The organism is Paracraurococcus lichenis (genome assembly GCF_030657435.1).
In the GTDB taxonomy this organism is placed as follows: domain Bacteria; phylum Pseudomonadota; class Alphaproteobacteria; order Acetobacterales; family Acetobacteraceae; genus Paracraurococcus; species Paracraurococcus lichenis.
Genome location: NZ_JAUTWS010000003.1, coordinates 166,239 through 222,486 on the forward strand (window position 1 = coordinate 166,239; position 56,248 = coordinate 222,486).

General features: G+C 72.2%; 51 protein-coding genes (2 of these 51 only partly in view). 35 read left to right on the plus strand and 16 right to left on the minus strand.

Annotated features, from left to right (window positions below; translation table 11 throughout):
* The 6 genes from atpA to Q7A36_RS04395 all read left to right on the plus strand — a co-directional run.
* Positions 1 to 1,242, plus strand: partial view of a F0F1 ATP synthase subunit alpha gene (gene atpA / locus Q7A36_RS04370; RefSeq protein WP_305102439.1) — the 3' portion only. Its footprint begins 294 nt before the window's first position; 1,242 of the gene's 1,536 nt are visible here — the last part of the coding sequence; its start codon lies beyond the left edge, outside the window; it ends in the stop codon at positions 1,240 to 1,242.
* 23 nt (positions 1,243 to 1,265) lie between these two features.
* Positions 1,266 to 2,150 (plus strand): F0F1 ATP synthase subunit gamma, encoded by an 885-nt coding sequence (locus Q7A36_RS04375; protein WP_305102440.1) that lies wholly within the window; start codon positions 1,266 to 1,268, stop codon positions 2,148 to 2,150.
* A 72-nt stretch (positions 2,151 to 2,222) separates the two neighbouring features.
* A complete protein-coding gene (gene atpD / locus Q7A36_RS04380; RefSeq protein WP_305102441.1) occupies positions 2,223 to 3,650 on the plus strand; it encodes a F0F1 ATP synthase subunit beta in 1,428 nt (475 codons plus the stop codon).
* A 46-nt stretch (positions 3,651 to 3,696) separates the two neighbouring features.
* The gene (gene atpC, locus Q7A36_RS04385; RefSeq protein WP_305102442.1) at positions 3,697 to 4,110 is read left to right on the plus strand and encodes an ATP synthase F1 subunit epsilon; all 414 of its coding nucleotides are present in this window, start codon (positions 3,697 to 3,699) and stop codon (positions 4,108 to 4,110) included.
* 253 nt (positions 4,111 to 4,363) lie between these two features.
* A complete protein-coding gene (locus Q7A36_RS04390) occupies positions 4,364 to 5,218 on the plus strand; it encodes a ferritin-like domain-containing protein (RefSeq protein WP_305102443.1) in 855 nt (284 codons plus the stop codon).
* Positions 5,219 to 5,220: 2 nt separating this feature from the next.
* Positions 5,221 to 6,336, plus strand: coding sequence for an endo-1,4-beta-xylanase (locus Q7A36_RS04395; protein WP_305102444.1), 1,116 nt, complete (start codon positions 5,221 to 5,223; stop codon positions 6,334 to 6,336).
* A gap of 32 nt (positions 6,337 to 6,368) precedes the next feature.
* Here the strand turns inward: Q7A36_RS04395 and Q7A36_RS04400 are convergent, their stop codons facing one another.
* Positions 6,369 to 7,796, minus strand: a complete 1,428-nt coding sequence (locus Q7A36_RS04400; RefSeq protein WP_305102445.1) for an MDR family MFS transporter — start codon at positions 7,794 to 7,796, stop codon at positions 6,369 to 6,371.
* 119 nt (positions 7,797 to 7,915) lie between these two features.
* Positions 7,916 to 8,995 (minus strand): TRAP transporter substrate-binding protein, encoded by a 1,080-nt coding sequence (locus Q7A36_RS04405; RefSeq protein WP_305102446.1) that lies wholly within the window; start codon positions 8,993 to 8,995, stop codon positions 7,916 to 7,918.
* A gap of 220 nt (positions 8,996 to 9,215) precedes the next feature.
* On the opposite strand from Q7A36_RS04405, the gene Q7A36_RS04410 reads away from it, so the two are divergent.
* The 12 genes from Q7A36_RS04410 to Q7A36_RS04465 all read left to right on the plus strand — a co-directional run bounded on the left by Q7A36_RS04410 (position 9,216) and on the right by Q7A36_RS04465 (position 26,182).
* On the plus strand, positions 9,216 to 10,061 hold the full coding sequence (locus Q7A36_RS04410) for an NAD-dependent epimerase/dehydratase family protein (RefSeq protein ID WP_305102447.1): 846 nt from the start codon (positions 9,216 to 9,218) through the stop codon (positions 10,059 to 10,061).
* Between the two features lie 8 nt (positions 10,062 to 10,069).
* Positions 10,070 to 10,939: an aldose epimerase family protein gene (locus tag Q7A36_RS04415; protein ID WP_305102448.1), complete on the plus strand. Its 870-nt coding sequence runs from the start codon at positions 10,070 to 10,072 to the stop codon at positions 10,937 to 10,939.
* Between the two features lie 180 nt (positions 10,940 to 11,119).
* Positions 11,120 to 13,048, plus strand: coding sequence for a DUF3140 domain-containing protein (locus Q7A36_RS04420; protein ID WP_305102449.1), 1,929 nt, complete (start codon positions 11,120 to 11,122; stop codon positions 13,046 to 13,048).
* Positions 13,049 to 13,159: 111 nt separating this feature from the next.
* Positions 13,160 to 14,308 carry an FAD-dependent oxidoreductase gene (locus tag Q7A36_RS04425; protein ID WP_305102450.1) on the plus strand — a complete coding sequence of 383 codons (1,149 nt, stop codon included), beginning with the start codon at positions 13,160 to 13,162 and terminating at the stop codon, positions 14,306 to 14,308.
* 82 nt (positions 14,309 to 14,390) lie between these two features.
* Positions 14,391 to 16,040 (plus strand): acyl-CoA dehydrogenase family protein, encoded by a 1,650-nt coding sequence (locus Q7A36_RS04430; RefSeq protein WP_305102451.1) that lies wholly within the window; start codon positions 14,391 to 14,393, stop codon positions 16,038 to 16,040.
* Between the two features lie 350 nt (positions 16,041 to 16,390).
* A complete protein-coding gene (locus Q7A36_RS04435; RefSeq protein WP_305102452.1) occupies positions 16,391 to 17,983 on the plus strand; it encodes a phytoene desaturase family protein in 1,593 nt (530 codons plus the stop codon).
* A 23-nt stretch (positions 17,984 to 18,006) separates the two neighbouring features.
* Entirely contained in the window at positions 18,007 to 19,608 is a 1,602-nt protein-coding gene (locus Q7A36_RS04440; protein ID WP_305102453.1) for a phytoene desaturase family protein, read from the plus strand.
* A 4-nt stretch (positions 19,609 to 19,612) separates the two neighbouring features.
* Positions 19,613 to 20,422, plus strand: a complete 810-nt coding sequence (locus tag Q7A36_RS04445) for a lysophospholipid acyltransferase family protein (protein WP_305102454.1) — start codon at positions 19,613 to 19,615, stop codon at positions 20,420 to 20,422.
* Positions 20,423 to 20,483: 61 nt separating this feature from the next.
* Positions 20,484 to 21,578 carry a glycosyltransferase gene (locus tag Q7A36_RS04450; protein ID WP_305102455.1) on the plus strand — a complete coding sequence of 365 codons (1,095 nt, stop codon included), beginning with the start codon at positions 20,484 to 20,486 and terminating at the stop codon, positions 21,576 to 21,578.
* Positions 21,575 to 23,248, plus strand: coding sequence for a squalene/phytoene synthase family protein (locus Q7A36_RS04455; protein ID WP_305102456.1), 1,674 nt, complete (start codon positions 21,575 to 21,577; stop codon positions 23,246 to 23,248). Before Q7A36_RS04450 ends, Q7A36_RS04455 begins: the two co-directional genes overlap by 4 nt.
* Positions 23,249 to 23,408: 160 nt before the next feature.
* Entirely contained in the window at positions 23,409 to 24,623 is a 1,215-nt protein-coding gene (locus Q7A36_RS04460; RefSeq protein WP_305102457.1) for a hydroxysqualene dehydroxylase, read from the plus strand.
* A gap of 185 nt (positions 24,624 to 24,808) precedes the next feature.
* Positions 24,809 to 26,182: an aldehyde dehydrogenase family protein gene (locus Q7A36_RS04465; RefSeq protein ID WP_305102458.1), complete on the plus strand. Its 1,374-nt coding sequence runs from the start codon at positions 24,809 to 24,811 to the stop codon at positions 26,180 to 26,182.
* Between the two features lie 70 nt (positions 26,183 to 26,252).
* Here the strand turns inward: Q7A36_RS04465 and Q7A36_RS04470 are convergent, their stop codons facing one another.
* Positions 26,253 to 26,498: a DUF1272 domain-containing protein gene (locus Q7A36_RS04470; RefSeq protein ID WP_305102459.1), complete on the minus strand. Its 246-nt coding sequence runs from the start codon at positions 26,496 to 26,498 to the stop codon at positions 26,253 to 26,255.
* A gap of 95 nt (positions 26,499 to 26,593) precedes the next feature.
* On the opposite strand from Q7A36_RS04470, the gene Q7A36_RS04475 reads away from it, so the two are divergent.
* Positions 26,594 to 26,800, plus strand: a complete 207-nt coding sequence (locus tag Q7A36_RS04475; RefSeq protein ID WP_305102460.1) for a hypothetical protein — start codon at positions 26,594 to 26,596, stop codon at positions 26,798 to 26,800.
* Between the two features lie 57 nt (positions 26,801 to 26,857).
* Here Q7A36_RS04475 and Q7A36_RS04480 read toward each other — a convergent pair whose 3' ends face one another.
* From Q7A36_RS04480 to Q7A36_RS04495, 4 genes are read right to left on the minus strand one after another with little or no spacing between them, the layout of a single operon-like run.
* Complete coding sequence (locus tag Q7A36_RS04480; protein ID WP_305102461.1) at positions 26,858 to 27,835, minus strand: 2-dehydropantoate 2-reductase; 978 nt, start codon at positions 27,833 to 27,835, stop codon at positions 26,858 to 26,860.
* 27 nt (positions 27,836 to 27,862) lie between these two features.
* Entirely contained in the window at positions 27,863 to 28,267 is a 405-nt protein-coding gene (locus Q7A36_RS04485; protein ID WP_305102462.1) for a HEPN domain-containing protein, read from the minus strand.
* Positions 28,264 to 28,581: a nucleotidyltransferase family protein gene (locus Q7A36_RS04490; protein ID WP_305102463.1), complete on the minus strand. Its 318-nt coding sequence runs from the start codon at positions 28,579 to 28,581 to the stop codon at positions 28,264 to 28,266. Before Q7A36_RS04490 ends, Q7A36_RS04485 begins: the two co-directional genes overlap by 4 nt.
* Positions 28,582 to 28,608: 27 nt before the next feature.
* Complete coding sequence (locus tag Q7A36_RS04495) at positions 28,609 to 28,830, minus strand: biotin/lipoyl-binding carrier protein (RefSeq protein ID WP_305102464.1); 222 nt, start codon at positions 28,828 to 28,830, stop codon at positions 28,609 to 28,611.
* Between the two features lie 124 nt (positions 28,831 to 28,954).
* On the opposite strand from Q7A36_RS04495, the gene Q7A36_RS04500 reads away from it, so the two are divergent.
* Positions 28,955 to 29,752 carry an HpcH/HpaI aldolase family protein gene (locus tag Q7A36_RS04500; protein WP_305102465.1) on the plus strand — a complete coding sequence of 266 codons (798 nt, stop codon included), beginning with the start codon at positions 28,955 to 28,957 and terminating at the stop codon, positions 29,750 to 29,752.
* A gap of 55 nt (positions 29,753 to 29,807) precedes the next feature.
* Here Q7A36_RS04500 and Q7A36_RS04505 read toward each other — a convergent pair whose 3' ends face one another.
* Both Q7A36_RS04505 and Q7A36_RS04510 read right to left on the minus strand, forming a co-directional pair.
* Entirely contained in the window at positions 29,808 to 30,932 is a 1,125-nt protein-coding gene (locus tag Q7A36_RS04505) for an SH3 domain-containing protein (protein ID WP_305102466.1), read from the minus strand.
* Between the two features lie 342 nt (positions 30,933 to 31,274).
* Positions 31,275 to 32,036 carry a class I SAM-dependent methyltransferase gene (locus Q7A36_RS04510; protein ID WP_305102467.1) on the minus strand — a complete coding sequence of 254 codons (762 nt, stop codon included), beginning with the start codon at positions 32,034 to 32,036 and terminating at the stop codon, positions 31,275 to 31,277.
* A 38-nt stretch (positions 32,037 to 32,074) separates the two neighbouring features.
* Between Q7A36_RS04510 and mutM the strand changes: the two genes are divergently transcribed.
* The 8 genes from mutM to Q7A36_RS04550 all read left to right on the plus strand — a co-directional run bounded on the left by mutM (position 32,075) and on the right by Q7A36_RS04550 (position 42,602).
* Positions 32,075 to 32,920, plus strand: coding sequence for a bifunctional DNA-formamidopyrimidine glycosylase/DNA-(apurinic or apyrimidinic site) lyase (gene mutM / locus Q7A36_RS04515; RefSeq protein WP_305102468.1), 846 nt, complete (start codon positions 32,075 to 32,077; stop codon positions 32,918 to 32,920).
* A 30-nt stretch (positions 32,921 to 32,950) separates the two neighbouring features.
* Positions 32,951 to 33,730, plus strand: a complete 780-nt coding sequence (locus Q7A36_RS04520) for an enoyl-CoA hydratase (protein WP_305102469.1) — start codon at positions 32,951 to 32,953, stop codon at positions 33,728 to 33,730.
* Positions 33,731 to 33,846: 116 nt separating this feature from the next.
* Positions 33,847 to 34,125, plus strand: coding sequence for a 30S ribosomal protein S20 (gene rpsT, locus Q7A36_RS04525; RefSeq protein WP_305102470.1), 279 nt, complete (start codon positions 33,847 to 33,849; stop codon positions 34,123 to 34,125).
* Between the two features lie 366 nt (positions 34,126 to 34,491).
* A complete protein-coding gene (dnaA, locus tag Q7A36_RS04530) occupies positions 34,492 to 35,886 on the plus strand; it encodes a chromosomal replication initiator protein DnaA (protein ID WP_305102576.1) in 1,395 nt (464 codons plus the stop codon).
* A gap of 250 nt (positions 35,887 to 36,136) precedes the next feature.
* Positions 36,137 to 37,264: a DNA polymerase III subunit beta gene (gene dnaN / locus Q7A36_RS04535; RefSeq protein WP_305102471.1), complete on the plus strand. Its 1,128-nt coding sequence runs from the start codon at positions 36,137 to 36,139 to the stop codon at positions 37,262 to 37,264.
* Positions 37,265 to 37,377: 113 nt separating this feature from the next.
* Positions 37,378 to 38,550 (plus strand): M24 family metallopeptidase, encoded by a 1,173-nt coding sequence (locus Q7A36_RS04540; RefSeq protein ID WP_305102472.1) that lies wholly within the window; start codon positions 37,378 to 37,380, stop codon positions 38,548 to 38,550.
* 97 nt (positions 38,551 to 38,647) lie between these two features.
* Entirely contained in the window at positions 38,648 to 40,279 is a 1,632-nt protein-coding gene (locus Q7A36_RS04545) for an inorganic phosphate transporter (RefSeq protein WP_305102473.1), read from the plus strand.
* 52 nt (positions 40,280 to 40,331) lie between these two features.
* Entirely contained in the window at positions 40,332 to 42,602 is a 2,271-nt protein-coding gene (locus Q7A36_RS04550) for a molybdopterin guanine dinucleotide-containing S/N-oxide reductase (RefSeq protein WP_305102474.1), read from the plus strand.
* Positions 42,603 to 42,605: 3 nt separating this feature from the next.
* On the opposite strand, the gene Q7A36_RS04555 is transcribed toward Q7A36_RS04550, so the two are convergent.
* The 4 genes from Q7A36_RS04555 to Q7A36_RS04570 form a co-directional block, all read right to left on the minus strand.
* Positions 42,606 to 43,481 (minus strand): polysaccharide deacetylase family protein, encoded by an 876-nt coding sequence (locus Q7A36_RS04555; protein ID WP_305102475.1) that lies wholly within the window; start codon positions 43,479 to 43,481, stop codon positions 42,606 to 42,608.
* 158 nt (positions 43,482 to 43,639) lie between these two features.
* Positions 43,640 to 43,903: a DUF2171 domain-containing protein gene (locus Q7A36_RS04560; RefSeq protein WP_305102476.1), complete on the minus strand. Its 264-nt coding sequence runs from the start codon at positions 43,901 to 43,903 to the stop codon at positions 43,640 to 43,642.
* 66 nt (positions 43,904 to 43,969) lie between these two features.
* On the minus strand, positions 43,970 to 45,217 hold the full coding sequence (locus Q7A36_RS04565; protein ID WP_305102477.1) for an Hsp70 family protein: 1,248 nt from the start codon (positions 45,215 to 45,217) through the stop codon (positions 43,970 to 43,972).
* Positions 45,218 to 45,413: 196 nt separating this feature from the next.
* Positions 45,414 to 46,385, minus strand: coding sequence for a Bug family tripartite tricarboxylate transporter substrate binding protein (locus Q7A36_RS04570; protein WP_305102478.1), 972 nt, complete (start codon positions 46,383 to 46,385; stop codon positions 45,414 to 45,416).
* 406 nt (positions 46,386 to 46,791) lie between these two features.
* Here Q7A36_RS04570 and Q7A36_RS04575 point away from each other — a divergent pair, with 406 nt between their 5' ends.
* A complete protein-coding gene (locus tag Q7A36_RS04575) occupies positions 46,792 to 47,835 on the plus strand; it encodes a TAXI family TRAP transporter solute-binding subunit (protein WP_305102479.1) in 1,044 nt (347 codons plus the stop codon).
* A gap of 532 nt (positions 47,836 to 48,367) precedes the next feature.
* On the opposite strand, the gene Q7A36_RS04580 is transcribed toward Q7A36_RS04575, so the two are convergent.
* On the minus strand, positions 48,368 to 48,922 hold the full coding sequence (locus tag Q7A36_RS04580; protein WP_305102480.1) for a nucleoside 2-deoxyribosyltransferase: 555 nt from the start codon (positions 48,920 to 48,922) through the stop codon (positions 48,368 to 48,370).
* A gap of 242 nt (positions 48,923 to 49,164) precedes the next feature.
* Between Q7A36_RS04580 and Q7A36_RS04585 the strand changes: the two genes are divergently transcribed.
* Positions 49,165 to 49,650, plus strand: coding sequence for a flavodoxin family protein (locus tag Q7A36_RS04585; RefSeq protein ID WP_305102481.1), 486 nt, complete (start codon positions 49,165 to 49,167; stop codon positions 49,648 to 49,650).
* Between the two features lie 255 nt (positions 49,651 to 49,905).
* Here the strand turns inward: Q7A36_RS04585 and Q7A36_RS04590 are convergent, their stop codons facing one another.
* Positions 49,906 to 50,307 (minus strand): cupin domain-containing protein, encoded by a 402-nt coding sequence (locus Q7A36_RS04590; RefSeq protein WP_305102482.1) that lies wholly within the window; start codon positions 50,305 to 50,307, stop codon positions 49,906 to 49,908.
* Between the two features lie 93 nt (positions 50,308 to 50,400).
* Between Q7A36_RS04590 and Q7A36_RS04595 the strand changes: the two genes are divergently transcribed.
* From Q7A36_RS04595 to fghA, 3 genes are all read left to right on the plus strand, one after another.
* Positions 50,401 to 51,174, plus strand: coding sequence for an SDR family oxidoreductase (locus tag Q7A36_RS04595; protein ID WP_305102483.1), 774 nt, complete (start codon positions 50,401 to 50,403; stop codon positions 51,172 to 51,174).
* A 138-nt stretch (positions 51,175 to 51,312) separates the two neighbouring features.
* Complete coding sequence (locus Q7A36_RS04600; RefSeq protein WP_305102484.1) at positions 51,313 to 52,440, plus strand: S-(hydroxymethyl)glutathione dehydrogenase/class III alcohol dehydrogenase; 1,128 nt, start codon at positions 51,313 to 51,315, stop codon at positions 52,438 to 52,440.
* A 1-nt stretch (position 52,441) separates the two neighbouring features.
* The gene (gene fghA, locus Q7A36_RS04605) at positions 52,442 to 53,293 is read left to right on the plus strand and encodes an S-formylglutathione hydrolase (RefSeq protein WP_305102485.1); all 852 of its coding nucleotides are present in this window, start codon (positions 52,442 to 52,444) and stop codon (positions 53,291 to 53,293) included.
* A gap of 135 nt (positions 53,294 to 53,428) precedes the next feature.
* Here the strand turns inward: fghA and Q7A36_RS04610 are convergent, their stop codons facing one another.
* A complete protein-coding gene (locus Q7A36_RS04610) occupies positions 53,429 to 53,797 on the minus strand; it encodes a hypothetical protein (RefSeq protein ID WP_305102486.1) in 369 nt (122 codons plus the stop codon).
* 60 nt (positions 53,798 to 53,857) lie between these two features.
* Here Q7A36_RS04610 and Q7A36_RS04615 point away from each other — a divergent pair, with 60 nt between their 5' ends.
* On the plus strand, positions 53,858 to 54,814 hold the full coding sequence (locus tag Q7A36_RS04615; protein ID WP_305102487.1) for an ArsR/SmtB family transcription factor: 957 nt from the start codon (positions 53,858 to 53,860) through the stop codon (positions 54,812 to 54,814).
* A 19-nt stretch (positions 54,815 to 54,833) separates the two neighbouring features.
* On the plus strand, positions 54,834 to 56,248 hold the start of the coding sequence (gene metH, locus Q7A36_RS04620; RefSeq protein ID WP_305102488.1) for a methionine synthase. It continues 2,092 nt past the right edge of the window; 1,415 of the gene's 3,507 nt are visible here — the first part of the coding sequence; it begins with the start codon at positions 54,834 to 54,836; its stop codon lies off the right edge, out of view.

Here is a 56,248-nt window from a genome sequence, read left to right on the forward strand (position 1 = left end):
CCGGTCGGCAAGGGCCTGCTCGGCCGCGTCGTGGACGGCCTCGGCAACCCGATCGACGGCAAGGGCCCGCTGCAGAACGTCGAGCGCCGCCGCGTCGAGGTGAAGGCGCCGGGCATCATCCCGCGCAAGTCGGTGCACGAGCCGATGCAGACCGGCATCAAGGCGATCGACGCCCTGATCCCGATCGGCCGCGGCCAGCGCGAGCTGATCATCGGCGACCGGCAGACCGGCAAGACCGCGGTGATCGTGGACACGATCATCAACCAGAAGCCGATCAACGCCACCGGCGACGAGAGCAAGAAGCTCTACACCATCTATGTCGCGATCGGGCAGAAGCGCTCCACGGTGGCCCAGCTCGTCCGCACGCTGGAGGAGAACGGCGCGCTCGAGTACTCGATCATCGTCGCCGCCACCGCCTCCGACCCGGCGCCGATGCAGTTCCTGGCGCCGTACACCGGCTGCACCATGGGCGAGTTCTTCCGCGACAACGGCATGCACGCGGTCATCTTCTACGATGACCTCTCGAAGCAGGCCGTCGCCTATCGCCAGATGTCGCTGCTGCTGCGCCGCCCGCCGGGCCGCGAGGCCTATCCGGGCGACGTCTTCTACCTGCACTCGCGCCTGCTCGAGCGCGCGGCGAAGATGAACGACGACTTCGGCGCGGGCTCGCTGACCGCTCTGCCGGTCATCGAGACGCAGGCGGGCGACGTCTCGGCCTATATCCCGACCAATGTCATCTCGATCACCGACGGCCAGATCTTCCTGGAGACGGAGCTCTTCTTCAAGGGCATCCGCCCCGCGGTGAACGTCGGCCTCTCGGTCTCGCGCGTCGGTTCCGCCGCGCAGATCAAGGCGATGAAGCAGGTCGCCGGCCGCATCAAGCTCGAGCTCGCGCAGTACCGCGAGATGGCCGCCTTCGCGCAGTTCTCCTCCGACCTCGATGCCTCGACGCAGGCGCTGCTCGCCCGCGGCGCGCGGCTGACGGAGCTGCTGAAGCAGCCGCAGTTCAGGCCGGTGCCGGTCGAGGAGCAGGTGGTGGCGATCTTCGCCGGCACCCGCGGCTATCTCGACCGCATTCCGGTGAACGCCGTCGGCAACTTCGAGCGGCAGCTCCTCTCCGAGCTGAAGGCCTCGCAGCCCGCGATCATCGAGGCGATCCGCGCGGACCGCGAGATCAAGAAGCCGACCGAAGAGAAGCTGGTCGCCTTCCTCGACGGCTTCGCCAAGTCCTTCGCGGCCTGAGCCGCGCATAGGGGGCCGAGGCCATGGCGAGCCTGAAGGACCTTCGCGGGCGGATCAACAGCGTGAAGAACACGCGCAAGATCACGCAGGCGATGAAGATGGTGGCGGCGGCGAAGCTCCGCCGCGCGCAGGCGCAGGCCGAGGCCGCACGCCCCTATGCCGAGCGGATGGAGGCGATCCTCGCCTCCCTCGGCGCGGCGGTGGCCGGCAGCCCCGGCGCGCCGCGCATGCTGATCGGCACCGGCGGCGACCGGGTGCACCTGCTGGTGGTGGTCACCGCCGATCGCGGCCTGGCCGGCGCCTTCAACACCCAGGTCGGCCGGCTCGCCCGCGCCCGCATCCGGGCGCTGGAGGGCGAGGGCAAGGTGGTCAAGATCCTGACCGTTGGGCGGAAGGGTGCGGCCTATCTGAAGCGCGAGTTCGCCAGCCGCATCGTCGGCGAGATCACCTTCATGGGCAAGAAGCGCGTCGAGTTCTCCGACGCCGAGACCGTCGCGGTCCGGGTGACCGAGATGCTCGAGGCCGGCGAGTTCGACGTCTGCAGCCTGCTCTACAACCGGTTCCGCAACGTCATCACCCAGATCCCGACCGAGCAGCGCCTGATCCCGGCGCCGCTGCCGGAAGGCGGCGCCCCGGCTTCGGCCGGCCCGCAGGCGATGTACGAGTACGAACCGGCGGAGGAGGCGATCCTCGCCACCCTGCTGCCGCGCAACCTCGCCATCCAGATCTATCGCGCCGTGCTCGAGAGCACCGCGGGCTTCTATGGCAGCCAGATGACCGCCATGGACAATGCCACGCGCAATGCCGGCGACATGATCAACAAGCTGACGCTGAACTACAACCGCACGCGCCAGGCCAACATCACCAAGGAGCTGATCGAGATCATCTCCGGGGCCGAGGCTGTGTGATGCGGTCGCGGAGCGCGCCTGCCGCGCGGAGCGTGAATCGCATCACCCGAACCGATTGAGGAGCTCTGAGCCATGAAGAACAATGTCGGGCAGATCGCCCAGGTTCTCGGCGCCGTCGTGGACGTGCAGTTCCCGGGCGAGCTGCCGAACATGCTGAACGCGCTCACCACCAAGAACGGCGACAACACGCTGGTCCTCGAGGTGGCGCAGCACCTCGGCGAGCGCACCGTGCGCTGCATCGCCATGGACACGACCGACGGCCTGATCCGCGGCCAGGAGGTGGTGGACACCGGCAGCGGCATCTCCGTCCCCGTCGGCAATGCCACCCTCGGCCGCATCCTCAACGTCATCGGCCAGCCGATCGACGAGCGCGGGCCGGTCGAGGCCGAGAAGAGCTACACCATCCACCGCGAGGCCCCGGCCTTCGACGAGCAGGCGACGGCGGCCGAGATCCTCGTCACCGGCATCAAGGTCATCGACCTGCTCGCCCCCTACCTGAAGGGCGGCAAGATCGGCCTCTTCGGCGGCGCCGGCGTCGGCAAGACCGTCACCATCCAGGAGCTGATCAACAACGTCGCCAAGGCGCATGGCGGCGTGTCGGTCTTCGCCGGCGTCGGCGAGCGGACGCGCGAGGGCAACGACCTCTACCACGAGATGGTCGATGCCGGCGTCATCAGGCTCGGCGAGGGCACGACCGAAGGCTCCAAGGTGGCGCTGGTCTATGGCCAGATGAACGAGCCGCCGGGCGCCCGCGCCCGCGTCGCCCTCTCGGGCCTCTCGATCGCCGAGTATTTCCGCGACGAGCAGGGCCAGGACGTGCTTTTCTTCATCGACAACATCTTCCGCTTCACGCAAGCAGGTGCGGAAGTGTCGGCGCTGCTCGGCCGCATCCCCTCGGCGGTGGGCTATCAGCCGACGCTCGCCACCGACATGGGCGCGCTGCAGGAGCGAATCACCAGCACGAAGAAGGGCTCGATCACCTCGGTGCAGGCCATCTACGTGCCGGCCGACGACCTGACCGACCCGGCGCCCGCCACCTCCTTCGCCCACCTCGACGCGACGACGGTGCTCAACCGCTCCATCGCCGAGCTCGGCATCTTCCCGGCGGTGGACCCGCTCGACTCGACCTCGCGCGCGCTCGACCCGCGGATCGTCGGCGACGAGCACTACCGCGTCGCGCGCGAGGTGCAGCGCATCCTGCAGACCTACAAGTCGCTGCAGGACATCATCGCCATCCTTGGCATGGACGAGCTCTCGGAGGAGGACAAGCTGGTCGTGGCGCGCGCGCGCAAGATCCAGCGCTTCCTCAGCCAGCCCTTCCACGTCGCCGAGGTCTTCACCGGCACCCCGGGCGTCTTCGTCAAGCTCGAGGACACGGTCCGGTCCTTCGCCGCGATCTGCTCGGGCGAATACGACCACCTGCCGGAGGCTGCCTTCTACATGGTCGGCACCATCGAAGAGGCGGTGAAGAAGGGCGAGTCGCTGAAGGCGGCGGCCTGAGCGGAGGCCGGGCGGTCCTTCGGGATCGCCCACCGAGGAGCACATCATGGCTACCTTCCTGCTCGAACTCGTCTCGCCGGAGCGCCTCCTGCTCTCCCGGCAGGTCGAGATGGCGACCATCCCCGCCGCCGAAGGCGAGATGGGCGTGCTGCCCGGCCATTCCCCGATGATCGTCTCGCTTCGCGGCGGCGTCATCCGCGTCAGGGAGAACGGCGCGGAGACCGAGAGGCTCTTCGTCGGCGGCGGCTTCGCCGAGGTCTCGCCGGAACGCGTGACGGTGCTGGCCGACGAGGCGACGCCGCTCGCCAACCTCTCGCGCTCGGCGGCCGAGCAACGCCTGGCCGAGGCCGAGGCGGCGCTGCGCGAGATCACGGCCGAGGATACCGAATCCCGGCGCGACGCGGCGCTGGAGCGGGTGCTCTCGGCCCGCGCCATGCTGGACCTGGCGCAGGCGGCCTGACGCGGCCGGACAGCGAGGCCGGCAGGCCGGGGGTGGCGACGCCTCCGGCCTTTTGCATGCCCGCATCGGGCCTATTTGCGCCCGCGACACAGTGGTGCTTTTTCGCTCGCAACGCTGTGTCTGGGCGGCCACATGCCTTGAAACGGCGCCGGCCCTGGAGAACATGCCCGGGGCGGCGACCTTGCCGCGGAGCGTGGGGCGGCCGCGCGGGGCCGGGGGTAGGCTGGCCCGGTCAGAGGGCCGCGGGGACACGATGAAGCACTGGCGCGTCGAGCAGGTGAATTGGGACCGCTTCGATCCGTCGAAAGTGGACCCGGAGATCGTGCCGCTGGTGAAGGCGGCGGCCATGGTGGAGCGCAACGGCGACGACTACGCGCTCTACCTGAAGGGCGTCTTCCATGACGACCCGGATTTTCGGACCGCCGCCGCGAACTGGGCGGTGGAGGAGATCCAGCATGGCGATGCGCTCGGCCGCTGGGGCGAGCTGGCGGATCCGGGCTGGGACTACCAGACCTGCTTCGCCCGCTATCGCACCGGGTTCCGGATCGACACGGCCGCCGCCAGCTCCATCCGCGGCTCCCGCACCGGGGAGCTGATCGCCCGCTGCATGGTGGAGACCGGGACCAGCAGCTATTACACGGCGCTGGGCGAGGCGACGGAGGAGCCGGTGCTGAAGGAGATCTGCCGCCTCATCGCGGCCGACGAGTACCGGCACTTCAAGCTCTTCTACGACCACATGAAGCGCTACCTGGCGCGCGAGGACCTGTCCTTCCTGCAGCGGCTGAAGGTCGCGGCCGGCCGGATCGGCGAGTCGGAGGATGACGAACTGGCCTTCGCCTTCCACTGCTCGAACGAGGATCCCGCGCTCGCCTATGACCATGGGCGCTGCATCGCGGGCTATATGGGCCGGGCCATGGCCTTCTACCGCTACCGGCACATCGAGCGCGGCATGGGCATGGTCTTCAAGGCCGTGGGGCTCGAGCCGCGCGGGCGGATGTCGGACCTCGCGGCGCGCGGCGCCTGGCGGCTGCTTTGCTGGCGGCGCGACCGGTTCCGGGAGGCGCTGCGGCGCGAGGCGGCGCAGCCCGTCTACGCGCAGGCGGCCTGAGCTTGCGTCTCCCGCCGCGCCGCGCGGTGCTCGCTGCCGGCGGGGCGGCGCTGCTGCCCGCCGCGGGCCTGGCCCAGCCGGGCGAGGGGCTCGGCGCCCGCGCCGCGGCGCAGGGCTTCGTCTTCGGCACCGCGGTGGACAGCAACCGCCTCGCCGACCCGGCCTATGCCGCGCAGGTGGCAGCGGAAGCGCGGCTGCTGGTCCCGGAATGGGAGGGCAAGTGGGCCGCCCTGCAGCCAGCGGAAGGCCGGTTCGACTTCGGCCCGCTGCAGGCGATCGCCGCTGCCGCCGCCCGCAACGGGCAGCAATTGCGCGGCCATGCGCTGATCTGGCACCGCGCCCTGCCGGACTGGCTCTCGGCGCGGCTGGCGGAGGGGCCGGACAGGGCGCGCGCCGCCATGGCCGCGCATTTCGACGCCGTGCTGCCGGCCACCGCCGGCGTGATCCGCGACTGGGACGTGGTGAACGAGGCCGTCGGCAATACCGGCGGCCCCTTCACCGAGAATACGCCGGTCGTCGGCGACCTGCGCGACACGCCCTGGCTGCGCGCCCTCGGCCCCGGCTACATCGAGCTGGCCTTCCGCCTGGCGCGGGAGCGCGACGGCACCCTGCGGCTGACCTACAACGACTATGGGATCGAGGGCGACACCCCCTTCGCCGAGGAGAAGCGCCAGCGCGTGCTGCGGCTGTTGCGCGGCCTGGTGGATGCGAAAGCGCCGGTGGATGCGCTCGGCATCCAGGCGCATCTGATGCTGGACGAGCCCTTCCGGCCGGAGCCCTTCGCCGCCTTCCTGCGGCAGGTGCGCGACCTCGGCCTCTCCATCCTCGTCACCGAACTCGACGTGCGGGAGGCGGCTGTCGTGCCGCCCGACCTCGTGGCGCGCGATGCGCTGGTCGCGGCGCGGGTGCGCGACGTCGTCGGCACCGCGCTCGAGTGTGGCTGCCGGACGGTGCTGACCTGGGGCCTGTCGGACAAGGACAGTTGGCTGGTGCAGGAACCGGCGGTGGCGCGGAAGGACGGCAGGACCCATCGCGGCCTGCCGCTGGATGCGGAGGGGCGGCGCAAGCCGATGTGGCAGGCACTCGACCGCGCCTTCGCCGCGCGCGGGCGGGGATAGCGCCCGCCTGTCCGCCGCCGCGGGGACTGCCCTCAGCTCCTGCCGCGCAGCGGGATCTCTTGCAGCCGCAGCGCCGCGATGAGGCAGAGCGCCGCAATCCCGCCGGCCGCGAGGAAGACCACCGAGAAGGCCGCCGCCGCCTGCTCGGGCGACGCCGTGCCGCCCGGGCCCAGCCGCCCGAGCAGCAGCGCCGAGAGCAGCGCCACGCCGAAGGCCCCGCCCATCAGCCGGAAGAACATCATGCAGGCCACCGCGACGCCGCCGTCGCGGGGATCGACCGCATTCTGGATGGTGACGGTGATGGGCGAGAACTGGCAGCCGAAGCCAAGGCCGAGCGCCAGCGTCACCGCCGTGTCCAGCAGCAGCGAGTGGCCGAGGCCGACCAAGGCGACCACCAGGCACATGGCCAGCGCGGTCGAGGTGCCGAGGATCGGCAGCGCCCGGTAGCGCCCGGTCCTCGTCACCGCGAGGCCCGCCAGGAAGCTGCCGCTGACGCTGCCGAGCGTCATGGCGATCATGCGCAGCCCCGCCTGCTTGGCCGAGAGACCGGCGACCATCTGGTAGGCGAGCGGCACCAGCACCGTCAGCGCCATCATCACCATGGACGCCAAGCCGGTGATGACGATGGCCGTCGTGAAGATGCCGTTGCGGAAGAGGTGCAGCGGCAGCATCGGCTGCGGCGCCGCCCGCTCCTGCAGGATCAGCGCGGCGGTGCCGGCGATGCCGAGCGCGAAGCAGCCCCAGGCGGCGGGGGAGAGCCAGTCGCCGCTGCGCTGGATCAGCGTGATGCCGATCAGCACCGGCGTGCAGGCCAGCACGATCAGCGCCGCGCCCGGCCAGTCGATCCTCGGCCGCTTGCCCGGCAGCGGCAGCCGCCGAAGCTGGAAATACGTCGCGGCGAAGGCGGCGGCGCCGAGCGGCAGGTTGATCCAGAAGATCCAGTGCCAGGACAGGTACTCGACGAAGAGGCCGCCCAGCACCGGCCCGCAGATATTGGCGGTCGCGAAGGTGCCGGAGAGGTAGCCCTGCACCTTGCCGCGTTCCCGCGGCGGCAGGATGTCGCCGACCACCGCCAGCGAGATGGCGCGCAGCCCGCCGCCGCCGAGGCCCTGCACCACCCGCATCAGGATCAGCATCGGCATGGACTGCGCCAGCGCCGAGAGCATGGCGCCGAGCACGAAGAGCGAGATCGAGACCAGCAGCACCGGCCGCCGGCCATAGAGGTCCGACAGCCGCCCATAGATCGGCGTGGTGACCGTGGAGGCGATGAGATAGGCGCTGACCACCCAGGGCAGCAGCGCCCAGCCGCCGAGATCGCCCGCGATGGTCGAGAGCGCCGTCGCGACGATGGTCTGGTCGAGGCTCGAGAGGAAGAGGGCGAGCGTCAGCCCGAGCACGATCAGCCGGACCTCGCCGGGGCTGAACAGGGACGAAGAGGAGGGATCCGGAGTGTCGCGCACGATGCGCACAGGCTAGAGTAGATGGCCGCGGCGCGGAAACCGGGTCTCCTGCGGGCCTCCTTGCGCTGCGCGGCCAGGGCGAAGGCGCCCCGGGCGGACCCGCCCGGGGCGGGGCCGGCTCAGCTCCGCGCCGCCTCGGCGAAGGCGAAGGTCTCGTAGGCGTTCTCCGCCACGCGGAACCACTGGTACTGCTCGTTCCGGAAGGCCCGGTAGTTCTCGTAGACCTTCTTGAAGTTCGGGTTCTTCGCAGACAGGTCGTCGTAGAGGCCATGCGCCTCGCGCCAGGCGGCCTGCAGCACCTCCCGCGGCCAGGCGCGGAGCTGCGCGCCGCCGGCGATCACCCGCCGCAGGGCCGGCGGGTTGAGCGCATCGAATCTGGCGTTCTGGTCGGTGTCGATCTCGCCCAGCGCCACCTCGACCGCCGTGCGGTAATGCGGCGGCAGCGCGTTCCAGGCCTGCCGGTTGGCGATGAAGCCACCCATGGAGCAGGGCTCCCAGAAGCCGGGCGCGTAGTAGAAGCGGGCGATGCGGTTCAGCCCCAGCTTCTCATCGTCATAGGGGCCGATGAACTCGGCGGCGTCGATCACGCCGCGCTCCAGCGAGGGATAGATGTCGCCCGGCGCGATCTGCGTCGGCACCGCGCCCAGCCGCTCGAACACCAGGCCGCCGAGGCCGGCGATGCGGAACTTCAGGCCGCGGACGTCGTCGAGGCTGCGGATCTCCTTGCGGAACCAGCCGCCCATCTGGACGCCGGTATCGCCGAAATTCATGAAGACGCAGTTGAAGGCGGAGAACATCTCATCCGCCAGCTTCATGCCGTCGCCATAGCGCATCCAGGCGGCCATCTGCCGGCGGTTCATGCCGAAGGGCACGCAGGTGAAGAAGGCGAGCGCCGGCTCCTTGCCGAAATAGAACAGCGCCGGGCTATGGCCGCATTCGACCGAGCCCTGCTGCACGGAATCCAGCACCTGCAGCGCCGGCACGATCTCCCCGGCGGGGGAGGGGGTGATGCGGAACTTGCCGTCCGTCAGCTCGGCGACGCGCCGGCCCAGCCGCTCGCAACTGCCATAGAGGATGTCGAGGTTGCGCGGGAAGCTGCTCGGCATGCGCCAGCGCACCTCCGGGTTGCCCTGCGCGACGGCCGGCGCGGCAAGTGCCACGGCGCCCCCGGCGGCGCCGAGGAAAATTCTGCGATCCAAGATGAAGCCTCCCTGTCGCCGTCGTTGCGGCATACGCTTCATTGTCGAAATTGCCGGGATGAAGCAATAAAAATCTCGCTCAGGCCGTGCTGGGGGACGCTTTCGGTCGTCGGCGCGGTCGCGGCTTGCGGCGCGGCATGGCGCCGGCGCTGCTCACCCGACCCCTTCACCCTGCCTGGGCCGCGGTGCAGTCTGCCCGGCCCTTCGAGGAGCCGATTCCATGTTCGCAGCCCCCGCCAAGCCCGTCCTCCTCACCGGCGCCTCCGGCAATCTCGGCCGCGTCCTCGCGCGCGAGCTGGCGGCGCGCGGCTGGACACTGCGGCTGACCGACCTCGCCCCCTTCCCGGACCCGCTGCCCGAGCGCGCGGTCTTCGAGCGCATGGACCTCGCCGATGGCATCGGCCTGTTGCGCCAGGCCGAGGGCTGCGGCGCCATCCTGCATTTCGGCGGTGTCAGCGTGGAGCAGCCCTTCGGCACGGTGCTCGGGCCGAACATCCAGGGGCTCTATCATGTCTACGAAGCCGCCCGGCGGGAGAAGGCGCGCGTGCTCTTCGCCAGTTCCAACCACAGCATCGGCTTCCACGAACGCCCGGGCCAGGCCAACGAACGCATCGACGTGGACTGCGCCTTCCGCCCGGATGGCTACTATGGCCTGTCCAAGGCCTATGGCGAGCTGATGGGCCGGCTCTACTGGGACAAGCACGGCGTCGAGAACGTCAATATCCGCATCGGCTCCTGCTTCCCGGAGCCGACCGAGGCGCGGATGCTCTCCACCTGGCTGTCCTATGCCGACCTGGTGCGGCTGGTGGACTGCGCCGTCACCGCGCCGCGCAGCGGCCATTGCGTGATCTGGGCCTGCTCGGACAACCCCGCGAGCTTCTGGGGCCGGGACCACCGCGACCGCATCGGCTGGCAGCCGCAGGACAGCGCCGAGGCCTGGCGCGCCAAGGTCGGCCACATCACCTCCGGCAATCCGGTGATCGAGCGCTACCAGGGCGGCGGCTACACCGCGATCGGCTATTCGCGGCAGACGCCCTCCGCCCGCGACGCCTTCGACCTCGACTGATGGAGAGCATGGCGGCGGCCGGCGGCCTGGTCCTCGCCGGCGGCGGTTGGGAGGCGGCGCTGCTGCCGGGGCAGGGGGCGGCGATGGCGCGGCTGGCTTGGCGCGGGCGCGACATCCTCGTGCCCCTGCCGCACGGCGCCGACCCGAATGGCAGCTTCGCCGGCGCCTTCCTCATGGCGCCCTGGACCAACCGGCTGGACGCGGGGCGCCTGCCGGTCGCCGGCACCACCTACCACCTGCCGGTCAACCGCATCGTCGACGACACCGCCATCCACGGCCTGGTGCGCGATGCCGCCTGGACCGTGGAGGCGCAGTCGGGCAGCCACGCGGTGCTGGCGCAAACGGGCGATGCCGAGGCCGCCGGCATTCCCTGGCACTGGCAGGCGCGGCTGGAGGTATCGCTGGATGCCGCCGGCGCCGCGGTCGCGCTGACGCTCGGCAATGCCGGCGCGCTGCCCTTTCCCTTCGGCTGCGGCTGGCATCCCTTCTTCCTCCGGCCCGCCGGCACGCGGCTGCGCTTCGCCGCCGGCACGCTCTTCGCCCGCGACGCCCGCTGCCTGCCCATCGCGGCGCAGCCCAGCACCGGCGTGGACGGCGACGAAGCAGCCTATGAGGGGCTGGACACGCATTTCGCCGGCTGGGACGGGGTGGCGGAGATCCGCCGCCCCGACCTGGCGCTGCGCATCGCGGCGGCGGGCGCCTGGGCCGGCAACCTGCAGGTCTTCGCGCCGGCGGGCAGCGGCATCCTCTGCGTCGAGCCGGTCAGCCACGTGCCGGATGCGCCGAACCGCCCCGATTTCGCGCGTTTCGGCCCGCTCGGCATGCTCGCGCCGGGCGAGTCGCTGCAGGCACGGGTGCTGCTCTCCGCCACGGATTGATGCGCGCGGCCGTCGACGGCGACTCGTCGGCGGTCGCGCGCCCATCGCAGCCGCCGCGCGACGCGCCGACCGCTGCGCCGCTGCCGCAGTGATGAACCGACGCGCGCCGTATGGCGGCGCGCGGGAACGCTTGCCGTGTCGTGACGTTGCCAGACGCAACCGCCACAGACGGGCAACAGCATGGCCGGCGTCGCACGCAAATCCGATCCCGCACTTTGGGAGCAGGTGAAGGCCGAGATCACCGCGGGCGACAAGGGCGGCAAGCCCGGTCAGTGGTCGGCGCGCAAGGCGCAGATGGCCAGCCACGAATACCAGGCGCGCGGCGGCGGCTATATCGGCCGGCAATCGCCCGACAACCATCTTCGGGAATGGACCGAGGAGGAATGGGGCACGCGCTCCGGCGGAAAGTCGCTGGAAACGGGCGAGCGCTACCTGCCCAGGGCGGCGCGCGAAGGGCTGAGCCGGGACGAGTACGACCGCAGCACCGCAGCCAAGCGGCAGGACCTCGCGCATGGCCGGCAGTTCTCGGCGCAGCCGCGCGACGTCGCCGCCAAGGCCGGCAAGGCACGGCGCGACTCGCACCGCCGGGACCACAACGGGAGAGGCAATGGCATGGCAGAGACGGAGGACGATGCGGCGCGGAACTTCCGCGATCTGGTGAACATGAGCGCGGCGCAGATGCGCCGCTGGCTGGAGACCGAGGACAGCCAGGGCGTCGGCTGGGTGCATGAGGGCGAGGAGGAAGCGGTCGGCCACCAGTCCGGCCGGCAGATCCTGGAGATCCTCGAGCGCGGCAACCTGGCCGAGGCGGACGCGGCCTTCCTGCACAAGGTGGTCGGCTACATCCGCCGCCACCTGGCGCAGCGGCCGGAGGGCGACATCGAGCATACGCGCTGGCGCTACTCGCTGATGAACTGGGGACACGACCCGATGCAGGACAGCGACACGAGGCAGGACGAGGCGGAGGAACACGCCATGCAGGACGAGAGCGGCGAGACGGAGCGCACCGAGGCGCAGCCGGAGGAAGGCGAGCCGCAACCGCGCCGGCGCCGGGCGACCGGCACGCGCCGCCCGCGCGCCGCCGCCGCCGAGGGCGAGGGCGAGGCGGCACCGAAGCCGCGGCGCACCCGCCGCACCGCGGCATCCGGCGCAGAGGGCGAGGACGCACCGAAGCCGCGCCGCGGCCGCCGTGCCGCCGCATCCGCCGGGGAGGGCGAGGAGAAGCCGCGCCGCGGCCGCCGCGCCGCCGCATCCGCCGGGGAGGGCGAGGAGAAGCCGCGTCGCGGCCGCCGCAGCGCCGCGTCCGGCGGCGACGGCGAGGCGGCGCCGAAGCAGCGCCGCACCCGCCGCACCGCCGCGGCGAGCGATGAAGGCGAAGCCGCGCCGGCGCGCCGCACCCGCCGTACCGGCACCGCCACCCGCGGTGCCGCCGGCCGCACTGCGGCCGCGGCCAAGGGCGGCCGCGCCAGCGCCGGCACGGCGAAGCGCTCGGCCAGCGGCACGGGGCGCGGCCGCGCCGCGGCGAAGCCCGCCGCCAAGCGGGCGACCGGCACGCGCGGCAAGGCGACGGCCTCCACCCGCGGCACCGGCACGGCGCGCAAGACGACGCGCACCACCGCCGCGGCCAAGGGCGGCGCCGCGCGCGGCGCCCGCAAGGCCACGACGGCGCGCGGCGCCGCCAGGACCGGCACCACCCGCGGCACCGCGGCGAAGCGCGGGACGGGCGCTACCCGCGGCACGGCGGCCAAGCGCGCGACCGGCACCCGCGGCACGGGCACTGCCGCCAAGCGCGGCACCGGCACGGCGGCGAAGCGCGGTACCGGGACCGCAGCGAAGCGCGGCGCGGCGGCCAAGCGTGGCACCGGCACCGCCGCCAAGCGCTCGACCGGCACCGCGGCGAAGCGCACGACGGGCGGCACTGCCAAGCGCGCGACGGCCGGCACCGCGAAGCGCGGCACCGCCGGCAAGGGCGCGGCCACGGCAAAGCGCGGCACCGGCGCCAAGCGCGGCACCGGCGCGGCCGGGCGCACCGCCGCGGCGGCCAAGGGCGGGCGGGCCAGCGGCGGGGCGCGGCGCGGCAGCACGACGCGCGGCCGCAGCCGCGACTGAGTTCCGACTGCGCGTCTTGCCGGGGCGCTGCCCCGGACCCCGCGAAGGGGGCGAAGTCCCCCTTCGAGACCCCCCTTTTCATGAAAGACACCGGGCCGCAGGTTGGGGCGCATGAGCGCATCTCCTGGCACCACCCTGGTCCTCGGCGGCGGCATCATGGGCCTCTCCGCCGCCTGGGCGCTCGCCCGCGCCGGCACCGCCGTCCGCCTCGTCGAGCAGGACGGCATCCCCAACCCGCGCGGCGCCTCCTGCGACCACCACCGGCTGATCCGCCACACCTATGGCGCCGCTGTCGGCACCATGCGCATGGTGGAGGCCGCCTTCGCCGCCTGGGACCTGCTCTGGTCAGACTGCGGGGAACGGCTGGTGGTGGACGCCGGCGTGCTGGCGGTGGCCGAGGCGCCCGGCGGCTGGCTCGCCGAGAGCCGCGCCGCGCTGCGCGCCGACGGGCATGCCGCCGAGGACCTCTCCGCCGCCGAGGTGGCGCGGCGCTTCCCCATGCTCTCGCCCGAGGGCATCGCCGATGCCCTGCTGCTGCCGCACGGCGGCGTGCTGCTCGCCGACCGCATCCTGGCGGCGCTGCACCGGCGCTGCCTGGCGCTCGGCGTCACCTTCGAGACGGCGCGCGCCGTCGCGGTGGATCCCGCCCGTGCCAGGCTGCGCCTCGCCGATGGCGCGGAGCGCGGCGCCGACCTGCTGCTGGTCGCGGCCGGCCCCTGGGCGCCGCGCCTGCTGCCCGGCCTCGCCGGCCGCGTCACCGCCTCCCGCCAGACCGTGGTGCTGCTGGAGCCGCCGCCCGGCCGGCGTGAGGCCTGGGCCGCCATGCCCATGCTGCTCGACCTCGCCGCGGAGGGCGGCTTCTACCTGGTGCCGCCGGTTGCCGGCACGCCCGCCAAGATCGGCGACCACCGCTTCACCCTGCGGGGCGACCCGGAGGACGACCGCGCCGCGACGCCCGCCGAGGCGGAGGCGATCCTGGCCCTGGCCCGCCACCGCCTGCGCGACCTGCCGCAATGCCGGGTGCTCGCGGCGCGCGCCTGCTATTACGAGGTCGAGCCGCGCGAGCGCATCCTGCTCGAGCCGCTCGGCCCCCGCGCCTGGGTGCTGACCGGCACCTCCGGCCACGGCTTCAAATTCGGCCCGGTGCTCGGCCTCGGCTTCGCCCGGGCCATGGCGGCGCCGGCGCTGCAGGCGGCGCTGCCGGCCTGGGCGGCGGGGGAGGCGCCGCCGCCGCCCGGGCTGCTGCCCGCCCCCGGCTGACACCGGCTTGGCTTGCCGCCCGGCGCACCCCATGGTGAATGCGCCGCGCCAGGGATGCAGACAGGGGGCACAGGAAGACGCCATGACCGCCACGACCGCCGCCGAGGACCTGGTCTTCGGCCTGACCCGCGTGATCGACCTGCCCGGGCTGACCGCCGCCGGCGGCGCGCCGCTCGGCGCGGAGGACATCGCGGCCATCATCGGCGAGGCCGACAAATTCGCCCGCGAGATCCTCTGGCCCAATGCCCAGGCCGCGGACCGGGCGGGCGCGCATCTCGAGAACGGCGTGGTCCGCACGCCCGAGAGCTACAAGCCGGCCTACCGCGCCTGGATCGAGGGCGGCTGGCAGGGCCTGGCGGCACCCGCCGAGGTGAACGGCGTCGAGACCGGCGGGCAGGACCTGCCGCAGGCGCTCTGGATGGCGGTCTCCGAGCTCATGACTACCGGCGACATGGCCTTCAGCCTCTGCCCGCTGCTGACCATCGGCGCCATCGAGGCGATCTCCCGCTTTGCCACCAAGCCGCAGCAGGAGGCCTGGCTGCCGAAGCTGACCACCGGCGAGTGGACCGGCAGCATGTGCCTGACCGAGCCGCAGGCGGGCAGCGACCTCTCCCAGGTCCGCACCAAGGCGGAGCCGGACGGAACCGGCGGCTACCGGATCACCGGCCAGAAGATCTACATCACCTATGGCGACCACGACCTGACGGAGAACACCCTCCACCTGATCCTGGCGCGCCTGCCGGATGCCCCGCCCGGCACCCGGGGGATCAGCCTCTTCGCCGCGCCCAAGCTCCTGCCGGACGGACGGCGCAACGCGCTGCGCTGCGGCGGGCTCGAGAAGAAGATGGGCATCCACGCCTCGCCCACCTGCGTCATGCTCTTCGAGGGCGCCGAGGCCGAGCTGGTCGGCGAGGCGAATCGTGGCCTCAACGCCATGTTCGCCATGATGAACTCGGCGCGCCTCGGCGTCGGGGTGCAGGGCGTGGCGCAGGGCGCCCGCGCCCAGGCCCTCGCGGAGGCCTATGCCGGGCAGCGCATCCAGGGCGGCCAGCCGATCAGCCGGCATGCCGATGTCGCCCGCATGCTGGCCGAGATCCGCGCCATCACCCTCGCCGGCCGGCTGCTGGCGCTGGAGGCGGGCGCCGCGCTCGACCGCCACCGCCTGCTCGGCGATGCCGGGGCCGAGGCGCGCGTCGCGCTGCTGACGCCGATCGTAAAGGCCTGGTGCACCGACCGCGGCGTCGATTCCGCCTCCCTCGGCATCCAGGTGCATGGCGGCATGGGCTTCGTCGAGGATACCGGCGCGGCGCAGGTGCTGCGCGATGCCCGCATTGCCCCGATCTACGAGGGCACCAACGGCATCCAGGCGCTCGACCTGGTCGGCCGCAAGCTGTTCCGCGATGGCGGCGCGCATATGCGCGGCCTGCTGGCGGAGGTCGCGGCCACCGACCCGCGCCTCGGCGAGGCGGTGGCGGCCATGACCCGCGCGACCGACTGGATGCTCGACCGCGGCCTCAGGGATGCCGATGCCGCCCAGGCCTCGGCGGCGGCCTATCTGGATGCCGCGGGCTGGACGCTCGGCGGCTGGATGCTGGCCCGGGCGGCGAAGGCCGATGGTCGCTACGCCCCGCTCGCCACCTTCTACCTGGCGCGGCTGCTGCCCCGCGCCGCCGCCCGCATCGCCGAGATCGAGGCGGCGGACAGCCTGCTGGCCCTGCTGCCCGCGGCCTGACGCGGGGATGGCGCGGCATCCCCGCGCCCCGCGCATGCGGCGTGCCCTGTAAGTCTCGCCTGACACTTCAGTGTCAGGCGGATTGCACGTGACGTCTGGTCAACCCCGCGAAGCTCCGGTTTATTGCGTCCGGGAATGCTTGCGGACGCGGCCCGGCGGGCCGGTCCGGGAGGGGGAGCCAGAATGGCCGCGCGGGACCGGAGCGCGCCGGGGATGTCCAGGGCCGGGCCGGCGCGAGGCCGGAGGCCAGGAAAAAAACCCGTGCCCGCGCGCCCTGCGCCCCTTCCCGAACCCGCCCTCGGCCGCATCTGCGACAGACCCGTCAGCCCGTCCAGGACCCGCCGCCGCGCATGAACGCCCCGCTTGCCGCCCCCAGCCTGAAGCATCCCCGCGCGCGCGTGGCCATCATCGGCGCCGGGCCGGGGGGGCTGGCTGCCGCCATCCTGCTCGCCGCCCGCGGCGTGCAGGTGACGATCCATGAGAAGGACAGCGTCGTCGGCGGCCGCACCCGCACCCTGGCGACGGAGCAGGGCTACCGCTTCGACCTCGGCCCCACCTTCTTCCTCTATCCCCGGGTGATCGCGGAGATCTTCGAGAGCGTCGGCACGCGGCTCGAGGACGAGGTGAAGCTGGTCCGCGTCGATCCCCTCTACCGCCTCGCCTTCGAGGGCGCGGCAAGCATCGACGCCACCGCCGACCCGGTGCGGATGGAGGCCGAGATCGCCCGGCTCTGCCCGGAGGACGCCAAGGGCTTCCGGCCCTTCATCGCCGAGAATCGCGCCAAGCTCGACGTCTTCCGCCCGGTGCTGGAGAAGCCCTTCGAGACGATCTTCCGCTTCCTCCACCCCGAGGTGCTGCGCAGCCTGCCGCTGCTGCGCCCGCACAGCACGGTGGACCGCGACCTCGGCCGGCATTTCAGCCACCCGCTGGTGCGGCTCGCCTTCTCCTTCCAGACGAAATACCTGGGGATGAGCCCCTTCCGCTGCCCCAGCCTCTTCACCATCCTCAGCTTCCTCGAATACGAGCACGGGATCTGGCACATCGAGGGCGGCGTCGGCACGATCTCGGACGCCATGGCGCGGGTCGCCGAGCAGCTCGGCGCCGAGATCCGGCTGGGCAGCCCGGTGGAGCGCATCGCCTTCGAGGGCACCAAGGTGACCGGCCTGCAGGTCGGCGGCCGGCACGTCCCGGCCGATGCGGTCATCATGAATGCCGATTTCGCGCATGCCATGCCGAAGCTGGTGCCGGAGGCGCTGCGGCCGCGCTGGAACGACCGGAAGATCGAGACCGCGCGCTACTCCTGCTCGACCTTTATGATGTATCTCGGCATCGAGGGGGCCTACCCGGAGCTCGCGCACCACACGGTCATGCTCTCCCGCGGCTACGAGCGGAACATCCGCCAGCTCGAGGCGGGGGTGATCCCGGACGAGCCGAGCTTCTACCTGCACAACCCGAGCCTGATCGACCCGAGCATGGCCCCGCCGGGCCATTCCGCGCTCTACCTGCTGGTGCCGGTGCCGAACATGCGCGACGCCGCGGCCCAGGGCGTGGACTGGGAGGCGGAGACGCCGCGCTTCCGCCGCCTCGTCCTGCAGCGCCTGGCGAAGCTCGGCCTCGGAGACCTCGAGGGGCGCATCCGCTACGAGCGGATCGTCACGCCCAATGACTGGCGCGACAACCTGGCCGTCGGGCATGGCGCGACCTTCAACCTCCGCCACGACCTCAGGCAGATGCTCTGCTACCGGCCGCAGAACCGATTCGCGGGGGTGCAGGGCCTCTACCTCGTCGGCGGCGGCACCCATCCCGGCAGCGGCCTGCCGGTGATCTACGAGGGCGCGCGGATCACCACCGCCTTGCTGGCGCAGGATCTCGGGCTGCAGCGGCCCGGCGCCGAGGCGACCGCGATCGGCGGCATGGCGCCGGCGCTGCAGCCGGCGCGTTGAGACGGGTGACAGGAGAGACGGCCATGGCCTCGCATATCGTGGTGGTGGGGTCCGGCCTCGGCGGGCTGGCGGCGGCGGCGACGGCGGCGGCGCGGGGGCATCGCGTGACGGTGCTGGACAAGAACCCCTGGCTGGGCGGCAAGGCCGCCGTGCTGAACCTGCCCGACCCGGAGCGTCCCGGCAGCAACCAGGGCTTCCGCTTCGACATGGGGCCGACCATCCTGACGGTCCCCCGCGTGCTGCGGCGGATCTATGCCGAGGCGGGCAAGGACCAGCAGGCGGAACTGCCGCTCATCCGCCTCGACCCGCAATGGCGCTGCTTCTTCGACGACAATACCCGCATCGACCTGCTGGAGAATGTCGAGGCCATGGCGCGCGCCATGGACAGCTTCGCCCCCGGCCAGGGCCAGGGCGCGGGCTACCGCCGCTTCCAGGTCGAGGCGGAGAAGCTGCACGAGATCTCGGAGAAATTCTTCTTCTGGAAGTCGGTGGAGGGGATCACCGACACCATAGACATGCGGGCCAACTTCAACCCCGACACCATGCGCGACGTCATGGCGCTGCGCATGGGCAGGACGGTGGCGAAGGTGATCCGCGGCCATGTGCCGGATGCCCGCCTGGCGCAGATGCTGGACCATTTCTGCCAGTATGTCGGCTCCAGCCCCTACAAGGCGCCGGCGGTGCTGTGCTCGATCGGCGACATGCAGGCGAGCGAGGGGGTGTGGTACCCGGTCGGCGGCACCCGCGCGGTCGCCGAGGGACTGGCGAAGCTGACCGCCGAGTTCGGCGGCGACCTCCGCCCGAACACCGAGGTGACCGGCTTCGAGATCGAGAAGGGCGCGGTGAAGGCGGTGCGGACCGCGGCGGGCGAGCGGATCGCCTGCGATGCCGTCATCTCCAACATGGACGCCATCCGCACCTACAAGGAACTGGTGGGCGGCGAGCCCGGCCGGAAATACGCCAGCAAGGGCTACGAGCCGGCCTGCTCCGGCGTCGTGCTCTACCTGGGGCTGCGTAAGCGCTACGAGCACCTGGCGCATCACTGCTTCGTCTTCTCCCGCGACGCGGAGGAGGAGTTCGACAGCATCTACCGCCGCGGCGAGCCGGCGCCCGACCCGACGGCCTATCTCGCCGCGCCCTCCTGCTCGGACGAGACCGTCGCGCCCGAGGGGGGCGAGGCGCTCTACGTGCTGGTCCATACCCCCTGGCTCCGGCCGCACCACGACTGGTCGAGGATGCTGCCGCAGTACCGGCAGGTGATCCTCGACAAGCTCAAGCGTACCGCCGGGATGGAGGACATCGAGGAGCGGATCGTGGTCGAGCAGGCCCTGACGCCGGTCGACATCCATGAGCGCTACAAGGTGCTGAACGGCGCGATCTACGGCCTCGCCTCGCACGGCGCCTTCACCGGGGCCTTCAAGCCGGGCAACCGCTCGAAGGCGGTGAAGGGGCTCTATCTCTGCGGCGGCGCCGCGCATCCGGGGCCGGGCATGCCGATGGTGATGATGTCCGGCTGGATCGCCGCCGATGCGATGGACCAGGACCTCGGCGGGCGCGGGATGAGCCGGGAGGCCGACTGGGCCGGCCAGCGCGATGCCGTCCGCGCCCGGGTCGCGGCCGAGTAGCGCCATGGCGTCGGAGGGGGCATCGCCGGTCGCGCTCTTCTCGCCGGCGCGCTTCGCCTTCTACCGCTTCATGTTCGCCGGCTTCGCGCGCCGGCACCTGCGGGCAGTGCGGGTGGCGGCCTGGGGCCTGCCGCCGGCGGACGACCCGACGCGGCCGCTGGTGGTCTATGCCAACCACCCCTCCTGGTGGGACGGCGTCGCCTTCATGCTCTATTCGACGGAGCTGTTTCCCGGGCGGCGCATGTTCATCCCGATGGAGGCCGCGGCGCTGTCGCGCTACCGCTTCATGCTGCGCCTCGGCGTCTTCGGGGTGGAGCAGCAATCGGCGCGTGGCGCGGTCGCCTTCCTCCGCACGGCGAAGGAGGTGCTGGCCGCCCCCTCGCACATGCTCTGGATGAATGCGCCGGGCCGCTTCATGGATGTGCGGGAACGCCCGGTGCCGATGGCGCCGGGGCTGGTGCGGCTGGCGGAATACGCGCCCACCGCCCGCTTCCTGCCCATGGCGATCGAATACCCCTTCTGGGCGGAGCGGGCGCCCGAGATGCTGGCCGGGTTCGGCCCGCCGCTCGATGGCGCGGAATTGGCTGCGCTGGACCGCGAGGCGCGCGCCGAGGCGCTGTCCCGCGCGTTGGAGGCGGCCATGGACCGGCTGGCGGCGGATGCGATGGCGCGCGACCCGGCGCGCTTCCGCGACCTGCTGCGGGGCCGCGAGGGCATGGGCGGGATCTACGATCGCTGGCGGCAGGCGCAGGCGGTGCTGCGCGGCCGCCCCTTCGACCCGCGCCATGACCCCTCGGTTGGAGGAAACGCGTGAAAACTCGCAGAAATAGATGGGGGGCTCGGGGGGAATACCTTCCCCCCGTTCTTGTTCACTGATGGATTGGACCTGGCTGTGCCTGGGCCTTGCGGCACTGCCCGCCGCGCTCGGCGTCCACAACCTCTGGCGGTTGCCTTCGCTGCAGGGTGAGACGGCGGATGGCCTCGTCTCGGTCCTGATCCCCGCCCGCAACGAGGCGGCGAACATCGAGGCCTGCCTGCATGCGGTGCTGGCCAGCCGCGGCGTCGCGGTCGAGGTGGTGGTGATCGACGACGGCTCGACCGACGGCACCGCCGGGATCGTCGAGCGCCTAGCGGCGGCCGATCCGCGCGTCCGGCTGATCGCCGCGCCGCCGCTGCCGCCGGACTGGACGGGCAAGGTGCATGCCTGTGCGCGCCTCGCCGAGGCGGCCCGCGGCGACTGGCTGCTCTTCATCGATGCGGATGTGCGGCTGGCCCCCGGGGCGGCGGCGGCAATGGCGGCGCATGCCAGGGCCAAGGACCTCGCCATGGTCAGCGGCGTGCCGCGGCAGGTCATCGGCTCGCTGGGCGAGGCGCTGACGGTGCCGGGGATCAACTTCCTGCTGCTCGGCTACCTGCCGGGCGGCGGCCGTGCCGAGTCGCGGCGGGCGGACCTGGCGGCGGCCTGCGGGCAACTCGTGTTGTGCAACCGCCGCGCCTATGAGGCGATCGGTGGCCATGGCGCGGTGCGCGGCGTGCTGCATGACGGGCTGGCCCTGGCCCGCCGCTTCCGGGCGGAGGGCCACCGGACGGAGGTGGTGGACGGCGCCCCGCTGGCGACCTGCCGGATGTACCGGGGCTTCCGCGAAAGCTGGGCCGGCTTCCTGAAGAATGCGCGAGAGGGCATGGCGACGCCGCTCGGCCTGCCGGTCTGGACGGTGATGCTGGGCGGCGCGCATCTCTGGCCCTGGGCGCTGCTGCCCTCGGCCCAGGCCTTCCTGTCGATCGCGCTCATGCTGGCGCTGCGGGCGGCGATCACGCTGCGGGTGCGGGAGCCCTGGTGGACCGTCCCGCTGCACCCCTTCGGGATGCTGGTGGCGCTGGCGATCCAGTGGTGGGCGCTGGCGCGCTGGGCGGTGGGCAAGCCGGCGGGCTGGAAAGGACGCGCATATCCGGCCACAAGGGCGGCATGAATGGCCCCGTTCCCGTAGCCGCCCCGGCGTCCGGCAGCCTCGCCGCATCGGCGACGCCGACGCGTGACCATGACGAGGAGAATTTCCCGACCGCCTCGCTGCTGCTGGCGAAGCCGCTGCGGGCGAAGGTGATGGCCTTCTACCGCTTCGTCCGCGTGGCGGACGACATCGGCGACAGCCCGGTGCTGGCACCCGAGGAGAAGATCCGCCGCCTGGACGCCATGGAGCGGGCGCTGGACGACCCGGCGACGACGGTGCCGGAGGCCGCTGCGATGCACCGCGCCCAGGTCGGCCTGGAGGAGGCGCGGCTGATGCTCTCCGCCTTCCGCCAGGATGCGGTGAAGCATCGCTATGCCGGCTGGGACGACCTGGTGGACTATTGCCGCCGCTCCGCCGACCCGGTCGGGCGGATGCTGCTGCGGCTGCATGGCGATGGCGCGAACGGGCCGGCCAATGCCGCGGCGGATGCGCTCTGCACCGCGCTGCAGGTGCTGAACCACCTGCAGGACCTGGTGCCGGACCGCCAGGCGCTCGACCGGATCTACCTGCCGGAGCCCTGGATGGCGATCGCCGGCGGCGAGGCCGCCTTCTTCGACCCGGCGAACGGGACGCGGCGGCGCGAGGTGCTGGACTCGGCGCTGGACCGGGTGGAGGAGCAGCTCGACCGCGCCGCCATCCTGCCGCGGCTGCTGAAGTCCCGGCGCCTGGCGGTGCAGTCGGCCATGACGATCGGCTGCGCCCGGCGGCTGGTGGCGCGGCTGCGCAAGGGCGACCCGGTGCTGGGGCGCGTCGCGCTGACGAAGGCGGATTTCGCCGCGGCGCTGGCGGAGGGAATCCGCCTCGGGCCGCGGGACGCGGCGGTCGTGGCGGCGCGGGTGTCGCGCGCCGGCTCCTCCTTCGCCCGCGGCATGGCGGCGCTGCGGGGGGAGCGGCGGCGGGCGCTCTGGGCCGTCTATGCCTTCTGCCGGGCAGTGGACGACATCGCCGATGGCGCCATGCCGGAGGTGGAGAAGCGCCGTTTCCTCCGGGACTGGCGGGGCAAGCTGGCGGCGCCCGACTGCGCCCTCTCGCGCGAGCTGGCCTGGGCGCGGGAGGCCTATGGCGTGCCGCTCGGCGAATGCGAGGCGATGATCGCCGGCATGGAGACGGACAGCGCCGACCGGCTGCGGCTGGAGACGGAGGCGGATCTCGACCTCTATTGCCGCCGCGTCGCCGGCAGCGTGGGCGCGATGAGCGTGCGGATCTTCGGCGCGCCGGAGGCGGAGGGCTTCGGCCTGGCGCTCGGCCATACCTTCCAGCTCACCAACATCCTCCGCGACGTGGACGAGGACGCGCTGCGCGAGCGGGTCTATATCCCGCGCGACCTCCTGGCCGCCGAGGGCATCCCGGACGGGCCGGCGCAGGCCATCGTGGCCCACCCGCGCTTCGCCGCCATCTGCGAGCGCCTCGGCGTGCGGGCGCGGGAGGGCTTCGCCGCGGCCGAGCGCGACATCCGCGCCTATGACCCGAAGGCGCTGCTGCCGGCCGCGGTCATGATGTGGGGCTACCGGCGGCTGCTGGATCGGCTGCTCGCGCGCGGCTGGGAGAAGCGCGGCGACCGGCCGCGGCTGGCCAAGGGCGAGAAGCTGCGCATGGCCTGGATGGCGCTGGGCTTCGGGCGGGCGGGCTGACCTTCATGCGGCTCCATGTCCAGCCACTCCGGGGCTCCGCCCCGGACCCCGCGAAGGGGGCGAAGCCCCCCTTCGAAACCCCCCGGGGGGTTCCAGGGGGGCTTCGCCCCCTGGCGGAGGGTGCAGGGAGGCAGAGCCTCCCTGCTGCGCCGGCCGCGCCATGACCACCCACGTCATCGGCGCCGGCATCGCGGGCCTCGCCGCCGCGCTCGCGCTCGCCGAAGCCGGCCGTCCCGTCGTCCTGCATGAGTCCGCGCCGAACGCGGGCGGCCGTTGCCGCGCCCTGCCGGACGGCACCGACAACGGCACCCATGCGCTGCTCGGCGCCAATACCGCCGCGCTCGGCCTGCTGCGGCGGATCGGCGCGCTCGAGGGCTGGGTGGAGCCGGAGCCCGGCGGATTGCCGGTGCTCGACCTGCGCGACCACCGGGCCTTCCGCGTCGCCCTCTCGCCGCTCGGCTGGCGCGACGCGGCGCTGCGGCCGCCGGGGCTGACGGGCCGCGCGCTGCTGGCGCTGGCGCGGCTGGCGGTCCCCGGCCGGGACCGGGCGGTCGGCGCCGCCATGGCAGCGCATCCGGAATTCCACCGTGGCTTCGTCGATCCGCTGGTCATCGCGGCGCTGAACACGCCGAGCGCGGAGGCCTCCGCCAACCGCCTCGGCGCGGTGCTGCGGCGGCTGGGTGGGCGCGGGGCGACACGGCTGCTGGTGGCGCGCAGCGGCCTCGGCCCCGACCTGGTCGTGCCGGCGCTCGCGGCGCTGGAGCGGGCGGGCGCGACCATTCGCTTCGGCGCGCGGCTGCGGCGGCTGGTGACGCAGGGCGGGCGTGTCCAGGCGCTCGACTTCGGGGAGGATGCGGTGGCGCTCGGCGCGGGCGATGCGGTGGTGCTGGCGACGCCGCCCTGGGAGAGCCAGCGCCTGCTGCCGCATCTCGAGACGCCCCTGGCCTATGCGCCGATCGTGAACCTCCACTACGCCCATCCGAACCCCGGGCCGGTGCGCTTCATCGGCATGCTGGAGGCGCTGTGCCAATGGGTGCTGGTGCGGCCCGCCGGCGTCAGCGTCACCGTCAGCGCCGGCGATGCGGCGGCGCGCGAGGAGGCCGCGACGCTCGGCCCGCGCGCCTGGGCGGAACTGCGCGAGGCGGCGCTGGCCTTCGGCCTGGCCGGCGACTGGCCGGAGGCGGCGCCGCCCTGCCGCGTGGTGAAGGAGCGGCGCGCGACGCCTCGCCACGCGCCCGGGCCGCCGCTGCGGCCGCCGCGCCTGCCGCTGGCGAACCTGGCGCTGGCCGGCGACTGGACCGATCCGGTGCTGCCCGCGACCATCGAGGCCTCGGTGAGGAGCGGGGAGGCGGCGGCGCGGGCGCTGATGCGGTAGGATCGCGCCGGGGCCGCCGGCACCGCGGCGCGCCCGGCGCCCGGAGTTGCGGCGCGAGGATGCGCCAGGCTTCCGGCATGCGGAGCAGAGTCCTGCGTCCCGGCGCTGGTAGCCTTCGAGGGGACGCGCGCGGCGGCATCGCCGCCGGACCATGGGTGCACCACCACAGGCAGCAGGACACCGCCGTGCCCGACACCGCCCTGCCCATCGAGGCGACCGAGGCCCCCGCCGCCGCCCTGGCGGCGCTCCGCGCGGCCGAGGCACGCGACGGCGCCCTGCCGCCGGACCGCCGGCGCGCGCTGCTGCGGGCGCTCGCCGCCACGCTGCTCCGCCGCGCGGATGAGGTCGCGGCCGCCATCGACGCCGATTACGGCGGCCGCTGCATCGAGGAATCGCTGCTCGCCGAGGTGAAGCTCACGGTCGATGCCGCCCGCCACGGCGCCGCAAGGCTGCACCGCTGGGCGAGGCCGCGCCGGGCCGGCGTGCCTTTCCCGTTCCGCCCCGCCCGCGCCGCGGTCGAGCCGGTGCCGAAGGGCGTCGTCGGGATCATGGCGCCCTGGAACTACCCGCTGCAGCTTGCCCTGTTGCCGGCGGTGGATGCGGTGGCCGCCGGCAACCGCGTCGCCCTCAAGCCCGCCGAGGCGACGCCGCGCACCGCGGCGCTGCTGGCGGAGATCACCGCCGAGGCCTGGGGCCCGGACATCGCCCGCGTGGTGCAGGGCGGGCCGGAGGTGGCCGCCGCCTTCGCGGCGCAGCCCTGGGACCACCTGGTCTTCACCGGCGGCACGGAGACCGGCCGCCGCGTCATGCAGGCGGCGGCCGGCAACCTCGTGCCGCTGACGCTCGAGCTGGGCGGCAAATGCCCGGCCCTGGTGCTGCCCGGCGCCGATCTCGGGCAGGCGACGCAGGCGATCCTGGCGGGCAAGCTGGTCAATGCCGGGCAGACCTGCATCGCGCCGGACACCGTGCTGCTGGTGGGCCATGCGCCCGAGACCTTCGCGGCGGCCTGCCGCGCCACCGGCCTCGGCCTGCCCGATACGGTTGTCGTTAACGACCGGCAGGCGGCGCGCCTCGATGCGCTCTGCGAGGGTGCGACCCTGACGCCGTTGGCGCCGCCTGGCCCCGGCCGCCGCCGGGCGCTGGCGCTGGCCGAGGCGCCGTCCGACCACCCGATCCACCAAACGGAACTTTTCGGCCCGGTGCTGGCGGTGCAGCCCGTGCCCGACCTCGCCGCCGCCATCGCCTGGATCGCGGCGCGGCCGCACCCGCTGGCGATCTACCTCTTCGGCGCGACGGCGGCGGAGGAGGCCTGCATCGCCGCCGGCACCCGCAGCGGCGCCCTCGTTGCCGGGCGCTGCGTCGAATACGCCGCCTTCCCGGACCTGCCCTTCGGCGGCATCGGCGCCTCCGGCTTCGGCCGGCGGAACGGGGAGGCGGGGTTCCTGGAATTCAGCCTGCTGCGCGCCCGCGTGACGCATGGCCGCTGGAGCCTGTCGCGGCTGCTGGATCCGCCGCGGACGGAGCGGGGGCGGGGGCTGATCAGGCGGATACTCAGATAAGAAAGATCGGGGGGAAGGTATTCCCCCCGGTTGGACGCATGCGTCCAACCCCATCTATTTCTCCGAGTGTTCAGGCTGCTGCGCAGCCTGTGGGTTTCACCTTCCGCACCGTGCTGGCGGGGTGCTTCGCCAGACGGTCGGCGGGGCGGATGGGGCGGCGGACCAGTTCGCCGCCGCAATTCGGGCAGCGGCCCTGCAGCACGCCCTCGGCGCAGGCGACGCAGAAGGTGCATTCGTAGGAGCAGATGCGGGCGTCGAGGCTCGCGGGCGGCAGGTCCGTGCCGCAGCATTCGCAGCAGGGGCGGAGTTCGAGCATCGGCGGGGCCTTCCGGGACGGGTCGGAAGCCTCGGCGGCAGCCGGGGCCCGGTCAAGCCGGCGAACCGCTGCGCGCGGGCCGGCGTTCACCTGGCATGAGCGACCGCACAGACCCGAAGCCCACCCGCAGCGGCGAGGCGCCCGACGATCCCGGCCGCACCGCCCAGGACGCGCCGCGCGACCAGGCCGCGAAGCCCAGCGACCCGGCGGACTCGCTGCCCACCCGCCGCGACCGCACCGGCATCGACCACCCCGTCGCCGACGACCCCAGCCCCGACCTGACCGGGAGTGGGGATACTTAAGGGGGGTCTCGAAGGGGGGCTCCGCCCCCTTCGCGGGGCCCGGGGCGGAGCCCCGGGTTACGCGGATGGTTGGAGATTGCGCTCCAGCAACCGCACCAGCCCATGCACCCCCGCCAAGGTCGGCGCCGGCTCGCCGAGATGCCGCGCCAGCTCGACCAGGCAGCCGAGGATCGGGCCGAGCTCGAGCCGCCGCCCCGCCTCCAGGTCCTGCAGCATGGAGGTGCGGAAGGCGCCGAGGCGCCGGGTGACCACCAGACGCTCCGGGATGCCCTGCGTGATCGGCAGGCCGATGCGCGCGCCAATCGCCGCCATCTCCCGCATCATGGCCTCGACCAGGCCGGCGACGCCGGGGTCGTCCAGCATCGACTGCATGTCGGCGCGGGATAGCGCGCTCAGCGGGTTCATGTTGGAATTGCCCCAGAGCTTCAACCAGACCTCCCTGCGGATGTCGGGCGCGGTCTCGGCCGGCAGGCCGCCCCGCTGCAGCGCGTCCACCAGCGCCGCCAGCGCCGCGGCGTTGCGGCCGGAGGGGTCGCCGTAGAGCATCCGGTCCTGCTTCATCAGCCGCACGACGCCCGGCGCCTCGACCCGGCTGCCGACATGCGCGACGCCGCCGAGGACGCGCCGGACCGGCAGGGCACGGGCCAGCGCGCCGCCGGGATCGACGGAGTCAAGCACCAGCCCCTCCGCCGGGCCGCCGAAGCCCTGCAGGAACCACCAGGGCAGGCCGTTCTGCGCGGTGGCGACCAGGGTTTGCGGCGCCAGCAGCCGCTCGACCAATGGCAGGGCGGCGGGGAGATCGTGGCTCTTGAGGCCGAGCAGCAGGATATCGGCCGGCGGCAGCGCGTCCGGGTCGTCCGAGGCGATGACAGGGAAGGCCTCCCGCCGCTCGCCCTCGAGGAAGACCAGGCCATCGCGGCGCAGCGCCGCGAGTGTCGCGCCGCGGGCCAGCACCGCGACCGGCAGGCCCGCCCGCGCCAGCCCCGCCGCCAGCCAGCCGCCCACCGCGCCCGCGCCCAGCACCGTCACCCGCATCGCCCGTCCCCCCGCACCGCGCGGGGATCAGGCACCATCCGGGGCGGGGCTGTCGAGGAGGGCGGCGATGGCGGCGATGAAGCGCTCGGCCTCGGCGAGGGCGGCGGCGGCCTGATCCAGGGTGATCCCGGGGCTGGGTTCGGTGTCGTAGTCGGCCCTGGTCTTGAAGGCGTAGGCGCGGCTCAGGAACACCAGAAGGTTCGCATCGGCCAGGATGATCCCGCGCATCACGCGATGGAATTCCGACCTCACCCCGCGATGCGTCTGCACGAGGCGGCCGGTGCGCTCCCAAATCAGGGCGCGCGCAGCGTTGAACGCCGCGAGATAGGCCGAGCGCCCCGCATCCTCGCCGAGCCCGGCGGCGACCATGGCGCGCCCGCGGGTCAGCAGGTCGGCCGCCTTCGCCATGATCTTCGCGGCTTCCGGCGTCACAGCGCAATGCCGTCCCTGCGGATCTCGTGCATCAGCGGCGATCGCTCCGCCAGCGTCCCGGCCCGGCGAGGCAGCAATTCGATGAAGGCGTCGAACTCCTCCATTAGGGAGACCTGCAGCCGGGCCAGCCGTCCGGCCTCGTCCCACCAATCCCGCATGTCACGCAGGAACACCGCCACGTCGTAATCCGACTCCGGCCCGGCCTCCCCCCGCGCGCGGGACCCGAACAGCACCACCCGCTCCAGCCGCGGGCCGTACTCGGCCTCGAGCGCCTGGCGCAGCCGCTGCAGCACGGGATCCTCGGCGGGGGTCATGACGCCTTCAGCATAACACGCCGCGGCTCAGGCCCGCAGCACGACGACGACATCCCCCTCGGCCACCGCCTCGCCCTCGGCCACGCGGATCTCCTGCACCGTGCCGTGCCGCGGCGCGACCACCGGGATCTCCATCTTCATGGATTCCAGCAGCAGCAGCGACTCCTCCGGCTCCACCGACTCGCCGGGCTGTTTCAGGATCTTCCAGACCGAGCCCGAAATCTCGGACTTCACGCGGATCTCCGCCATGCGCTGCCTTCCCCCTCGGACGTCCGGGCCATTGCAGGGGCGTCGCGCCGCGGGGTCAAGCCGGGTTGCCGGCGCCCGGCCCGGGTGCTGCCATGCGGAGCAACGACAGACGGAGGAAACCGCCATGCCCGCCCCGCCCTTCGCCAACCCGGTGAAGGAGAAGCTCGCCGCCGGCGGCACCGCGCTCGGCCTCGGCGTGCGGATGTCGCGCTCGGCCGAGATCGCCCGTATCGCCCGCGCGACGGGCCACGACTTCCTCTTCATCGATGTCCAGCATTCGCTCTTCAACCTGGAAACCATCGGCCACATCGCCCAGGCCGCCGTCGCGCTCGGCATCGCGCCGCTCGCGCGGGTGCGGAGCGTGCGCGACCCGGACGTGCAGGCGCTGCTCGACAACGGCGTCACCGGCATCATCTTCCCGGACGTGAACACCGCGGAGGAGGCCCGCGCCGCCGTTGCCGCCGTGCGCTTCGGCCCGCTCGGCCGCCGCAGCGTCACCGGCGGCTATCCCTATTTCGACTTCGCCGCCGTCCCGCCCGCCGAGGCTCTGCCGGCCGTGGACCGGGCGACGCTGCTCGCCTGCATGATCGAGACGCGGGAGGGCGTCTCGAACGTCGAGGCGATCGCCGCGGTGCCGGGCATCGACGTCCTCCATATCGGCATGAACGACCTGCTGACGGACATGGGCAAGCCGGGCCAGTATGCCGATCCCGAATTGCAGGCGGCAATCGACCGCGTCCTCGCGGCCTGCCGGGCGCATGGCAAACACTTCGGCTGCGGCGGGCAGCGCGACCCGAAGGCGCAGGCCGCCATCATCCGTCGCGGCGCGCGCTTCCTGACGACCCAGACCGATATCGGCCTGCTCTCGGCCGGCGCCGGCGCCTGGACCCGCGGCATCCGCGCGGCGCTGGAGGCCGGCTGAGCCGCCGGTCCGCCCGGCGCGCCGGCCGGGCGCGCCGAAGTCCGGACCGCCGATGCTACGGCTTCGGCGGCACCAGCAGCTTCGAGAAGATCCAGCCGCGCGGCTGGGTGTCGCCGACCTCGACCCAGCCATCCCCGCTGCGGCTGAACTCGCGCAGCACCTCGCCCTGCGGGACGGTGCGGATGATGGGCGCGGTATTGTTGGGATTGACGCGCAGATTGGCCGCCGCGCGCACCATGACCCGCACGGCCGGGCCGGCGACCGGCGGCGGCGTGGCGGCCGCGGCCGCGGCCGGCGGTGCGGCGCGATCGCGTGGCGGCACGGGCGTCAGGGCCGCGGCGACCTGGTCCGGCGCGCGCGACGCGGGGGAGGCGGTCCGCGGCGCCTCCGGCTGGGCCGGCGCCGCCGAGGGCACCGGCGCGGCCGTGCCGCCGCCGGCGATCGGCCCGGTCGGCGCGGCCGTGCCGCTCCGCTCGGCGGCGGCCACCACCGGCGGATGGGCCGGCTTCGGCGCGCTCCACATGACCGCCGCGGCGGAGGCGACCGCCGCCAGACCGGCGAGCCCGAGCGCCACCGGGATGGGCGGCCAGCGCCATCCGCCAGGCGGCGCCGCGACCAGGGTCGCGGCCGCCCCGGCGCCGGAAGCGAGGCCAGCGCGCTTCGCCGCGACCTCGCGGTTCAGCATGGGCGGCGGCTGCCGCCCGGCCAGCGACGAGGTGGCGACCGGCGCCCGGCCCGGCATCCGCTGCGCGAGCGAGCGGCGGACGACGCTGACCCAGCCATCGCCGCCCGGCAGGCTGATGGGCGGCAGGCCGGCGAAGGCCTCCTGCAGCACCGGGCCAAGCTGGTCGGGCGCCTCCTGCGGCAGGATCAGGTGCACGACCGGCAGCGTTCCCGGAAAGATCGCCGCGAAACGGGCACTTTCCAGCCGGGCGCGGAAAGCCTCCTCGGCGCCCGGTGTCTCGCCGGGCGCGAGGTCGATCAGCGCGACTCCGACCTCCGGGTGCAGCAGGACATGCGGCATGGTCAGCACATGGCCGGGCAGGGGGCTGATGTTGCACTGCTCCAGCCCGATCCAGCCGGGAGGCAGGCCGCCCGCCCGGGCCGGCGGAGGGCGCGCCGCCTCGTCGCTCAGGCCGGACTGGCCCAGGTCATAGAGCCTTTCGCGCTGCTGGATCATGGATCGGATGGTCCCCCTCGACGCCGATGCCCGGCGCACCCCCCGCGCGTCGGACCCTGCTTAGACGTATGACGTATACTATTGCCGCTGCGGCAGCGCAGCACTTGCCTGCACCGGCGAGGGTTCGGCTTGCCGCTGCGGCACTATGGGCACGCCGGAAGCGGTGCCGGGCATGACGACGGGGCGCGCCGCGCCACAAGCGCGCGACGGGGGGCAAGGGTTTCTACCGGCGTGGGTGGTTGCAAGCCGCCGGAGGCACCGGACGCCTCGGCGGACCTGCCGCGGCGTCGGATCCGGCTGCGTCAAGGATGCGGTCCGGACTTCCGGCGCGAAGCGGAGAGGCTAGAGTCGCCAGCCCGTATGGATGGCGACGATGCCGCCCGAGAGGCTCTGCCAGCGCACCCGCTCAAGCCCCGCCGCCCGCATCATGCCGGCCAGCCTCTCCTGGTCCGGGAACATGCGGATGCTCTCGGCGAGGTACTGGTAGCTCTCGGCATCCTGCGCCACGCGCCGGCCGAGTTCCGGCAGCACCCGGAAGGACCAGGCGTCGTAGAGCGGCGCGAGGGCCGCGACCTCCACCCGGCTGAACTCCAGGCAGTGGAACCGCCCGCCCGGGCGCAGCACGCGGCGCACCTCCCGCAGCACCGCATCCTTGTCGGTGCAGTTGCGCAGCCCGAAGGCCATCGAGACCTTCTCGAGGCTGCGGTCCGGCAGCGGCAGCCGCTCGGCATCGGCGCAGAGGAACATCAGGTTCGCGGCCAGGCCGCGCTCCAGCGCCCGTCCCTGCGCCACCTGCAGCATGGAGGGGTTGATGTCGGACAGGATCACCCGCCCCGCCCCGCGCTCGAGCGCCTTGAAGGCGATGTCGCCGGTGCCGCCGGCGAGGTCGAGCAGGCCCTCCCGCGGGGAGGCGGCGATGGCCGCGACGAAGGCTCGCTTCCAGGCCCGATGCAGGCCGAGCGACATCAGGTCGTTCATCAGGTCGTAGCGCGGCGCCACGCTGTCGAAGACCTGCCGGACCAGCCCGGCCTTCTCGGCGCGCGGGACCTCCCGGTAGCCGAAATCGATCGTCTCGCCGCCGGGCGGGGTATTGCGTTCGCTCATGCCGCGCCAGCATAGCGCCCCTCGGAGATCGCGGACATATGCCGGAACTGCCGGAAGTCGAGACTGTCATGCGCGGCCTGCGCCGGGTGCTGGAGGGGCGGGTGATCCGCGCCGCGAGCGTCGCGCGGCCGGACCTGCGCTGGCCCTTCCCGGAGGGGCTGGCGCTGCGGCTGACCGGGGCGCGGGTGGAAGGGTTCCGCCGGCGCGGCAAGTACATGCTCATGCGCCTCGGCGGCGGCGACAGCCTGCTGATCCATCTCGGCATGTCCGGCCGCATGGTGGCGCGACCCGCCGAGGACCGGCCGAACGCGCCCGTCGCGCACGAGCACCTGGCGATCGAGACGGAGGAGGGCGTGCGCGTCGGCTTCGTCGATCCGCGCCGCTTCGGCTGCGTCGACCTGGTGCCGACCGCGGCGGAGGAGGGGCACCGGCTGCTCGCCGGCCTCGGGCCCGAGCCGCTGGAGGAGGGTTTCACCCCCGCGGTGCTGACGGCGGCGCTGGCAGGCCGGCGCACGCCGGTCAAGGCGGCGCTGCTCGACCAGAAGCTCGTCGCCGGCCTCGGCAACATCTATGTCTCGGAAGCGCTCTTCCGCGCCGGGATATCGCCGAAGCGCATGGCGGCGAGCGTCGCGGGCGCGCGCACGCTGCGGCTGGTGCCGGCGATCAAGGCGGTGCTGGAGGAGAGCATCGCCGCCGGCGGCTCGAGCCTGCGCGACTACGTGCAGGCCGATGGCGGCATCGGCTTCTTCCAGGAGCGCTTCAAGGTCTACGACCGCGAGGGCCTGCCCTGCGAGCACTGTCCGGGCGTGCCTCCATGCCTTGGCATCCGTCGCATCGTGCAGGCCGGCCGCGCCACCTTCCATTGCCCGCGCACGCAGCGCTGATAGGATGCGGCCAAGGGCACGGAGGCGCGCATGGCCGGCTACGAGATGATCCTGACGGAGGTGCAGGGGCGGGTCGCGATCATCCGCCTCAACCGCCCGAAGGCGCTGAACGCGCTCTGCGACCAGTTGATGGACGAGTTCGGCCAGGCGCTGCGCGGCTACGACGCCGACCCGGCGATTGCCGCCATCGTGCTGACAGGCAGCGAGAAGGCCTTCGCCGCGGGCGCCGACATCAAGGAGATGCAGGGCCGCAGCTACCCCGCCGTCTATCTCGACGACTTCATCGGCAAGCGCTGGGAAGCCGTGACCTTCGTGCAGAAGCCGGTGATCGCCGCGGTTGCGGGCTATGCGCTCGGCGGCGGCTGCGAGCTGGCGATGATGTGCGACATCATCCTCGCCGGCGACAACGCGAAGTTCGGCCAGCCGGAGATCAATCTCGGCGTCATCCCCGGCGCGGGCGGCACGCAGCGCCTGACGCGCGCCATCGGCAAGGCGAAGGCCATGGAGATGGTGCTCACCGGCCGCATGATGGATGCGGCGGAGGCCGAGCGCGCCAACCTCGTCGCGCGCGTGGTGCCGGCGGCGGAGGTGGTGGCGGAGGCCGTGACGCTCGGCGGGAAGATCGCCGAGCTTTCCGCGCCCGCAGTTGCGATCGCGAAGGAAGCGGTCAACCGCGCCTATGAGACGACGCTGGCGGAAGGCGTGAAATTCGAACGGCGCGTGTTCCAGTCGCTCTTCGCGACCGAGGACCAGAAGGAAGGCATGGCCGCCTTCGCGGAGAAGAGGAAGCCGCAATTCCGCCACCGTTGAGGCGGGGTGGCCGGCTTCGCCTTGACGCCGCTTCCCCCCCGCCTGTAGAAGCGCCCTTCCTGCGTGGCCCTGCTGCGCCCCCCCTTCACTCCAGTCTTGAGTCGAAATCAGAGCCCATGGCGAACACGGCATCCGCCCGCAAGCGCATCCGCCAGACCGAGAAGCGCACCCTCCGCAACCGCGCGCGGAAGTCCCGGGTGCGCACCTACCTCCGCAAGGTCGAGCAGGCCATTGCCGGCGGCGACAAGGCCCAGGCCCAGGATGCCCTGAAGTCGGCCCAGCCCGAACTGCAGCGCGCCGCCACGAAGGGCGTGCTGCACCGGAACACGGTGGCCCGCAAGCTCTCCCGGCTCTCCGCCCGGATCAAGTCCCTCGGCGCCGCCGCCCAGGCCTGAGCTGAATTCTTCGTACTGACAACTGAACCTTACCACAAGCAGCAAGACCAGGTGGAAGCCTGTTCTTGCTGCTTGTGGTTTGGGCACTCGGAAACTCAGCATTCGTGAACTTTCTGCTGAGGAATGTAGTCGAGTGCTACTCAAACGCAACTCAGTTCCGGTGAGTTACTATTTGCGTCGTCTTGGGAGGAGGAGTAGCATCCTCTCCGCCAGGATGGCCGGTAGATGAGCCCCCGGACCATGCATCCGTTCATCCAGGACCCTGCGGCAGGGCCCGTCCCGGGCAGGGAGCACGGCGCGGTCCGTGCGCCGTCGCTGTTGGGAGCAGAAGGAGGCCGCCGGTTGCCCCCCGAGACGTCCGGACAGATGGTCGCCTGCTGGGCCCGCATCCGCGCCCGCCTGCGTGACGAGGTCGGCGAGGTCGAGTACCGCACCTGGCTGCGGCAGATGACGCTGCAGGGCATCGACGGCGACGAGGCCGTCATCCTGCTGCCCACGCGCTTCCTGCGGGACTGGGTCAACAGCCATTACGGCGACCGCCTGCGCGTGCTCTGGCAGAGCGAGGACGCGGCCATCCGCCGCGTCGAGATCCGCGTCGCCCAGGCCGCCATGCCGGAGCCGGTGACCGCCGACGGCTTCCCCGCCGCGCCGCGGCCGGAGGCGCCGGGCCTCGCCGAGAGCCTCGCGCCGCCGCTCCGCGCGCCGGAGCCGCGCGTCTCCGACCAGCGCTCCGACTGGGTCGTGCCGCTCGAGGCGCGCTTCACCTTCGACACCTTCGTCGTCGGCAAGCCGAACGAGTTCGCGCATGCCTGCGCCCGCCGCGTGGCGGAGCGGCCGAACTCGCCGGGCTTCAACCCGCTCTTCCTCTATGGCGGCGTCGGCCTGGGCAAGACCCACCTGATGCACGCCATCGCCTGGGCGATCCGCGAGAGCGACACCGCCCGCACCGTCGCCTACATGAGCGCCGAGAAGTTCATGTACCGCTTCATCGCGGCGCTGCGCAGCCAGTCCACCATGGAGTTCAAGGAGACGCTCCGCGCCGTCGACGTGCTGATGATCGACGACCTGCAGTTCCTGATCGGCAAGGACAATACGCAGGAGGAGTTCTTCCACACCTTCAATGCGCTGGTGGACCAGGGCAAGCAGATCGTCGTCTCCTCGGACAAGCCGCCCTCCGACCTCGCGGGCATCGAGGATCGCCTCCGCACCCGGCTCGGCTGCGGCATGGTCGCCGACCTGCATGCGACGACCTACGAGCTGCGGCTGTCGATCCTGCAGGCCAAGGCCGCGGCGGCGCAGGTGCTGGTGCCGCCCAAGGTGATGGAACTGCTGGCGACCAAGATCACCAGCAATGTCCGCGAGCTGGAGGGGGCGCTGAACCGGCTGGTGGCGCATGCCAACCTCTTCGGCCGCCCCATCACCGTCGACAGCGCGCATGAGGTGCTGCACGACGTCCTCAGGGCGCATGAGAAGCGGGTCTCGATCGAGGAGATCCAGCGCAAGGTCGCCGAGCATTACAACCTGCGCCTGACCGACATGGTCTCCGCCCGCCGCGCCCGCAACGTGGCGCGGCCGCGGCAGGTGGCGATGTACCTGGCGAAGCAGCTCACCCAGCGCTCCCTGCCGGAGATCGGCCGGCGCTTCGGCAACCGCGACCACACCACGGTCATGCATGCCGTCTCCCGCGTCTCGGAACTGATCACCCAGGACGCCGCCTTCGCCGAGGATGTGGCGCTGCTGCGGAAGATGCTGGAGACCTGAGGGCGGGACGCCCCCGCCGCCGCCCTGGTCGCCCCGCGGCCGGACCGTAGCCGGGTCGAACCCGAGTCGCACCGATCTCCGGCCCCGCCCGGCTTCCTTTCTTGCCCGGATCGTCACCCTGCCCTTGGTCCGCGGCGGCGGAAACCCTACCTTATCGCCTCGAATCGGTGCTGATAGAATGCCCGACCCACCCGGCCGCCGGGTGGCGCATGGCAGCGGCTGGACGGACCGTCGGGGGAGCCTGGGTCAGATGAAGTTCACGGTGGAACGGGCGATCCTGCTGAAGGCGCTGGCGCATGTGCAGAGCGTGGTCGAACGCCGCAACACCATTCCCATCCTCGCCAATGTCCTGATCGCCGTGAAGGACGGCACGCTCCGCCTCACCGCGACCGATATGGAGATCGCGGTGGTGGAGGAGGTGCCGGGCGTGCAGGTGGCGCGGGAGGGCCGCACCACCGCCCCGGCCGCGACGCTCTACGAGATCGTCCGCAAGCTGCCGGAGGGCGCGAAGATCGAGCTCGACCATGCCGGCGGCGATGCCTCGCTCAAGCTGCGGGCCGGGCGCTTCAACACCGACCTCGCCGTGCTGCCGGTGGAGGACTTCCCCTCCATGACCGAGGGCAAGCTGCCGCACGGCTTCAGCCTGCCCGCGGGGCAGTTGCGGGAGCTGGTGGACCGCACGCGCTTCGCCATCAGCACGGAGGAGACGCGCTACTACCTCAACGGCATCTACCTGCATGCGGCGGACAGCGAGGGCACCAAGGTGCTGCGCGCCGTGGCGACGGACGGCCACCGCCTCGCCCGCGTCGAGGAGCCGCTGCCCGATGGCGCCGCCGGCATGCCGGGCGTCATCATCCCGCGCAAGACGGTCAACGAGCTGCGCAAGCTGGCCGAGGAGGTGCAGGACGAGGTCGCCATCCGCCTCTCCGACACCAAGATCCGCTTCGACATCGGCCCGGTGCAGCTGACGAGCAAGCTGATCGACGGCACCTTCCCGGAATACGAGCGCGTCATCCCCCGCGGCAACGACAAGGTGCTGCGGGTGCAGAAGAAGGAATTCGCCGAAGCCGTGGGGCGCGTCGCCGCCATCAGCTCGGAACGCTCGCGGCCGGTGAAGCTCTCGATCGACCGCAATCACCTGCTCCTCTCGGCCTCCTCGGCCGAGCAGGGCCAGGCGCAGGAGGAGCTGGACGGCGAGGTGGTGACCTACGAGTCCTCGCCGCTCGAGATCGGGTTCCAGGCCCGCTACCTCAACGACATCACCGACCAGATCGCCGACCAGGTGGAGTTCCGTTTCGCCGATGGCAGCGCGCCGACGGTGGTGACGGATGCGGCGAAGCCCGAGGCGCTCTACGTCCTGATGCCGATGCGGGTCTGAGGCCGGGACGGAAGGCGCCGGGGAGCGCCTTCGCCGCCCGATGCCCATGACGTGACGTCGCTCTACCCGCCGCCGCGTTACCCTCCCGGGAACCCACCCTGGGAGGAATGGCGATGCCGACAGGACGACCGGCGATCCCCTTCGACACCGCGCTGCTCGACCGGCTGATGGAGCAGGCGGGCATGGAGGTGCTGCTCGCCACCTCCAAGCCCGCGGTGCAGCACCTGCTCGGCGGCTACCGCTTCCACTTCTTCGAGCATGCCGATGCCATCGGCCAGAGCCGCTACATGCCGGTGCTGGCCTATATCCGCGGCCAGCCCGACCGCACCGGCTATATCGGCCACCGCATGGAGAAGGGGCAGCAGGCGGTCCAGCCGCTCTGGGTGCCGGAGATCCGCAACCTCTCCGGCACCTCGACCGATGCCATGCGGCAGGCGGTGGAGTATCTCCGCTCGCTCGGCATCGCCTCGCCTCGCATCGGCATCGAGCAGCCCTTCCTGCCGGCCGATGCGCTGCAGGTGCTGCGCGACGCCTTCCCCAACAGCGCCCTGCCGGATGCCGTGCCGGTGCTGGAACGGCTGCGCGCCGTGAAGTCGGAGGAGGAGATCGGCAAGCTCCGCCTCGCCTCCGACCGCGTCATCGAGTCCATGCTGGTGGTCATGCGCGGCCATGGCCCGGGCACGACCAAGCGCGAGCTGGTCGAGGCGCTCCGGCGCGAGGAGGTTTCGCGGGGCTTGGGCTTCGACTATTGCCTGATCACCACCGGCACCAGCCTGAACCGCGCGCCCTCGGAGGAGCGCTGGGAGAAGGGCGGCATCCTCTCCCTCGACAGCGGCGGCCACTACCAGGGCTATATCGGCGATGTCTGCCGCATGGCCATCCTGGGCGAGCCCGACAGCGAACTGCAGGACCTGCTGGCCGAGATCGACGGCATCCAGCAGGCGGCCTTCGGCGCCGTGCGCGCCGGCACCCCCGGCGGCGCGGTCTACGCGGCGGCCGAGGCCGCGCTGCGCAGCGCGCCGAACCGCCAGCACATGGACTTCCTCGCGCATGGCATGGGCCTGGTCAGCCACGAGGTGCCGCACCTGACCGCGACCGGCCCCATCCCCTACGCCGCCGAGGATGCCGAGCGTCCGTTGCAGGCGGGCATGGTGCTCTCCATCGAGACGACGCTGCCGCATCCGCAGCGCGGCTTCATCAAGCTGGAGGACACCGTGGTGGTGCGGCCCGATGGCTACGAGATCCTGGGCAATGCGGGGCGCGGCTGGAACCGCGGCGGGTTGTGACAGGGCGATGAAATCCCGGGCGGCGGCGCGAGGGGTATCGATCCCGCAGGGATGACCGCGTTCCTCCTGCAGCCACTCCGCTGCAGGGGGAGACCTGATGTCGCATGCGGCCACCATATCAGCGCGGACGGAAACGCCCGTCCGCCGGCCCGATCTCGATGTCCGCCATCATCCCGCGATCGGGGTGCTGTTCCTCGGCCTGCTGCTCGGCGGCGCGGCCTATGTCCTCTACAGCCTGTTCCACGACATCCGGGCGAGCGGCGCGGAGCCGCTCGAGATCGGCGTCTTCGCCATGCTCGCGCTGGCGCTGCTGATCGCGCTGGGCTTCGAGTTCGTCAACGGCTTCCACGACACCGCCAATGCCGTGGCGACGGTGATCTACACCCATAGCCTGCCGGCGCCGGTCGCCGTGGTCTGGTCGGGCTTCTTCAACTTCCTGGGCGTCCTGACCTCGGCCGGCGGCGTTGCCTATAGCGTGCTCGCGCTGCTGCCGGTGGAACTGATCCTGCAGGTCGGCAGCGGTGCCGGCTTCGCCATGATCTTCTCCCTGCTGATCGCCGCCATCCTCTGGAACCTCGGCACCTGGTCCTTCGGCCTGCCGGCCTCCTCCTCCCATACCCTGATCGGCTCCATCATCGGCGTCGGCCTCGCCAACCAGGTCCTCGCGCCGCAGGGCACCGCGACCTCGGGCGTCGACTGGTCGCAGGCGCGCAGTGTCTTCGAGGCGCTGCTCTTCAGCCCCCTCGTCGGCTTCGGCTGCGCCGCGCTGCTGCTGCTGGCGCTCAAGCTGGTGGTGCGCGTGCCGTCGCTCTACCAGGCGCCGGAGGGCGACAGCCGCCCGCCCACCTGGATCCGCGGCCTGCTGATCCTGACCTGCACCGGCGTCTCCTTCGCGCATGGCTCGAACGACGGGCAGAAGGGCATGGGGCTGATCATGCTGATCCTGATCGGCGCCGTGCCCACCGCCTATGCCCTGAACCGCACCATGCCGGACAGCGAGACACCGCATTTCGTGCAGGTCACGGAACGGGCACGCACCATCTTCGACAGCCGTGCCGAGGGCCAGCGCCAAGCCGATCCCGCCGCAGCGCGGGAGGGCGTGAAGGCCGCGATCCAGGAGCGCACCGCGAACGGGCCGGAGGACTGGGCCGCCCTCTCCGGCGTCGCCGCCGAGATCGCGCGGCAGGTGCAGCAGCACGGCGCGCTGGCCCGCATCCCGGCCGCCGCCACGCCCAACGTTCGCAACGACATGTACCTCACCGCCGACCTGCTGCAGATCCTGGAGAAGAAGGGCGGCGAGGCCGGCTTCTCGCCGGAGGAGCGCGCGACCCTGAAGGACTACCGCGGCGTCCTCGAGGCCGGGACGCGCTACATTCCGATCTGGGTGAAGGTGGGCGTCGCCATCGCCCTCGGCCTCGGCACCATGGTGGGATGGAAGCGCATCGTCGTGACGGTCGGCGAGCGCATCGGCCGGACGCACCTGACCTATGCGCAGGGTGCCTCCGCCGAACTGGTGGCGATGGCGACCATCGGCGCGGCCGACTGGTTCAGGCTGCCGGTGTCCACGACGCATGTGCTGAGCTCAGGCGTCGCCGGGACCATGCTGGCCAACGGCTCGGGCCTGCAATGGTCCACCGTGCGCAACATCGTCATGGCCTGGGTGCTGACGCTGCCGGCGGCGATGCTGCTGGCGGGCAGCCTCTACGCTCTGCTGCGTCTGGTCTTCTGATCCGCCGCGCGGCATGCCAGTCTGCCCCCTTTCAGGGGAGGGGCAGCCCGGCATGACCGCATTCCGTCCGCACAGCTCGCATTGGGGCGTCTTCGAGGGCGGCTGGCAGGACGGCAGGCTGGTGGTGCGGCCGCATGCCGGCGATCCCGACCCGAACCGCATCCTGCAGAATTTTCCAGATGCGCTGCGGCACGAGGCAAGGATCGCCCGGCCCACGGTGCGACGCGGCTGGTTGGAACGCGGGCCCGGCCCCGATGCGCAGCGCGGGTGTGACGAGTTCGTTGCCGTCTCCTGGGACCGCGCCCTCGGCCTGCTGGCGGAGGTGCTGGCGCGGACGCCGGCGGAGCGGATCTTCGGCGGGTCCTATGGCTGGTCCTCCGCCGGGCGCTTCCACCATGCGCAGAGCCAGGTGCACCGCTTCCTGAACACCGCGCTCGGCGGCTATGTGCGCAGCGTCAACAGCTACTCCGCCGGCGCCTCCGGCATCATCCTGCCGCATGTCGTCGGGCCCATGGAATCGCTCAGCCGCCGCAACGTGACCTGGGAGGCGGTGGCCGCGCAGAGCGAGGTGGTGCTGGCCTTCGGCGGCTTGGCGCTGAAGAACAGCATGGTCGCGGGCGGCGGCATCAGCCAACACATCGAGCGCGACAGCATGCGCGCCGCCGCCGAACGCGGCTGCGAGTTCCTGCTGGTCGGCCCGCTGCGCGACGACTGCCCGGCGGAGGCGCGGGCGGAATGGCTGCCCATCACGCCCAATACCGATACGGCGCTGATGCTGGCGCTGATGCACGCGATCGTCGCGGCGGGGCGGCACGACCGCGGCTTCCTCGAGCGCTGCACCACGGGCTGGCCGGAATTCGAGGCCTATCTGATGGGCCGCAGCGACGGCCAGCCGAAGGACGCCGCCTGGGCCGCGCCCATCACCGGCCTGTCCGCCGAGCGCATCGCGGCGCTGGCCGCGCGGCTGCCGGGCCGGCGCGTGCTGGTCGCTGTCGCGCATAGCCTGCAGCGCGCCGAGCATGGCGAGCAGCCGGTCTGGGCCGGCCTCGCGCTCGCCTGCGTGCTGGGCCAGGTCGGCCTGCCCGGCGGCGGCTACCACTATGCGCTCGGCGCGCTCGGGCATACGGGCCGGCGCAACAACCTGGTCTCGACGGCTGCGCTGCCGCAGGGGCGCAACCGCGTCGGCGCCCATATCCCCGTCGCGCGCATCAGCGACATGCTGCTGCATCCCGGCGAGGCGTATGATTACAACGGCCAGCGCCTGACCTATCCGGAGATCGACCTGGTCTACTGGGCCGGCGGCAATCCCTTCCACCACCACCAGGATCTCAACCGCCTGCGGGAGGCCTTCCGCCGCATCGGCACGCTGGTGGTGCACGAGCAGGCCTGGACCGCGACGGCGCGCCATGCCGATATCGTGCTGCCGGTGACGATGACGCTGGAGCGGGAGGATATCGGCAGCAGCCAGACCGACCCGCTGATGGTCGCCATGCACCGGCTGGCCGAGCCCTTCGGCGAGGCGCGCGACGACTACGCGATCTTCGCCGACCTTGCCGCGCGGCTGGGCAAGGAGGCCGAGTTCACCGAAGGCCGCAGCGCGCGGGAATGGCTGCAGAACCTCTACGACCGCACCGCCGAGGACATGCGGGAGAAAGGCTTCGAGGCGCCGGACTTCGAGGCCTTCTGGCGGGCGGGATACCTGGAACTGCCGCAGGCGCCGGACGATGGCGGCATGCTGCGTGCCTTCCGCGACGATCCCGCCGGCGCGCCGCTGCCGACGCCGAGCGGGCGGATCGAGCTGTTCTCGGGCACCATAGCCGGCTTCGGCTATGACGACTGTCCCGGCCATCCCGCCTGGCTCGCGCCGCGCGACGTGCCCGACGCCGCTTCGCCGCTGCGGCTGGTGGCGAACCAGCCGGCGACGCGGCTGCACAGCCAGCTCGATTTCGGCGGCCACAGCCAGGAGACCAAGCGCCGGGGCCGCGAGGTGATGCGCATGCACCCTGCCGATGCCGCGACGCGCGGCATCGCCGATGGCGACATCGTCCGGCTCTTCAATGCCCGCGGCGCCTGCCTCGCCGCGGCCGAGCTGACGGATGCCGTCATGCCCGGCGTCGTCAACCTGCCGACCGGCGCCTGGTACGACCCGGAGGACCCGGCAGAGGACAAGCCGCTCTGCGTCCATGGCAACCCGAACGTGCTGACGCGCGATGTCGGCACCTCGCGCCTCGCGCAGGGCTGCACCGGGCAGCTCGCCACGGTGCAGGTGGAGCGCTTCACCGGCAATCTGCCGCCGGTGAAGGCCTTCACGCCGCCGGGGTAGGGGCTATTTCGGGTTCCGCTTGCGGAAATCGGCCGCCATCTCCTCGAGCGTGACGAAGCGCACGCCGGGGTGCTTCAGCATATGGGCGATCAACCGCTCCAGCATCAGCAGCACCTGCGGCCGGCCCGACACGTCCGGGTGGATCGTCATCGGCACCACGGCGTGGTCGTATTCGCGGTAGATGAAGTCGAAATGGTCGCGCCAGATCTGCTCGAGCTGGTGCGGCGAGACATAGCCGTGGCTGTTCGGGAATTTCTTGATGAACATCATCGGCGGCAGGTCGTCGAGGTACCAGCTCGCCGGGATCTCCACGAGGTCCGTCACCTGGCCCTTGGTGAAGGGCGTCATCCAGCTCTCGGCGGGCTTCGAATAGTCGATCGGCGTCCAGGCATCGCCAGTGCGGACGTAATAGGGCAGGCAGTCATGGTGCATCAGCGAGTGGTCATAGGCGATGCCGCGCTCGACCAGGATCTCGATCGAGGTCGCGCTGACCTCCCACCACGGCGCGACATAGCCCACGGGCTTGCGGCCCCAGTGCTTCTCGATCAGGCCGATGCACTTGTCGAAGATCGCCTCTTCCTGCTGCCGCGACAGCGCCAGCGGGTTCTCGTGGCTGTAGCCGTGCAGGCCGATCTCGTGGCCGGCCTTGGCCACCATGTCGGTCTGCTCGGGGAAGGACTCGATGGTATGGCCGGGGATGAACCAGGACTGCTTCAGGCCGAAGCGCTCGAAGAGCCGCAGGATGCGCGGCATCCCGACCTCGGCGGCGAAGACGCCGCGGCTGATGTCGCCCGGGCTGTCCTCGCCCATGTAGCTGCCGAGCCATCCCGCGACCGCGTCGCAATGGATGCTGAAGGCGCAGAGGATCTCTTTCGGCATGGTGGCTCCCCCGTTCTGGAAGACCGGGGAGGGAAAAGTGTTCCCTCCCCGGGCCCCACCCTTCCTTTCTGGGAGTCGGCACCCGACGCGCGGCAGGTGCAAGACTCACAGAAATAGAGGAGGGGTGCGGGGAGGATACTTCCTCCCCGCCCTTCCTGTCAGCGTGCCGGGCTGGACCCGCCGGTCATCGTAGCCTGCGCCTTGGCCCGCTCCGCCGGCATGTTGAGTTTCACCTTGTTGCCCTCGACCGAGGCGATGCCGCTGACCGCGACGTAGTGGTGGTGCTGGTGGCTGCCATCCGGGTCGTCCTGCTTCGTCAGCTTGATCCGGTCGCCCTCGACCTTGTCCACCGTGCCGACATGCTGGCCGTCGCTGCCGACGACCTCCATGTGCTCCTTCACCTGGGAGGCGTGTCCGCTCATGCCGTGTTCCCTTCGTTGCTGGGTCCCGGGCTGCAACGGGTCAGCGGGCGAAAGGATGCAGCGGCGTCAGCCCGGTGCCTCGGCCCCCATCAGCGCCAGCCCCTCGGCGACCGAGACGAACTCCCCGCCGCCAGCGATCCGATCCGCGCCGAAGCGCCGCTCGAAGAGCGCCCGCACCGCCGGCACCAGGGAGGTGCCGCCCGTGAGGAACACCCGGTCCACCGCCGCGGCCGGGAGGCCGGCATCCCCCAGCGCCGCGCCGATCGCCGCATCCATCCGCGCCAGGTCGGGCGCGATCCAGGACTCGAAATCGGCCCGCGCGATCGCTGCCCGCACCACGAAGCCCTCGTGCCGGAACTCCAGCACCGCCTCCGCCGCCCGCGACAGCGCCGCCTTCACGCCCGAGACGGCGCGGTAGAGGGCATAGCCCGCCTCCTCCTCCACCAGCGTGACTAGGTTCCGCAGCTTCTCCGGATGCTCGGCGGTGCGGGCCACCTCGGCGATGTCGGCCAGCACCTTCGGTGCCCGCATCATGGACAGCTGGTGCCAGCGCGCGAAGGCGAGGTACCAGCCGACCGGGATCGGCATCGGCTTGCCCCAGACCAGGTACTGGTCGCCCTTGCCGAGCAGCGGCGAGACCACCCGGTCGATGATCCGGTAGTCCAGCGCATCGCCGGCGATGCCGACGCCTGCGTGCCCGAGGGGCAGCACGCGCCGCGGCGGCCCCGGCTCGAACCGCATGACCGAGATGTCGCTGGTGCCGCCGCCCATGTCCCCGACCAGCACGGTGGCGGGGCGGTCGAGCGTGGCGGCGAAGCGGTGCCCGGCCGCGGCGGGCTCGAGCGCGACGCTCACCTCCGGCAGCCCGGCGGCGGCGAAGCCGGCGCGCAGCCGCTCCTCGCCGAAGGCGTCGTCCGCCGTCTCGCCGGCGAAGCGCACGGGGCGGCCGACCACGATGCGGGCGCCCGCAAACTCGGCGGCGAAGGGGCCGAGCAGCTCGCGCAGGAAGGCGGCCACCAGCGCCTCCAGCGTCCATGCGCGACCATGGATGCGCGTCTCGCGGAAGCTGCGCTGCGCCAGATAGGACTTCATGGACATGATGAGCCGGCTGGCGAGCGGGTCCTCCAGATAGGCCTCGATCGCCGCCGGCCCGGCGGCGAGGCGCGTCGCCCCGCGCCCCTCCTGCCAGAGGCAGAGGACGGAGCGGAAGACGGCGCCGGCGGCGTGGTCGAGCGTGGCGACGCTGCCATCCGGGCGGAGCGCGGCGACCACGCTGTTGGTCGTGCCGAAATCGATTCCGATGCTGGGGCGCATGGGCACGGGTGGAGCAGGTGAGCGGCGGCGTGTCCAGGCTTCGCCGCGGCGGGCAGGAACGGGTCGACCGGAATGCGCATCGCCATGACACCGTCACGGCGACGCCCCGCGCCGCCGCATGACGGACGCGAGGGACGCGCGACAGGGTCAGTGCCGGACGGGGTTGCCCAACGCGGGCCCGCTGCGGAAGGCGCTGCTATTCCGCGGTGATGCCGGCGGCGCGAACCAGGTCGCCCCAGCGCTTGTCCTCCGTCGCGACGCGCGCCGCGAGGTCCTCACGGGTCGAGCCGATGGCCTCCGCCCCGAGCGAGGCGAAGCGCCGCGCCGTGTCCGGGTCGCGGGCCGCGGCCATCACGGCGGCGCCCAGCCGCGCGGCGATCGGCTCGGGCAGGCCTGCGGGGGCGCCGACGGCGAGCCAGGACGCCGTCTCGAAGCCCGGCAGCGTCTCCGCGACCGTGGGAGCCTCCGGCAGGAGCGGCGAGCGGCGGGTGCCGGTGACCGCCACCGCGCGGGCACGGCCGTCCTGCACCAGGGGCAGCGCCGTCGGGAAGGCGTCCACCATGATCTGCGCCCGGCCGGCGGCCAGGTCGCGCAGGGCATCCGGATTGCCGCGGTAATGCACCAGCTCGCAGCGTACCCCCAGCCGGCGGAGCAGCATCTCCGTCGCCAGATGCGGGATGACGCCCGCGCCCGGCGTCGCGCAGATCGGCGGCGTCGCCTGCGCCTTCATCCAGGCACCGAGCTCGGCGATGCTCGACACCGGAACGGAGGGATGGACCATCACCGCAGAGGGGAAGCGCGCGAACTCGCTGATGAGCGTGAAGTCGCGCCGCGGGTCGAAGGGGAGGTTCCGGTAGACATGGCGGTTGACCGCGAGCGTCGCGGCGAAGAGCGTGCCGAATGTCGAGCCATCCGGCGCGGTCCGGGCAAGCGCCGCCGCGGCGAGATTGCCGGCCGCGCCCGGCCGGTTCTCCACCACGATGGGCTGGCCGAGTTCAACCTCCAGCCGTTGCGCCAGGATCCGCGTGAGGAGATCCGGCGCGCCGCCCGGCGGAAAGCCGACGATCCACCGGATCGGCCGCTCGGGCCACGACGCCGCCCTTCCGGCAGATGATGCGGTGGCGGTCAGCGCGGCAGAGGCGGCCAGGAGCGCGCGGCGGGTCTGCATCAAACTGGATCCATGTCAGGAGCGAATGACATCGGGCCAGCCTATACCCCGCCGGAGATGGCGTACAACATACGGTCCCGGAATGCGTGGCCGGCGCAGGCAAGGAACGATCGGTGCGCCATCGCTCTTCGTGCCGCGGCGCCGTCGCCATCGGACCGTGGCGCACGACGCGCTCAGGGCCGCGGTTCCATGCGGTGTCGGCCCGCCGGAACAGGCAGGCGGCAGGGGCTGCCGCTGCCGCTGGTTCGTGCCTGCGCGCAGGGCACGCACCCTCGTCCCGCTCGGGTCACGCTGCTTACGGCCGTGGGACATTCACGCAACTTTGCGACACCTGACGGGCCGCCGGCGTTCTGGCAGGTCCGCCGACATGCCACGCTCCTCGCCTTCACGGCGGACCGGAAGTTCCATGCGCGTGCCGATAATCGGAGTTGGCATCGTCATTCTTCTCGCCGGCCTGGCGCAGGCACTCACACCTGCCGCGGCGCAGTCGCGTGCCGGCCGGCCGCCGAGCAACGCCCAGACGGTCGCCAAGATCAATGCCTGGACGCTGGGCCTGGCCGGCGGCCTGCTCGAGGGAGCGCCGGTCCGCTTCGCCACCGAGATCGCCCGCGTGGTCGACGAGGTCGACGAGAGCAAGGCTCTCCGCGTCTTCCCCGTCGTCACCCGCGGTCCAAGGGACAATATCGAGGCGCTGCTGTACCTGCGCGGCATCGACGCCGCGATCATCAATGCCGATGCACTCGAGCAGTTCCGCACCCTGGTGCCGAACATCGACCAGCGCGTGAGCTACATCCTCAACCTCTTCCCCTCGGAACTGCATATTTTCGTCCGCCCGGAAATCCAGTCGCTCGCCGACCTCAAGGGCAAGAAGGTCAACTTCAACACGCCCGGCACGACCGCAGCCTATTCCGGCCCGCTGATCTTCGACCGCCTCAAGCTCGAGGTCGACAGGACCTTCATCCCGCACCCGATCGCGCTCGAGCAGATGCGCAGGGGCGAGGGCGGCATCGCGGCGGTCGTCTTCGTCACCTCGAAGCCGGTCGATGCCTTCCTGCGCGGGCGCTGGGATCCCGGCTTCAAGTTCCTCCCGGTGGACGTCACGGAGGGGGATTTCCTCGACTATTATCTCCCGTCGGTCCTGACTTCGAAGGACTATCCGCAGCTCATCCCGGAAGGCCAGGATGTCGCGACCATCTCGGTGCCGACCATCCTCGTCGCCTATAACTGGCCGCAGAATTCGGACCGCTACGCAAGGCTTGCGCGCCTGGTGGATCACCTGTTCGACCGCATCGACCAGTTTCGCGCACCCGGCTTCCATCCCGCCTGGAGAGACGTCAACATCACGGCACAGGTCGCCGGTCTGCGGCGCTTCACCCCGGCGCAGGAGTGGATCGACCGGCACCGCGTCACCGGCCAGCAGCGCGCGCCTGCCGAAGTGCCGCAGCGCTGAACGTCATATCCGTCCGGACCGGCCATGCTCTTCCATCGCGGCTCGATCGCCCTTCCGGTAGACAGGCGTGCAGCGACGCATGTTCTCCTGCCTCCGACGCGCACGCCCTTGTATGTTGGGCGAGCCGATTCAGACCTCGGCAGATGACGCATCGTTCTGCGGTTCCACTGCGGCTCCTCGCCTGCGCCATCCTTGGCCTGGTCTCCGCGGACCCCACACGCGCGGCGGCACAGACCGAGTGCGAGGCGAAGCGCCGGTCCTGCATCAGCGAATGTCACGCCCGCTTCTTCAGCATCGATCCGAGACGCGATGCATGCGTCGCCGCCTGCATGGCCGAAGAGGCGAGATGCGCGCGCGGGAAAGCCGAACGACAAGGGGAGTTGCGGACCCTCCGCACCTGCCTGCCCGGCGCGCGGATCCTGGGCCATGGCATTGCAGATCCGGACGCGCCCGGGCCGATCTGCGCGGCGGCCCTCGAGAAGAGCCTGGGCGGCGACTGACGTGCGTCCAACCGGACGGGAGCGCGGCCGGGCTACCCCATCCGCCCGGCCGCCACCGCCACGCAGCGCTCGAACATCTCGAGCGAGTCGAAGGCCCGGTCCCGCCCATCCTCCGGCACCACCATCGCCGCGCCGCCGGCCCAGAGCACCGCCCCCGGGATCATCAGGTTGTCCGGCAGGCCGAAGCCACCCACCGTCAGCCCCGGCATCGGGTCCGGCACCGCCGCCACCTGCCGGGCGCTCCGCTCGGCGAAGGGCAGGGCGCAGTTGGAATAGCCGAAGGCCGACCTCCCCCGCCCGAGGAACCAGCCAAGCTCCACCAGCGTCCCCGCATCCGCCGAGGCGCCGCGGAAGGGCGTGAGGTTGGCGATCACCAGGTCGCAGTCTTCCATCATCGCCAGGTCCTTGGCGAAGATGCTGCGCCAGGCCTCGGCCTCCGGCAGGGCGGCGAGGGAGGCGATGTCCTCGTTCAGCGGCGGCCGCCCCTCGATCCCGTGGCGGGCGCAGATCGCCACCTTCCGCGCGGCATGCGCCGCGGCCTCGGGCAGGAAGACATCGGGGCCGGCGAGATAGGCGCGCTTCGGCATGGGCGGTCTCCCGGGACGGTGCGGCCGGCCAGCATGGTCCCGCCATCGCTGCTCCGCCATCCCCGTGCGCGCCGCTGCGGGACCCCCGCGCGCACCGCTCCGGCGCGTGGCCGCCCGACCATCCGCGCGCGCACCGCCGCGCCGCGCGGCCACCCCGCCGCGTCCGCAGGCACCGTTCCGGCGCACCCGCCCCGCGATCCGCGCACATCGCGCCCGCCGCGCGGCCGCCCCATATCCGCGGCATGCCGAGGCTGCTGATCGTCCACCACTCCCGCACCGGCGCCGCCCGCCAGATGGCGGAGGCCGCCGCCCGCGGCGCCGCGCCCGAGGCCGAGACCCGCCTGCTGCGCGCCGAGGAGGCGGGGCCGGACGACCTGCTCGCCGCCAATGGCTACCTCTTCGCCGCGCCGGAGAACCTCGCCGCCCTCTCCGGCGCCATGAAGGAGTTCTTCGACCGGTGCTACTACCCGGTGCTGGATCGGCTGAACGGCCGCCCCTATGCCCTGCTGATCGCCGCCGGCTCCGACGGCACCGGCGCCGCGCGCCAGGCCGCGCGGATCGCCACCGGCTGGCGCCTGCGCGCGGTGGCGGAGCCGCTGATCCTCTGCACCCGGGCGCAGACGCCGGAGGCGATCCTGGCCCCGAAGACCCTCCCGCCCGCGGACCTCGCGCGCTGCGAGGAGCTCGGCGCCGCGTTCGCCGCCGGGCTGGCGATGGGCATCTTCTGACCGCGCGGCTTTCCGTTGCGCTGCCCGGCGGCCCGGTCTATAGGAATATGGTCAGCGGCGGAGCCCTGCCCGCCGGGCGGCGCGGTGAGGCGCCGCGGGGCCGCTCAATTCCTAAATTCTAAAATTTCCCGTCCGGAAAGCTGCGCCGAAGCTGGCGTTCCGCGGATTGGGGCCGGATCGGACTCAGTGGATTTTACGCGTCTTCGGCGCGGTTGAGCCGGATTGAGGCGATTTTCGCGGTGCGGCGCGCGGGCCTCATTTCAGCTCCGTCCCGGCCAGCTCGCCCTCCAGGAACTTGTTGGGGCGGAGGAAGAAGCACAGCACCAGCGCCCCGTCCGGCGAGCGCGCGACATGCCGGTTGCCCCTGGGCCGCCAGACATAGTCGCCGGCGACCACCTCGCCCTCCTCGTCCACCAGGCTGCCCGCGAGCAGGAAGCTCTGCTCGATCTCGACATGCTCGTGCAGTTGCAGCTCCGCCCCCGGCGCCCAGCGGAAGAGGGCGGTGAGCAGCCCCGTCTCCGGCTCCTGCAGCAGCACCTTCATCTCGATCCCCGGCGTCGGGGTCGGCTTCCACGGCAGGTCGGAGACCTTGACGTAGCGGGAGGCGAGGGGGCCGAGCCGGTCCTCGCCCGCGAGGAAAGGGGTGGTGGCGGCCATGACCGGTCCTCCGCGGCGTTGCGCGGACAGTATTCCACCGCGGCCCGTGCCGGGGGAAGCTGCACGGCACAGGACCGAGGAGGAGGAACGGCCATGGCGCAGCAGGACAGCCCGGTGATGCTGGTCACCGGCGGGGCGGAGGGGATCGGCTGGGCGATCGCCCGGCGCTTCGCCGCCGGCGGCCACCGGGTGGCGATCGCCGACCTCCGCGGCGAGGCGGCGGAGGCCAGGGCGCGCGAGCTCGGCGCCGGCCATCTCGGCCTCGCCTGCGACGTGGCGCAGGAGGCGCAGGTGGCGGCCGCTGTCGCGCGGGTGGCGGAGACCCTCGGGCGCCTCGACGTGCTGGTGAACAATGCTGGCATCGCCGACAGCATCCAGCCGACGCTGGAGCAGAGCGGCGAGCATTTCGGCCGCCAGCTCGACATCCACCTGAAGGGGACGTTCGTCGCCTCGCGGGAGGCGGCGCGGGTGATGCTGCCGCGCGGCGGCGGGGCGATCGTCAGCCTCGCCTCCATGGCCGGGATGGTCGGCCTGCCGCGGCGCAACGGCTATGGCGCGGCCAAGGCGGGCATCATGGCGCTGACGCGCAGCCTGGCGGCGGAATGGGGTCGGCGCGGGATCCGGGTGAACGCCATCGCCCCCGGCTATGTGCGGACGCCGCTGGTCGAGGCGCTGGAGCGCGAGGGCAAGATCGACACCGGCGCGATCACCCGCCGCGCGCCGCTCGGCCGCCTCGCGCGGCCGGAGGAGATCGCCGAGGTCGCCTGGTTCCTCGCCAGCCCGGCGGCGAGCTACGTCACCGGCATCACCGTCCCGGTCGATGGCGGCTGGACGGCCTTCGGCGCGGCGGGCGACGCGCCGGAGTAACGCGTCGCCGGGGAACGGGGCGCGCGCCGGGCCGTTGCGAAACCGGCGCCGGCGTGCATCCTCGCCCCCGAGGACGTGCGTTGGGCATGTCCGGCCGCTGGCGCAGGATGCGCCACCTCACACGGGAGGGAGATGGGGATGAAGACGCGCGCCGCCGTGGCCTGGGAGGCGAAGAAGCCGCTGACCATCGAAACCGTGGACCTGGACGGGCCGAAGGCCGGCGAGGTGCTGGTCGAGGTCATTGCGACCGGCGTCTGCCACACCGATGCCTATACGCTGGACGGCCTCGATTCCGAGGGCCTCTTCCCCGCCATCCTTGGGCATGAGGGCGCCGGGATCGTGCGGGAGGTCGGCGCCGGCGTCACCAGCGTAAAGCCGGGCGACCACGTCATCCCGCTCTACACGCCGGAATGCCGGCAGTGCAAAACCTGCCTCAGCCAGCGCAGCAACCTCTGCACGGCGATCCGCGGCACCCAGGGCAAGGGCGTGATGCCGGACGGCACCAGCCGCTTCCATTGCGAGCCGGCGCGGGCGCAGTCCAACCAGATCTTCCACTACATGGGCTGCAGCACCTTCTCCAACTTCACGGTGCTGCCGGAGATCGCCGTCGCCAAGGTGCGGGAGGACGCGCCCTTCGACAAGATCTGCTACATCGGCTGCGGCGTTACGACGGGCATCGGCGCGGTGATCTATACGGCGAAGGTCTGGCCGGGCGCGAACGTGGTCGTCTTCGGCCTCGGCGGCATCGGCCTCAACGTCATCCAGGGCGCCCGCATGGTCGGCGCCGACAAGATCATCGGCGTGGATATCAATCCCGCGAAGCAGGAGATGGCGAAGAAATTCGGCATGACCCACTTCGTCAACCCGAAGGATGTCGGCAACGACAAGGTCGTGCAGGCGATCGTCGACCTGACCGATGGCGGCGCCGATTTCAGCTTCGACGCGACGGGCAATGTCAATGTCATGCGCCAGGCGCTCGAATGCTGCCACCGCGGCTGGGGCCAGAGCATCATCATCGGCGTCGCCGAGGCGGGTCGGGAGATCGCCACGCGCCCCTTCCAGCTCGTCACCGGCCGGGTCTGGAAGGGCACCGCCTTCGGCGGCGCGCGCGGCCGCACCGACGTGCCGAAGATCGTCGACTGGTACATGGAGAAGAAGATCAACATCGACGACCTGATCACCCACACCATGCCGCTCGAGAAAATCAACGACGCCTTCGACCTGATGCATGAGGGCAAGTCGATCCGCTCCGTCGTGATCTTCTGAGATGACGGTCGAGGTCGTCTCCCGCGCGCGCTGCTTCGGCGGGGAGCAGCGCGTGCTCCGCCACCACTCCCGCGAGACGGGGACGGAGATGCGCTTCGCCGCCTTCCTCCCGCCGCAGGCGCTCGGCGGCGCAAAGGTGCCGGTGGTGTGGTTCCTCGCGGGCCTCACCTGCACGGAGGAGAATTTCACCGTCAAGGCCGGGGCGCAGCGCGTCGCGGCCGAACTCGGCCTGCTGCTGGTCGCGCCCGACACCAGCCCGCGCGGCGACGGCGTGCCGGACGACCCGGACAAGGCCTACGACTTCGGCCTGGGCGCCGGCTTCTACGTGGATGCGACGCAGGAGCCCTGGAAGCAGAACTACCGCATGCGGAGCTATGTCGAGCGGGAACTGCCGGAGCTGGTCGGCGCCGCGCTGCCGGCCGACCTTTCGCGGCAGGGCATCATGGGCCATTCCATGGGCGGGCATGGCGCGCTGACCATCGCGCTGCGCAACCCGGGGCGCTTCGCTGCGGTCTCGGCCTTCGCGCCGATCTGCTCGCCGTTGCGCTGCCCCTGGGGGGAGAAGGCGCTGGGCGGTTATCTCGGTCCGGACCGCGCGGCTTGGCGGGACTACGACGCGACGGCGCTGATCGAGGACGGGGCGCGCGTCGCGGACATCCTGGTGGACCAGGGGACGGCGGACGGGTTCCTCGAGAGCCAGCTCAAGCCCGAACTGCTGGAGGAGGCCTGCGGCAAGGCCGGCATCCCGCTGACGCTGCGGCGGCAGGAGGGCTACGACCACTCCTACTTCTTCATCGCCAGCTTCGTGGAGGACCACCTGCGCTGGCACGCCCGGCGCCTCGGCCTGGCGTAGCACGGGCGGCCTGCGCCTCGCATGTCGGGCGGGGCGATCTGGGCCATCTGGCCCTTCGGTCATCGGCGCACCCTGCATGTTGGGCGGGCCGATTCAGGCATCCGGGCCCTGCGGCGCTGTGGCCATCGGCGCGCCTCAGGCCGGCCTGAACCGCGCCGCCGTCACGGCATCCTCGCGCAGCGCTGCCGCGATCTCGGCCTGCGCCGCCACGGTCTCCGCCAGCGCCACCACGCGGTCGAACCACGGGCACTGGCTGCGCACCCGCGCCTGGAAGAGCCGGTCCAGCGCCGCCGCCGCCGGCGACCGCCCGCCGCAGCAGGTGCAGGCCGCGGCATGCGGCAGGGCGATGTCGAAGCTCGCCAGCGCCACGGCGCTGTCGGGCAGGGCAGGGGGCGGCGCCTCGGCCAGCACTGCCGCCTTCGGGCCCGCGGCCAGGGCCGCCGCCAGGTCCGCCTCGGTCGCCGTCACGACCAGGGGAATACGGGCATCCAGGCTCCAGGCCACGCGTTCACCCTCCGGTATGGATGCTGGACATAAGGATATCTTTATGTCATTACCAGCCCCATGGACAAATTCCTGGCCCAGCTGCGCGCCGCCGCCGAGCCGACCCGCCTCCGCCTGCTGGCCCTCTGCGCCCGCGGGGCCTTCTGCGTGACCGATCTCTGCGACGTCCTCGGCCAGTCGCAGCCGCGCCTCTCGCGCCATCTCAAGCTGCTGGTCGAGGCCGGGCTGCTGGAGCGGGTGCCCGAGGGCGCCAATGCCTATTTCCAGCTTCCCCCCGGCGTCGACCTGGCCCGCCTGTTGCTCGCCCGCCTGCCGGAGGACGACCCGCTGCTGGCCGCCGATCGCCGCGCCGCCGTCCGGCTCGCCGCCGAGCGCGCGCGCGAGGCCTCGGACGCCTTCCGCCGCGACGGCGCCGACTGGGACGAGATGCGCGCGCTCACCCTGCCGGCCACGGCGATCGAGGAGGCGCTGCTCGGCCTGCTGCCGCCGGCGATCGAGCGCTTCCTCGACATCGGCACCGGCACCGGCCGCCTGCTGGAACTCGTGGCCGACCGCGCCGAGCGGGGCTTGGGCATCGATGCCAGCCGGGAGATGTTGGCGCTGGCCCGCGCACGCCTCGCGGAACGCGGCCTGGCCGGCCGCTGCGCCGTGCGGCAGGCCGACATGTACCGGCTGCCGCTGCCGGATGCCGCCTTCGACGCCGCCGCCCTGCAGATGGTGCTGCACTATGCCGAGGACCCGGCCGCGGCGCTGGCCGAGGCGGCGCGGGTTCTGCAGCCCGGCGGGCTGCTGGTCGTCATCGACCTCGCCCCGCACGAGCAGTCCGACCTGCTGGAGCAGCAGGCGCATCGCTGGCCCGGCTTCGACGATGCGGCGATCGCCGGCTGGCTCGGCGCCGCCGGCTGCGCGGCGCAGCCCGCGGTGACGGTGCCCGGCCCGCTCGATGTCCGGCTCTGGCCGGCCCGGCGCCTGCCCGGCCATGTCGCCGCCCAGACCACCTCCGTTCTGACCTTTTGATTCCGGAATCCCCTCTCCCATGGCCCGTCCGCACCTCCTCGATGCCCTCCGCGACCGCGTGCTGCTCTGCGACGGCGGCATGGGCAGCCGCGTGCAGGCGCTGACCCTCGACATCGACAAGGACTACTGGGGCAAGGAGAACTGCACGGAGGTGCTGAACCTCTCCCGCCCCGACCTGGTGCGGGAGATCCACCGCGGCTACTACGAGGCCGGCGCCGACATGGTGCTGACCAACAGCTTCGGCGGTTCCCCGGTCACGCTCGGGGAGTTCGAGCTCGAGGGCCGCGCCTTCGAGATCAACAGGCTCTCGGGCGAGCTGGCGCGCGAGGCGGCGGAGAGCTTCTCGGATTCCCGCGACCGCTGGGTCATCGGCGATATCGGTCCCGGCACCAAGCTGCCCTCGCTCGGCCATATCGAGTATGACCGGCTGCAGGCGGCGCTGGAGGAACAGTGCCGCGGCCTCATCGCCGGCGGCGTGGACGCGCTGCTGACCGAGACCAACCAGGACACGCTCTACATCAAGGCCGCCGTCAATGCGGCGAAGGCCGCGATCCGCGCGGGCGGCCGCGACATCCCGATCTTCGTCCAGGTGACGGTGGAGACCACCGGCACGCTGCTGGTCGGCCCGGACATCCACGCCGCCTCGACCGTCGTCCATGCCCTCGACGTGCCGCTGATCGGCCTGAATTGCGCGACGGGCCCGCAGGAGATGGCGGAGCATGTCCGCTTCCTCAGCCAGAACTGGCCCGGCCTGATCAGCGTGCAGCCCAATGCCGGGCTGCCGGAGCTGGTGGACGGCAAGACCCACTACCCCCTCGGCGCCGAGGAGATGGCGGTGTGGATGGAGCGCTTCGTCCGCGAGGACGGGGTGAACCTGATCGGCGGCTGCTGCGGCACCTCCACCCCGCATATCGCGGCGCTGGACGCCATGCTGCGGCGGCACGGCGAATGGCGGCCGGCGCCGGTTGCCCGGAAGTACCACTGGGTGCCCTCCGTCGCCTCGCTCTATGGCGCGGTCTCGCTGCGGCAGGAGAACGCCTATTTCTCCATCGGCGAGCGCTGCAACGCCAACGGCTCCAAGGCCTGGCGGGAGCGGCAGGCGACGCATGACTGGGACGGCTGCGTCGCCATGGGCCGCGAGCAGGTCGGCGAAGGCTCGAACAGCCTCGATATCTGCACCGCCTTCGTCGGCCGCGATGAGATGGCCGAGATGAGCGAGGTCATCAGGCGCTTCACCTCCAGCGTGAATGCGCCGCTGGTGATCGATTCGACCGAGACGCCGGTGATCGAGGCCGCGCTGAAGCTGCATGGCGGCAAGTCCATCATCAACTCGATCAATTTCGAGGATGGCGAGGGCCATGCGCAGGACCGGCTGGTGCTGGCGAAGAAGTTCGGCGCCGCCGTCATCGCGCTGACGATCGACGAGGTCGGCAT

Coding starts and splice junctions, on each gene's coding strand:
- Q7A36_RS04375 (WP_305102440.1), top strand. CDS start 1,266: ATGGCGAGCCTGAAGGACCTTCGCGGGCGGATCAACAGCGTGAAGAAC.
- atpD (WP_305102441.1), top strand. CDS start 2,223: ATGAAGAACAATGTCGGGCAGATCGCCCAGGTTCTCGGCGCCGTCGTG.
- atpC (WP_305102442.1), top strand. CDS start 3,697: ATGGCTACCTTCCTGCTCGAACTCGTCTCGCCGGAGCGCCTCCTGCTC.
- Q7A36_RS04390 (WP_305102443.1), top strand. CDS start 4,364: ATGAAGCACTGGCGCGTCGAGCAGGTGAATTGGGACCGCTTCGATCCG.
- Q7A36_RS04410 (WP_305102447.1), top strand. CDS start 9,216: ATGTTCGCAGCCCCCGCCAAGCCCGTCCTCCTCACCGGCGCCTCCGGC.
- Q7A36_RS04415 (WP_305102448.1), top strand. CDS start 10,070: ATGGCGGCGGCCGGCGGCCTGGTCCTCGCCGGCGGCGGTTGGGAGGCG.
- Q7A36_RS04420 (WP_305102449.1), top strand. CDS start 11,120: ATGGCCGGCGTCGCACGCAAATCCGATCCCGCACTTTGGGAGCAGGTG.
- Q7A36_RS04425 (WP_305102450.1), top strand. CDS start 13,160: ATGAGCGCATCTCCTGGCACCACCCTGGTCCTCGGCGGCGGCATCATG.
- Q7A36_RS04430 (WP_305102451.1), top strand. CDS start 14,391: ATGACCGCCACGACCGCCGCCGAGGACCTGGTCTTCGGCCTGACCCGC.
- Q7A36_RS04435 (WP_305102452.1), top strand. CDS start 16,391: ATGAACGCCCCGCTTGCCGCCCCCAGCCTGAAGCATCCCCGCGCGCGC.
- Q7A36_RS04440 (WP_305102453.1), top strand. CDS start 18,007: ATGGCCTCGCATATCGTGGTGGTGGGGTCCGGCCTCGGCGGGCTGGCG.
- Q7A36_RS04445 (WP_305102454.1), top strand. CDS start 19,613: ATGGCGTCGGAGGGGGCATCGCCGGTCGCGCTCTTCTCGCCGGCGCGC.
- Q7A36_RS04450 (WP_305102455.1), top strand. CDS start 20,484: ATGGATTGGACCTGGCTGTGCCTGGGCCTTGCGGCACTGCCCGCCGCG.
- Q7A36_RS04455 (WP_305102456.1), top strand. CDS start 21,575: ATGAATGGCCCCGTTCCCGTAGCCGCCCCGGCGTCCGGCAGCCTCGCC.
- Q7A36_RS04460 (WP_305102457.1), top strand. CDS start 23,409: ATGACCACCCACGTCATCGGCGCCGGCATCGCGGGCCTCGCCGCCGCG.
- Q7A36_RS04470 (WP_305102459.1), bottom strand. CDS start 26,498: ATGCTCGAACTCCGCCCCTGCTGCGAATGCTGCGGCACGGACCTGCCG.
- Q7A36_RS04475 (WP_305102460.1), top strand. CDS start 26,594: ATGAGCGACCGCACAGACCCGAAGCCCACCCGCAGCGGCGAGGCGCCC.
- Q7A36_RS04480 (WP_305102461.1), bottom strand. CDS start 27,835: ATGCGGGTGACGGTGCTGGGCGCGGGCGCGGTGGGCGGCTGGCTGGCG.
- Q7A36_RS04490 (WP_305102463.1), bottom strand. CDS start 28,581: ATGACCCCCGCCGAGGATCCCGTGCTGCAGCGGCTGCGCCAGGCGCTC.
- Q7A36_RS04495 (WP_305102464.1), bottom strand. CDS start 28,830: ATGGCGGAGATCCGCGTGAAGTCCGAGATTTCGGGCTCGGTCTGGAAG.
- Q7A36_RS04500 (WP_305102465.1), top strand. CDS start 28,955: ATGCCCGCCCCGCCCTTCGCCAACCCGGTGAAGGAGAAGCTCGCCGCC.
- Q7A36_RS04505 (WP_305102466.1), bottom strand. CDS start 30,932: ATGATCCAGCAGCGCGAAAGGCTCTATGACCTGGGCCAGTCCGGCCTG.
- Q7A36_RS04510 (WP_305102467.1), bottom strand. CDS start 32,036: ATGAGCGAACGCAATACCCCGCCCGGCGGCGAGACGATCGATTTCGGC.
- mutM (WP_305102468.1), top strand. CDS start 32,075: ATGCCGGAACTGCCGGAAGTCGAGACTGTCATGCGCGGCCTGCGCCGG.
- Q7A36_RS04520 (WP_305102469.1), top strand. CDS start 32,951: ATGGCCGGCTACGAGATGATCCTGACGGAGGTGCAGGGGCGGGTCGCG.
- rpsT (WP_305102470.1), top strand. CDS start 33,847: ATGGCGAACACGGCATCCGCCCGCAAGCGCATCCGCCAGACCGAGAAG.
- dnaA (WP_305102576.1), top strand. CDS start 34,492: ATGGTCGCCTGCTGGGCCCGCATCCGCGCCCGCCTGCGTGACGAGGTC.
- dnaN (WP_305102471.1), top strand. CDS start 36,137: ATGAAGTTCACGGTGGAACGGGCGATCCTGCTGAAGGCGCTGGCGCAT.
- Q7A36_RS04540 (WP_305102472.1), top strand. CDS start 37,378: ATGCCGACAGGACGACCGGCGATCCCCTTCGACACCGCGCTGCTCGAC.
- Q7A36_RS04545 (WP_305102473.1), top strand. CDS start 38,648: ATGTCGCATGCGGCCACCATATCAGCGCGGACGGAAACGCCCGTCCGC.
- Q7A36_RS04550 (WP_305102474.1), top strand. CDS start 40,332: ATGACCGCATTCCGTCCGCACAGCTCGCATTGGGGCGTCTTCGAGGGC.
- Q7A36_RS04555 (WP_305102475.1), bottom strand. CDS start 43,481: ATGCCGAAAGAGATCCTCTGCGCCTTCAGCATCCATTGCGACGCGGTC.
- Q7A36_RS04560 (WP_305102476.1), bottom strand. CDS start 43,903: ATGAGCGGACACGCCTCCCAGGTGAAGGAGCACATGGAGGTCGTCGGC.
- Q7A36_RS04565 (WP_305102477.1), bottom strand. CDS start 45,217: ATGCGCCCCAGCATCGGAATCGATTTCGGCACGACCAACAGCGTGGTC.
- Q7A36_RS04570 (WP_305102478.1), bottom strand. CDS start 46,385: ATGCAGACCCGCCGCGCGCTCCTGGCCGCCTCTGCCGCGCTGACCGCC.
- Q7A36_RS04575 (WP_305102479.1), top strand. CDS start 46,792: ATGCGCGTGCCGATAATCGGAGTTGGCATCGTCATTCTTCTCGCCGGC.
- Q7A36_RS04580 (WP_305102480.1), bottom strand. CDS start 48,922: ATGCCGAAGCGCGCCTATCTCGCCGGCCCCGATGTCTTCCTGCCCGAG.
- Q7A36_RS04585 (WP_305102481.1), top strand. CDS start 49,165: ATGCCGAGGCTGCTGATCGTCCACCACTCCCGCACCGGCGCCGCCCGC.
- Q7A36_RS04590 (WP_305102482.1), bottom strand. CDS start 50,307: ATGGCCGCCACCACCCCTTTCCTCGCGGGCGAGGACCGGCTCGGCCCC.
- Q7A36_RS04595 (WP_305102483.1), top strand. CDS start 50,401: ATGGCGCAGCAGGACAGCCCGGTGATGCTGGTCACCGGCGGGGCGGAG.
- Q7A36_RS04600 (WP_305102484.1), top strand. CDS start 51,313: ATGAAGACGCGCGCCGCCGTGGCCTGGGAGGCGAAGAAGCCGCTGACC.
- fghA (WP_305102485.1), top strand. CDS start 52,442: ATGACGGTCGAGGTCGTCTCCCGCGCGCGCTGCTTCGGCGGGGAGCAG.
- Q7A36_RS04615 (WP_305102487.1), top strand. CDS start 53,858: ATGGACAAATTCCTGGCCCAGCTGCGCGCCGCCGCCGAGCCGACCCGC.